We start from the raw sequence: 57,671 nt of genomic DNA, 5'->3' as shown, positions 1-57,671 counted from the left end.
GCCAATCGCTGCATGGTGAAGACGAGCTCCTCCGATTCCGGTTCGTCCCGCGTCAGGTTCAGCGTCTCCAGCGCCGCGCGCGCCGCCCGCTCGGCGCCGATCTCTCGCGCCCGCGCGAGGCAGGCGACCGCCTCCGCCTCCAGTGCCGCGTCCCGGATCGCGCGCCTGCGGGCATAGCAGTCCAGGATCGCGCGCAGGTAGGCCATCTTGAAGCGGTAGTTCTGGCGCGTGCGCTCGCTCACGCGCCCGTTCAGCTCTTCAAAGCGCCGGTATACCGCCTCGATGCGCTCGTTTTGCCGGGCCTCGCCCACCCAGTTCTGCTCCAGCGCAAAGATCAGCTCCGTCCACTCCTCCGCGATGTCCGGGTCGATGAACAGCCGCGCGTAGTCGCGGACCGTCTCGCGCGCGTCGCGCTCCGGGCAGAAGTCCTGATCGCCCCAGACGAATTTGTTCACGTCGTCGTGCACGCCCTCCGAGTACGTCAGGCTGCCGAGGGTATAGGGCGCGTGCAGGTTGTGGATGTGCTTCATCGCCAGCGGCCGGGGGCAGTAGCTTTCGCGCCCGTTCGTCAGGGCGAACGGGGTGTCCCACTCCGGCACCTCGAACTGGCTGGAGGCCGTGTGCGTGATGTCCGGGTAGTGGCGGATGCGGTCCTTGTACCTGTCGGGGATGCGCGCGCGCATCTCCTCGATCGTCCCCTGCACCCAGGCGGCGTAGCACACGCCGTACAGCCACTCCGGCTCCCGGGAGAGCTCGTCGTAGAACGCGTCGTACCAGCCGGGCTCCGGCGCGAACACCTGCGGGGCGACGTAGACCTTCGCCTGCGGATGGTAGCGGTGGGCCACCTCCATCATCCGGCCCGTCACCTCGAAGAACCGGCGGGGATGCAGCTCGCCCGGATCGCCCGCGGGGATGAGAATCGCGTCCAGATACGGAATCTGCGAGAAAACCCGCTCGCGCTCCGCGATCTCCGCCTCCATGACCGCCGGGTCGTCGTAGTCCTCGCCCATGTTCGGGTACCACAGCCACACGTCCATGCCGTAAGCGTGCACGGTGCGGGAAAGGTCCAGCATCATGTCAAGCGGATCGCGCGTGAAGAGCGGGGAGTAGAGCGCGTCGTCCGTGCGCGGGGGCAGCAGCTCGATCGCGTTCGCGCCGAAGAGCAGCAGGTCGCGGATGTAGCGGTCGAAGTCCTGAAGGTCCCACGCCGGGCAGGAGTTCTGCTTGTCGCGGTAGGCGAGCTGGTGCCCGCGAAGCTGATAGCGCGGCGTCAGCGAAAGATCCGCAAGCTCCGCCGTCGCGCGAAGGACGCCGTCCTTCAGGTAGAGCTTGCGCAGCACGTGCGCCATGCCGTACAGGCAGCCGCGCCCGTCCCTGCCCGCGACGGCCACGCGCACGTCGTCCGCTTGAAGGACGGCGATGCGAAAGCCCTCCGCGCCGGGGGCTTCCAAGGCGTCGAGCCGCGCCCCCGCCTCCGGCCAGGCCGCGCGCACGTCCGCCTCCAGGCCGATCATCACGGCCGCGCCCGACGCGCTCAGGCTCGTCCGCCGCTGCGCCCCGATGCCCCTAAGGCGCAGCTCCTCCGAAAGGATGTCCGCCGCCTTCGCGGCGAGGCCGTCCGCGCAGGGCGGGACGACCAGGTTTACCGTCATTTGCTCAGCCATGTTTCCTCCGTTGCAGCGCAGGGCTGCCAGCAGTTCTTTTCGGCAAAAAGGGGGCCGTGCTCCCAAATGGCGCGCATCTGAGAACAGGCCCCCCGTAACGCCGCCCTCTATTTCGCGGGCTTAACGGATGCGGTCGTACGCCGCATTGAAGATTTCTTCCAGGCGCTCGGTGCCCTGCGCCTTGAGCATCTCGACCAGCTCGTTCCACTGCTCCATGCTCTTCTTGCCGGTGATGTAGTTGTTGATCTCCTGGTCGAAGACGTTGCCGATGCGAAGCTCCAGATCGGTGATCTCCTCGACCTCTTCCGTGGTGAAGGCCGGCCAGTTGGGCAGGAACACGACCGTGCCGTCGTCCGTCCACTGCTGGATGCGCTCGCCCATCTCGACGAACAGCGGGTCGGAAACCTGCTTGTAGGTCGCCTCGTCGATGTACAGGCTGAAGCCGTGCAGGCCGACGCCGATCTCGCCCTGGATCGCCATGAACACGTCGGAGGCGTTCGCGTTGCGATCCACGATCTCCTGCTTGATGGTCGGGAAGCCGTCCACCACGTCGTAGTGCTCGCCCTCGATGCCGAAGTTCGTAATCATGCGGCCCTCTTCGGAGTACATCCAGTCGATGACCTTGAGGATGTCCTCGTAGTGCTCGCTCTGGGCGTTCACGACCGTCTGGTCGGCCCAGTCGCGCTCGTAGCGGAAGGCGCGGGTCTGGCCGTCGGCGTTTTGCATCGGGGCCAGCAGGTCAAAGCGCGCGTTCGGATCGAGCTGCTGCAGCGCCGGGTTGTAGGTGCGGGCGGTGAAGGAGTTGTTGTCGAACACGCAGAACAGCTTGCCGTTGGACAGCTTCTCGAACATCTGGTCCTTGTTCATGGTCGCGTAGTCCGGATCGAGCAGCCCGTCCCTGTAGGCGTTTTGCAGGAATTCCACCACGCGGGTGAACTTTTCGTCCGTCGGGGCGTAGACGTACCGGTCCTCGTTGGGCTCGTAGTACATGCCGCGGGTAGAGGCGAAGCCCGGGAAGCCGCCGGTGCCCAGCGGGTACGCCAGCGCGCCGATCAGGTAGTTGGTGCCGCTGCGGCTGGAAAAGCTGTACATGTCGGGGTGCGCCGCCTTGATCTTGAGCATCGCGTCGTACAGCTCATCCCAGGTCGTGGGGGCCGCGAGGCCCTGCTCCTCCAGCAGGTCCATGCGCAGCTGGGGCATCGGGGCGACGGCCAGGCGGTCGTACTCCAGCGTGCGGAAGGAATAAAGGCTTCCGTTCACGCGGAACTTGTTCGTCTCGGTGATGCGATCCTCCGCGTCCACGAGCGCGAAGTAGTTGGGCATCAAATCCCTGTGCTCGTCGAGGTTCACGAACATGCCCATTTCGGCGTAGGTCGCCACCTCATTGATCTGCACGCCCGGGCCCAGCACGTCCGGCATGGTGTTGGAGGCCAGCACCGTCGCGCGCTTGGTCGCGTAGTCCGCCGAGGGAATCGGCTGCAGCTCAATGGTCACGTTGAGCCTGTCCTTGATGGCCTTGAGCACCGGGGCGTCCAAATCCATCTTTTGCAGGTTGGTTTCGCGCGTCATCCACTTGATGGTCAGGCCGTCCTCAAACCACAGGTCGCTCTTTTCGGCGTCCTGCGCGCTCGCGGCGAAGGCCGGGACGAGGGAAAGCGCCAGGATCAGCGCCGTCATCAGGGATACGAGTTTCCTTGTCTTCATCGTGTTCGCTCCTTTTTCTCTATTTTCAGGCCAAAGCCCGGGTGACAAATGAATCGTACCTTTTCGGTCGAAAGAAATGCGTGCTCTGTGGGGCGTAAGGCGCCCACCGCCGCTTCCGTTGTCTCCTTTTTCCGGGGTGTCACAAATCTTACCCTTTAACTGACCCCACCATGACGCCCTTGACAAAGTACTTCTGCGCAAAGGGATAGACCACCAGGATCGGCAGCACCGTGATGAACACCGCCGCGTACTTGATGTTGCGGCCCATCACCGCCAGGTCGGAGGAAACCGTCGCGGATCCCGCGTCCGACTCGAGCAGCATGTTGCGCAGGATGAGCTGCATGGGGTAGAGCATCCGGTCGTCCAGGTAGACCAGCGCCGGGAAGAAGCTGTTCCAGTGCCACACCGCGTAGAAGACGACCATCGTCGCGAGCACCGCCTTGGAGAGCGGCAGGATGATGCGCAGGAAGACCGTCAGGTCGTTCGCGCCGTCGATGGTGGCCGACTCGTGCAGCTCCTCCGGGATGTCGGAAAAGAAGGTGCGCATGATGATCATGTACCACACGTTGATGGCGGGCGGCAGCAGGATCGCCCAGATCGTGTTCTTGATGCCCAGGGAAAGCACCACCATGAAGTTGGAGATGATGCCCGCGTCGAAGAACATCGTAAAGACGATCATCATCGTGAAAAAGCCGCGCCCGAAGAGCTTCTTCCGGGAGAGGGGGTAGGCGCACAGCGCGGTCATCACGACGTTGATGAGCGTGCCGAACACCGTGTAGATGACCGTGTTCAGGTAGGAGCGGGGAATGTAGCGGTCGCCCAGCACGTAGGAATAGGCGCCGAAATTCACGCCCTTGGGCAAGAGCGACACCTCGCCGCGGATGACCGCGTAGCCGTCGCTGACGGATACGATCAGCATATAGTAGAGGGGGTAGATGACGATCAGGCACAGCACCGCCAGGACGACGTACACGCCGGCGGTAAACGCCCTGTCCCCCCGCGTTTCGCGAGTCGCAACCATGTTTCTTCCTCCTTACCAAAGGCTCGTCTGGCCGATCTTGTCCGCCGTCTTGTTCGCCACGACCACCAGCACCAGGGCGATGACCGCCTGGAAGATGCTGACCGCCGCGCCGTAGCTGTAGTCCGCCTGGATGAGGCCGCGGCGGTAGACGTAGCTGGAGATCACGTCCGCCGTGGCGTAGGTGGAGCCGTTGTACAGCAGGATGATCTTCTCGTAGCCGACGCTCAGCAGGCGGCCGACCGTCAGCAGGAACTGAATGGAGATGACCGGGGCGATGCTGGGCAGGCTGATGCTGAAAAGCTGGCGCCACTTGCTCGCCCCGTCGATGGAGGCGGCCTCGTACAGCTGCGAGTCCACGCCGGTGAGCGCGGCCAGGTAGATGATCGACCCCCAGCCCGTCTGCTGCCACAGCTCGGAGAGGATGTAGATCGTGCGGAAGTACCGGGCCTCCGACATAAAGGCGATGCTCTCCGCCCCAAACAGGCCGCGCATCGCGTTGATCATGCCGTCGCTGGCCGTGATGTCCTTGATGAAGCCGCAGACGATGACCGTGGAGAGGAAATAGGGCAGATAGGTGACGGACTGGGTGAACTTCTGGAATTTCTTCGCCCTGACCTCGTTGATCATCAGCGCGAGGATGATCGGCGCGGGGAAGTAACAGACCAGCATTTCCAGGTTCAGCACGATCGTGTTCTTCACCACGTTCCAGAAGTAGGGGTCGGTGATGAACTTCTCGAACTGCTTGAGCCCCACCCACTTGCTGCCCCAGATGCCCTGGATCGCGTTGTACTTCTTAAAGGCGATGACGAGCCACATCATGGCTCCGTACTTGAAAATCACAAAGTAGAGCACCGGAAGCAGCAGCAGCAGGTACAGGTAACGGCTTTCATAGATACGCTTGCCGATCTTTCTCGGACGGGGCTGCGTATTTCTCAGTACCGATGGGCTCATTTCTCTTCATCCCTTCTTCGCGCGATTTCGTCCCGTTATAGTTCATTATTAATGAATAATGTTCTTTATTGTTAATTCAAGTATACATGCCTCCCCTCGCATTGTCAATACTTTATTCTTGTTTTTTTGTGCCTTTTTCACCATCCGCCTCCAAAGTCCCGGGCTTTATGTCGAAAAAGCAATCTGGTGATTGACAGATTTTGCGTTCTTGCTTATACTGTATGCAGTCGCTTTGTTCATCAATGGTTAACACCGTTTCTGTTTTATGACAATACATCCCGATCATTCGACTTTGAGGAGGATCTCACCGATGGAAGCGCCCAAGAAAAAAGAAATGTGGCCGGTACTGCTCACGCCCTTTACGCCCGAAGGCGCGGTCGATTACGACGCCCTTTCGCGCCTGATCGACTGGTACGAGGAAAACGGCGCCTCCGGCCTGTTCGCGGTCTGCCAGTCCAGCGAGGTGTTCTACCTGAGCCTTGCGGAGCGAATCTCCATCGCTTCCTTTATCAAGCGCCGCGCCCGCATACCGGTCATCGCCTCCGGCCACGTCTCCTACGCGCTGGACGACCAGCTCGACGAGCTGCGCCGCGTCGCGGACACGGGCGTCGACGCGGTCATCCTCATCACCAACCGCCTTTGCGAGGAAGGGGCGGCCCCCGGCGTCTGGATGGACCGCCTGCAATACCTGCTTTCGCGCCTGGACCCCGCCATACCGCTCGGATTTTACGAATGCCCCTATCCCTACAAGCGCCTTGTCACCTTAGAGGAGCTCGCGGCGTGCGTCAAGACCGGGCGCTTCCGCTTTCTGAAGGACACCTGCTGCGACCTTTCGCTCATTCAGGAGCGCCTTCGCGTGCTGGAGGGGTCGTCCCTTTCGCTGTACAACGCCAACACCGCGACGCTTCTATCCTCGCTTCAGGCGGGTGCGGCGGGCTTCTCGGGCGTCATGGCCAACTTTCATCCGGAGCTGTACGCGTGGCTGCTCGCCCACTACGCCGACCAGCCCGAAAAGGCGCGCACGCTGCAGGCCGCGCTCACCATGTGCGCCCAGATCGAGCGCCAGCTCTACCCTGTCAACGCCAAGTACCATTTGCAGACCCTCGGCCTACCGCTGAGCACCTGCACCCGCGCGCGCAACGCCCACGAGATGACGCCGCTCTTTGAGGACGAGGTGCGCCAGATGGCCCATCTGGTCGAGTGGATCAAGCAGACGCTGCTCGCGTAACCGCTTTTCTGCCAAAACATAAAGACGCCGCGCAGACGGACGCATCCGTCGCGCGGCGTCTCAGACCGTTGACAAAGTATCGTCTTGTAAAAGGGGATGCATGAAGGGGAGACTTCCCCTTCATGTAGAATCGTATCGACCGGCTTTGCCGGTCGGGCGGGGCGTTTTCCGTAGTCAAATGCGCAGCATTTGCGGAGGAAAACATCTCCCGTGACATTCGTGCAAAATGAACCTTCATTTTGCACGAGGCCATCGACTTTGTCGATGGCCAGAGACGCCGCGCAGACGGACGCATCCGTCGTGCGGCGTCTTTCCTTTCGCCGTCCTTTCAATAGACTCCGATCCGCGTGCAGGGCGCTTCTCCCGACAGCAGCCTGGAGATGCGGTGGCGCGCATGGCCGATGATCACCGTCGTGCCGCGCGATACGGGGCCCAGCGCGTATTCCAGCTTCGCAAACGCGCCGTTCGCGCCCGCCCGGCTCGCGCCCACGCAGCCCTTTTGCAGCTCGCGCACCTTGCGCGTCACCTCCTGCGCGTCCCTGCCGGTCACCTCGCGCACCAGCGTGGAGGGATCCTTCGCGTCGCGGTAGATGCCCTCCGTGGAGGTGAGGATCAGCAGCACCCGCGTGGAAACGAGCCCCGCGATGACCGCCGCCGTCTCGTCGTTGTCCACGCACTCGTGCACCTCCGCCCCCTGCCGGCGCAGATGGGAAAGCTCCCACTTGCGGTTTTCCTCGTCGGACACGGGGTCGTTGTAGTTGACGATGGGGATCGCCCCCTGCTCCCGCGCGCGCAGCAGCACGCGGCGGATGTGTTCGCGCTTTTCAGAATCGTTGAAGTGCTGGTGCTCCACCAGCAGCTGGCGCACGCCGAAGGCCTGCGGGATGAAGCGGCGGTACTGCTCCATGAGCAGGATCTGCCCCTGCGCCGCGTAGTCGGTCTTCACGTCGTTGCGGTCGCCCTCCAGCTCCCGCCCGGTGCGCTTCATGAAGTCCAGGCGGCCGATCTCCGCCGCGCCGGAGGATACCCAGATCATGCCCGGGCGCAGCTCCATGCCCAGGCGGGAAAAGATGTTGTAGTCGATGTCGTTGTCCTCCTGGCGGATGAGCGCCATGGAGCCGATCTTGCCGACCAATTCAAATTCGTATTGCATCTCGCGCCCTCGCAGTTCTCATGTAATCCCTGCAGATTGTATCATAAATCGGCGTCCATGGCGATCTTCCGTTTAAATTTTTCTTAAGATTTGCAAAGTCTGTTGCCTGAACGAACTGGAAAATGCTACTATATAGGAAGTGCATACCACAGCGCCCGTCCGCGCCGTGCAAATGAGCCTTTTCTGCCGTCCCTCAGCCCGACCGACCCAAAAGGAGCTCACCATGGCGTCCCAAAAAATGTTCTCGGCCTTCAGGCCCTTTCTCGCGTCCCCCGCGCCGCGCGCGCTGCTCGTAGGCTCCGCGATCTCCCGCTTCGGCGACGCGCTGGATACCGTCGCCTTCGGCTGGCTCGTCTACCGCCTGACCGGCTCCACGCTGCTCATGGGCATGCTCTACACCGTCAACGCCCTGCCCAACCTTCTCTTCGGCCTCGCGGGCGGGGTGCTGGCCGACCGCCTGCCCACCGGCCGCACGGTCAGCCTGCTGAACGCCGTGCGCGGCCTGCTGGTTGTCTTCATCGCGGCCTTAGCGATTCTGGAGCGCTGCCCCGTCTACATGCTCTTCGTCTTCACCGCGCTGAATTCCACCTGCGAGGCGCTCAGCGCGCCCGCCGCGCAGAAGCTGCCCTCCCTGCTGCTGCCGGCAAACGCGCTGGACGGCTACCTGGGCTTTTTGCAGGGCGGCCAGACCGGCGCGGAGCTGTGCGGCTACGCGCTCTCCGGGTTCGTCATCGCGGTCCTCGGGATGGGCGGGGCGCTGCTCGTCGATGCGGCCACGTTCTTCATCAGCGCAGCGCTGGTGCTGTTCGCCTGGGGGCGCGCGCGCGTCGGGGCGGCGCCTTCCGCCGCCGGGAATGCGCCCGTGATGAGCCGCGCATACATGACCGAGGGCCTGCGCCACATGCGACGCTGTCCGCCGCTGCTGCCGCTCGCGCTGTACGCGGGGTTCATCAACCTGATGCTCGCGCCCTTCAACGCGCTCAACGTCGTCTACGTGGGTTCGGTGCTCGGCCGCGGGCCGGAAACGGTGGGCGTCATGGGCACGCTGTTCATGGCGGGCACCCTGCTGGGCGGCCTGCTCTCCGCCGTGCTCAGCGGCTCGCTGGCGCCGCGCCTGCGCCTGTCGCTGGGCGTGGCGGTGCTGGGCATGGGCTACATGCTGCTGCTGCTGCCTCCGATGCTCCCGGCGTTCCTCGGCCTGCCCGTGACCCTCGCGGCCTGCGTGCTTGCGGGCCTGGGCCTCCCCATTTCCTCCACCACTGTGCAGGCGACGCTGCTGCGCGGCACGCCCCCCGCGCTGCGTGGGCGCGTCAGCGCCATCCTGCTGGTGATCTCCTGCGCGGCCATGCCGCTGGGCAGCGCCGCCGCGGGCGTGCTCGGGAGCGCCGTCAGCCTGCCGCTGCTCTTCGGCCTTTGCGGCCTCATGGTGCTGCTGTGCGCCGTGCCGCCCCTGCTTTCCCGCACCATCCGCCGCATGGATAACCTCGCCGCCCCGCAGGACGCTGCTCTCGAAATGAACCTCGAATAAAAAATGACGGCAAAACGCCGCGGCCTGCAATGCAGGCCGCGGCGCGCTCTATTCTGATCCTAATCGCCTTGTTCTTCGTCGCTCTTCCAAAAGGGTGCCGGGCATCCTCAGTTATTGGTCATCCAGTTGGTATCCATGGTGGCGTCGTAGCACTTCTTGTACTCAATGCGGTAGAAGTCGTTCAGGCGGCGGGCTTCCTCCATGCGCTTGTCGTCCCAACGGGTGAACAGGAAATTAGCGATCATCAGCGCAACGAACACGAACAGGACAGTCATTTTTTAGTCACTCCTTAATCGATTCGGACAAGGGAAATGTTTTGCAGGTTTTGCGTTCATTTTCCTTTTCTTTGCACCCCTATTATAACACTTTCGCCCGGAAAGTCCACGCTTTTTGCAGGAACCCCTTCAAAAATCAAGCCCGATCCGATCCTGCAAAAACGTCAAAACTGCCTTTTTCAGTCCGGTCAGTCCGCACGTTTCTGCATTTACGCGTCGTGCTTTATGCAGGAATTTCGCAAATTTCCTTGTATTTTTACAACTTTCTTTTCCACCTCTTTATCTGACCTTTCCTGATCTTTTCTTGCCCGCAACGAATGTGCGCGGAGGCGTCCGGCGGCGGCTCCGCTTTCTTTTCTCCGCGCATTCGCAGCGGGACGATTTTTGCCCGCAGGGACAAAAACAGTCTCCTTTTTTCACCAGTTTGCGCAGTTTTGACACGAAATTGACGAGGTTTCTGTAGCAGTCCGCGCCCACACATGCTATAATTTAACTGTACAACCTTATGGCTGTACGGTTTTCGGAGGCCACTGATTTGAGCGAAAGCATTCTGCCGGAGAAATTGGGCGCTTCCCCCAGGACAGGAAGCGGCTGCTTTTCCGCATCCGCCGCTGCTGCGGCGGTTTTGCGCATTCCCGTGCGGCGAGAGACGGCCTGTACGAACGCTGTCCGTTCGTGCGGCCCGGTATAATCGCTTTGAAGCCCTCCAATCGTCACCCGTTAAACCTACTTTTGTTCCGGGAGAGTGAAACACCATGAGGAAAAAGCAATGCGTGGCCATGCTGCTGGCAGGCGGCCAGGGCAGCCGTCTGGGCATTCTGACCAAGAACATGGCCAAGCCCGCGGTGCCCTACGGCGGAAAGTACCGCATCATCGACTTTCCCCTGTCCAACTGCTCCAACTCGGGCATCGACGTCGTCGGCGTCCTGACGCAGTACCGTCCTCTTGAGCTCAACGCCTACATCGGCTCGGGCTCGCCCTGGGATCTGGATCTGACCAACGGCGGCGTCTCCGTGCTGCCGCCCTACGTCACGGGCAAGAGCGGCGAATGGTACCGCGGAACGGCCAACGCAATCTATCAGAACCTCGGGTTTATCGAGCAGTACGACCCCGATTACGTTCTGATCCTGTCGGGTGACCATATCTATAAGATGGATTACAACGCCATGCTGATGGATCACATCAAGAACGACGCGGACTGCACCATCGCCGTGCGCGAGGTGCCGTGGGCCGAAGCGGGCCGCTTCGGCATCATGAACACGGACGAGGACGGGCGCATCGTCGAATTCGAGGAAAAGCCCAAGCAGCCCAAGTCCAACAAGGCGTCCATGGGCGTTTATATCTTCAGCTGGACGAAGCTTCGTCACTACCTCACCGAGGACGAGGCCGACCCCAAGTCCTCCAACGACTTTGGCAAGAACATCATTCCCAACATGCTGCGCGACAGCCAGCGCCTATTCGCGTACACATTTGACGGCTACTGGAAGGACGTGGGCACCATCGAAAGCCTCTGGGAGGCCAACATGGACCTGCTGCGCCAGCCCATGCCCATCGACCTGTACGACAAGAAGTGGCGCATCTACGCGCGCAACCCCGGCATGCCCCCGCACTACGCGGCGCCGGGCGCGAAGATTCAAAATTCCCTCATCACCGAGGGCTGCGAGGTCGTCGGCGAGGTCTCCGGCAGCGTGCTGTTCGCGGGCGTCAAGGTCGAAGCGGGCGCGCAGGTGACGGACGCCGTCGTCATGCCGCACGCCGTGATCGACCGCGGGGCGATCGTGCGCCGCGCCATCGTGGCCGAGGGCGCGTACATCGGCCCCGGATGCATCGTGGGCGAGGAGACCGGAAACATCGCCGTCGTCGGCCCGGGCGCGTCGCTCGCGGCGGGCACCCCCGTCAAGGCCGGCGAGCAGATCGACGCGGACCTGCAGCAAAAGGCGTAAGGAGGCGAGCTACATGAAAGACGTAATGGGTCTCATCTATACCGGCGAAAACGACATTCGCCTGCGCGAGCTCACGCTCGTGCGCGCCGTGGCCGCCCTGCCTGTCGCAGGCCGCTACCGCGTCATCGACTTTCTGATGTCCAGCCTGGTCAATTCCGGCATGCGCAACGTGGGCGTCATCACGCAGAAGAACTACCACAGCCTCATGGATCACCTGGGGTCCGGCAAGGAGTGGGATCTGCACGGCAAGAACCAGGGCCTCGTCATCCTGCCGCCGTTCCTCACGCGCGAAAACGTCGGCGTCTACACGGGGCTGCTGGACGCGCTCAAGAGCAACACCGGCTACCTGCGCCGCTCGCGCCAGGAGTACCTGGTGCTGACCAACAGCCACACCATCTACAACGCCGACTTCAGCGACATGCTGCGCCAGCACGTCGAAAGCGGCGCGGACATCACCATCATGTACACCCGCGACCCCGCGATGAAAAAGTGCGCCGGTGGCGACGAAAACGCCTTCTTCACGACGGACGACACGAACCGCATCACGGGCATCGAGATCGACCCGACCGAGCCCACCCGCGACTGCGCGTCCCTTGAGGTCTACCTGCTCAAGCGCGAGACGCTGCGCTACCTGGTGGAGCAGGGCGCGGCCAACGGCCTGCACGACTTTGGGCGCGACATCATCCAGCGCCTGGTCAACGAAGGCACCATGAAGGTCTGCGGCTACGAGTACAAGGACCGCGCCTGGCGGCTGGACAGCGTGCAGAGCTACTTCGGCTTCAACATGGACATCCTGGACACCAAGGTCCGCAACGACCTGTTCAAGCGTCCGGTGTACACCAAGGTGCGCGACGACATGCCGGCCCGCTACATCGGCGAACCGAACGTGCAGGGATCCCTGATCGCCAACGGCAGCATCATCGAGGGCACGGTCATCAACTCCGTCCTCTTCAGGGGCGTGCGCGTCGCCAAGGGCGCGACGGTCCGCAACTGCGTCATCATGCAGGACGCGCAGATTCAGGAGGGCGCGGAGATCGACCACTGCATCCTGGACAAGCAGGCGATCATCCGCCGCAACGGACGCCTCATCGGCCCCGAAGCGTATCCGATCGTCATCGCCAAGGACGTCGTCATCTAACCGCTTTGGAGGCTGTAAACGCTTTGCAGCCTCCCTTTTTTAACGCGCCATGGCCCAAAAAGAGGGAAAACGCGGGCTTGGGTAGAATCAACCCTCAACCGGCGCAGGCGTGCCGTTCACATAGACAGCCAAAAAAGGAGGAGAACTGAGATCATGAAAGTTCTTTTTGCCGCTTCCGAATGCGTCCCCTTTGTCAAGACCGGCGGTCTTGCCGACGTAGCGGGCGCTCTGCCCCCCGTGCTCAAGCAAAAGGGCGTGGACGTGCGCGTCATCCTGCCGCTTTACAGCGCGATCCCCGACGACTGGAAGGCGCAGATGAAGGACGAGTGCCAGTTTGAGGTGGAGCTGTGCTGGCGCCACCAGTCCTGCGTCGTCAAGTCCCTCGAATATCAGGGCGTCACCTTCTACTTCGTGGAAAACCCGTATTACTTCGGCCGTTCCTACATCTACGGCATGGGCGGCGACGAGTACGAGCGCTACGGCTACTTCTGCCGCGCCGTCATCGACGCGCTGCCGCATCTGAATTTCCAGCCGGACGTCCTCCACTGCCACGACTGGCAGACCGGCATGATCCCCGCGCTGCTGAACATCCAGTACCGCCATTTCCCCTTCTACAGCCGGATGAAGACGGCCTTCACCATCCACAACCTGCAATATCAGGGCATCTTCGGCATCAAGGACGTGCAGGATACCCTGGGCCTGGGCGACAGCCTCTTCACCGCCGACAAGCTGGAGTGCTACGGCTGCGCGAACTACCTCAAGGCGGGCCTCGTCTACGCGGACGAGATCACCACCGTCAGCCCCAGCTACTCGGACGAGATTCAGACCGCCTACTACGGCGAGCGCCTGGAGGGGCTGCTTCGCGCGCGCCGCGATCAGCTCATGGGCATCCTCAACGGCATCGACGTGGACGACTACGACCCCGAAAAGGACCCGATGATCTACGCTAACTACGGTGCGTTCTCGCTGGGCGGCAAGGAGGCCTGCAAGGCGGGCCTGCAGCGCGAGCTCGGCCTGCACGTCGATGCGAACGCGCCCGTCGTCGGCATGGTCACGCGCCTCTCGCACCAGAAGGGCCTGGACCTGGTGGAGCGCGTCATCCGCGAGCTCATGGACACGGGCATCCAGCTCGTCGTGCTGGGCATGGGCGACGCGAAGTACACCGACCTGTTCCAGTGGGCGGAGACCGCCTATCCGGGCCGCGTCGCCGCGCGCTTCCAGATGAACCACCAGCTCGCGCACCGCATCTACGCGGGCGCGGACATGTTCCTCATGCCCTCGCTCTTCGAGCCGTGCGGCCTCTCTCAGATGATCTCCCTGCGCTACGGCACGGTGCCGGTCGTCCGCGAAACCGGCGGCCTGCGCGACACGGTGCTCAGCTACAACGAGGCGAGCGGCGAAGGCAACGGTTTCACCTTCTTCAACTATAACGCGCACGACATGCTCTACACCGTGCGCCGCGCGGTCGACTTCTACCACAACAACCGCGACGTATGGTACAAGCTCATCGTGCGCGGCATGACCGGCGATTACAGCTGGGGCCGCTCGGCGGACGAGTACGTGAAGATGTACGAAAAGCTCATGACCCCGCCGCTGGAGCAGCCGATGCCCGCGGAGGCCGCCGCCATAGAACCGGAAGAAGCCGCGCCCGCGCCGCAGGCACAGAGCGAGCCCGCCCCGGAAGCGCCGAAGAAGCGCGGCCCCCGCAAGAAGGCCGCAAAGGCCGAGGAAGCCCCGGCGGAAGAAGCCGCGCCCGCAAAGAAGCGCGCCACGCGCAAAAAAGCCGTGAGCGCCGACGAGGCCCCGGCGGCGGAGGCCAAGGCGGAAGCCGCGCCCGCGAAAAAACGCGCGGCGGGCAAGAAAGCCGTAAAGGCCGAAGAGGCCCCCGCGCCCAAGGCTGAGGAAGCCCCCAAGAAGCGCGCCCCCCGCAAAAAGGCCGTGAAGGCCGAGGAGACCCCGGCGGCGGAGACGGAAAGGCCCGTCGAGTAAAAGGCGCGGCAGCAGGCATTGCGCCGCGCTCCATGAAAGGGACGCTCGCGGCCGAGGCCGTCGGAAGGACAACGGGGATCGGCCGCCGGGTAAGCTCTTTTCGTCAAAAAATCGCCTTCAAGCGCTGCTTGAAGGCGATTTTCTATGAGAAACGTAAAAGCTGCGCATCCGCCGTGACCTATGCCCTCGGCACGGTCAGCTCCAGAAATGCCGACAGCGCCTGGCTCCAAGCCGCCCACCCGGCGCCCTGCGCCGCGATTTCCCGAATGCGCGGCGCCTCAAGCAGCAGCAGCCTACCAGCCTGCGCATACTCCGCGTCCTCGCCCGCGTACAGGAAGAGGCGCGGCGAATCGCCGCAGCGCTCCGCGAGGGCCGCGAGGTCATAGTTCGTCCCGCGCAGGCTTTGCGTGTTCTCCGTTCCGAACGCCCAGGACGCCCATACGGCTTTTCGGCCCTGCCACGTCATCCGCGTCACGCAGCCGCAATCCGCGCCGCAGGCCGCCATATACGCCTGCGGATGGAGCAGGGCTGCGCGCAGGGCCGCATAGCCGCCCTCCTTCGCCCCAAAGAGGAGCTGCCTGACCGGATCCGCCGGGATATACCGTCCAAGAACGCCCGGCAGCTCCTGCGTCAGCAATGCCTGATAGGGCTCGCCGTGCACCATGTCCGCGCCAAAGCTCAGGCGCATGTCCGGCATCGCCGCGATCACGCGAAAGCGCTCCGCCAGCTCCTCCACGACGGCGTGACGCCGCCACGCCGTGTGATCCATGCCTACCGGCGGCAGCAGCCACAAAACCGGCATTTTCCCCGCGCAGGCAAGGCCGCTCTCGGGCACGACGACGTCCATCGAGCTGCATTCCCTGAGCGTCGTCGAAAAATAGTGCATCTCCAGCAGCGCCATCTCACTTCACCTCCGGATTGTCCTGATCCAGCGTCTTCAGAAAGGCCAGAATCCACGTGTCCCAGAATTTCCATTCGTGCACGCCCGGGCCTTCGTGGTATTCGTACCGATAAGGGTTGCCCGGGATGGACTCGAACGCCTCCCTGATCTTGAGGGCCACCACGCGGCGCACGTCCTCCGTGCCCATCGCGTGGTACACGCGCGGCAGGGGGCGGCCGCTCTGCGCCGTCTCGCGGATCAGCCTCAGGATGTCGTGATCCGTCCCTTCCATGCGCTGCACGTCGCCGGTACCGTATGTGTCGCGCAGCCGGCGGTAGGCTGGGGACGTGTCAAAATCCGCCGGATTCTCCGGCTGCGGACGCCAGTATTTTTCGAGGGGAATGACGCCGCCGGTCGAGAGCATGCAGATGCGGCTGTAGCGCTCCGGGTTGAGCAGGCCGATGCGCATCGCGCCGCCGCCGCCCATCGAGAGCCCGGCGATGAAGTTGTCCTCCCGCGCGCCGCTCAGGTTCGGGAACAGCCGCCCCATGGAATCGGGCAGCTCCCTGGCGACGTAGTCGTAGTATCGGGGGCCGTACTTCATGTTCGTGTAACGGCTGAAGCTGACCGCCGGCATGACGACCGCGATGCCCATGGAGGCCACATAGCGCTCGATCGCCGTACGCCGCAGCCAGATCGTGTGGTCGTCGCTCATGCCGTGCAGCAGCCAGAGCACCGGATAGGGGCGCTCCTCCTCCCGATGCCCCGCAAGGCCGATGCCCTGCATAGGTTCGGGCATCAGCACGTAAGCGGACGCATCCTGTTCCAGGCTCTGCGAGTAAAAGTGAACGTCCAAGAAAGCCATCTGTTTTCCCTCCCGGCATCAGCCTTTGACGGAGCCGATCATGACGCCCTGCACAAAGTACTTCTGTACGAACGGGTAGATGCACAGGATCGGCAGGGTGGAGACGATGATCGTCGCGTACTGCGTGAGCGTCTCGTAGAGCGCGACCTCGCTGTCCGAAGCGGAGGCCGCCTGCGCCTGCGTGAGAATCTCGCGAAGGAACAGCTGCAGCGGGTACAGGTCACGGCGCTTGGGCAGGTAGATCATCGCGTTGAACCATTCGTTCCAGCGGGATACCGCGTAAAACAGGACGATGACGGCGAACGTCGCCTTGACCAGCGGCAGGATGATGCGAAACAGAATCGTGAAGTCCCCCGCCCCGTCGATGCGCGCGGACTCCTCCAGGCTGGCCGGAACCGCCAGCATCGAGGTGCGCATGATGATCGTGTTGTAGACCGACATGCAGGTGGGCAGCAGGATCGCCAGGCGCGTATTGAGCAGGCCCAGCTGCTTCACGACGAGAAAGGTCGGAATCATGCCGCCGTTGAACATCATCGTAAACGTGATGAAAAACGTGAGCTGGCTGCGGAAGCGGAAGCGCCTGCGCGACATCACGTAGCCGCCCAGCGTGCTGAGCAGCACGCTGATGCAGGTGCCCACCGACACGTAGAACAGCGTATTCACATAGCCGATGGAGATGTTCGGGTTCTGGAAGACCAGCGTATACGGCTTCAGCGATACCTCGCCGAGCGGCAGCAGGATGATGCCGTTGTAGACCTCCACCAGCGCCGGATCGCTGATCGACGCGATGAACACATGCCACAGCGGCGCCAGGCAGATGAAGGCGATCAGGGACAAAACGACGGTATTGCAAACGATAAACGCGCGCCGGCTGGGCGTAATCCTTTCAACCATGACGTATTCCTCCTAAAACAGGCTGGTTTCACCGGCTTTGCGGCTGATCCAGTTGGTCATCATGAGCAGCGCGCAGTTGATGACCGAATTGAACAGGCCGACCGCCGTAGAATACCCATAGTCGTAATCGATGAAGCCCTTGCGGTACACGAACGTGGAGATGACGTCGCCCGTCGCATAGGTCGCCGGGTTGTAAAGCAGCATGACCTTCTCATAGCCGATATTCAGGATCGAACCCATGCGAAGGATCAGCAGCACGATAATCGTAGGAACGATGCTGGGCAGCGTGATGTGGATCGTCTGCTTGAAACGGCCCGCGCCGTCGATGACCGCCGCCTCGTACAGCTCCTGATCTACAGAGGAGAGCGCGGCGCAGTAAACGATTGATCCATAGCCGAGGCCCTGCCAGATGTTGGAGGCGACGAAGATCGGCCGGAAGTAAGCCGGATCGCCCAGCAGATTGACCTTGTCGCCGATAAAAAACGACGCGATATTGCTGATGACGCCTCCAGCCTGCGCAAAGTCGATGATGATGCCGCACATGACGACCACGGAGATGAAGTACGGCATGTAGCTGATGGTCTGGACGGTCTTCTTGAAGTGCCGGTTGCGCACCTCGTTGAGCAGCAGGGCGAAGAGGATCGGCGCCGGGAAGTTGAACAGCAGATCGTAAAAGCTGATTAAAAACGTGTTGGTCAAAAGGCGCGTAAAGTAGAAGCTGTTAAAGAAGTTGATGAAATTGTCCAGGCCGATCCATTTGCTGCCCGCGATGCCCTTCGCGAGGTTGAATTTTTGAAATGCGATTACGATTCCGCCCATCGGCAGATAGCGGAACAGCAGGTAGTAAAGCACCACCGGCAGCGCCATGATGTACAGCGCGCCGTTGCTCTTCATCTCCAGGCGCAGGCGCTGCGGCAGCGGCGGCCGGCCGGCCGGCGAACTCTTTTTGATCATGCCTCTTTCCCCCTGTTATGCGCAGGCGGGAGCGATGTGCAATCGCTCCCGCCCGGACGTACAAATCGATTAACGCGCCATATAGCGGTCGTACGCGGCCTGCTGAATTTCCAGCACGCGGCCGATGTTCATCTTCTCGAGCTGAGAGACGAACGAATCGAACGTATCCAGGGAAGTCGTGCCCAGGATAAAGGAAACCGTCATCTCCTGCACGTAGGTCTGGATGTCCGCATACAGCGACTGATACTCGTTTGCCTCCTCCGTCGTCAGGCTGACGGGCGGCAGAATCTGATCGATACCGTCCTTATCCCACACGTAGTAGGACTGCGTAGAGGCCGGGTTGGCGTTCGTCTGCCACTGGCGGGTGTAATCGATCCAGCCGGTGCCACCGCGGCGCACGTACTTGCGCATTGCGTCGGTCGAGTTCATGTCCGGGTTGTTCATGATCAGGTCGCTGAACACCGGCGCGCCGTCCACGAAGTCATAGGTCGTGCCCTCGACGCCGTAGTTGTTGAGCAGCATCGCCTGATAGGTGAACTGGAAGTCCAGCCACTTCACGGCCAGCTCCGGATCCTTGCAGCTGCTGGTCACAGCGGTCTGCTCAAGAACCGGGTAGTTGATCTTGCGAATCTGCGCGGTCTGCCCCGCTTCCTTGACGGGCGCCTGGATCGCCTGCAGCCAGAAGTCCTCGTTCTTGGTGAGCCCGCGCTTGACCATGCAGTCGATCGTGCGTCCCCAGAAGGTCGTCGTCATCATGACGTCCTCACTCACGAGCAGGTCGTTCGGCGGAGCCTCCGTGAAGTTCTCGCGGGAGACGAAGTTCTTGTCGATCAGGCCCTCGGCGTACCACTGGTTCATCATTTCCAGGTACTCCTTGTAGCCCTGCTGCATCGGCCCGAACTTGACGGTCGTACCCTCATCGACGTAAAAGTCCTTACCTACGCCGAACGCAGAGAGAATGTTGGAGTCGCCAAAGACGCCGACCGGGGGAAGCAGCAGCGGGGATTCCATGCCCAGCTTTTCCTTGGCCGCCTTCAGCACTTCATGCATCTCGTCCAGCGTGCGCGGCGCCTCCATGCCCAGCTGATCCAGCTTGTCCTGACGCACGCACATGCCCAGATTCGCAGGCTCGGCGATCGCGTTGATCTGCGCAATTCCCCACATGATGCCGTCGTCGGTGATCGACTGGCGGCGATGGTCTTCCGTGTAATTGCGCCAGAAGGTGTAATTCGGCGCATACTGTTCGACCAGCTCGTTCAGCCTGAGCAGCACGCCGTCGTCAACGCCGGTCACGCCGCCGCCCGGGTACTTCACGTTATTGCTGAAGTAGATCATGTCCGGCAGGTCGCCGGAGGCCAGCATCACGCTGAACGCCTCAGATTCCTGGCCGATCGGCGGGTGGATGTACTCGATGTGTACGCCCGTCAACTCCTCCATGACCTGCGCGGTCAGGGTGTCCGCGACGGTCGTGACCATCTTCTGCACGTCCGGCTCCCAGGGCCACCAGTACGTGAGCGTCACCGGGGTATCGGTCAGCGGCAGCTGAATGTCGTCGGGCATCATCGCGGCGATTTCCTTCATCATGGCCGCCTGGGACGTCGCGCCGACGTCCATGGTATCCTCCGCGAGCGCGAGGGGCATTGCCGCGCCCAGCGCCAGCAGAGCAGAGAGCACCAGGGATACAAGTTTCTTTCCACTCATCTGTGTAGGTCCTCCTTCGTTCGACGGCTGATCTGTTTGCCTGCCGCCGTGTGCTGGTATTTAGTATACGCATATGCTTTTCATCTGTAAATCTATCAATTTTTCACAGTTTCATTGCCTGTTTTCTACCTATTTTCCGATCCTTCCGGGAATAAGATCGCCTGTTTTTTTCTTTTCATCCCCTCTGGTCACGCATTTTTTACCCGAAGCACAAAAAAACGGAGGGAAAAAATCCGCTCCGTTCATCGATTCTTTTTGACCTTTGATCCGGCGTCAGGGGCCGCGCAGCCTTTACTCGCCCCGATACTGGCCCGGCGTGACGCCCTCGTAGCGCTTGAACGCGCGGATCAGCATCATGCTGCTGCTGTACCCGACCTTCTGCGCGATGGTCTTGATGCTGTCCCCCGTATGCCGCATCAGTTCCTTCGCCTTCTCGATGCGAACCTGATGGATGTACGCGAGCATGCCGATGCCCGTCTGCTTCTTGAAGACGCGCGAGAGATAGGTCAGGTTCACGCCCAGCTCGTCCGCGACGAGCGTAGCGCTCAGATTTGGATCCGCATAGTGCAGGTCGATGTAATGCATGACCTGCTGGGCGCGGCTCTGCGTGCTGTCGCCGTCCTGCGCGGCCAGCCGCGACGTAATCGCCTCCATCAGGGCGCGCATCTCCTGCTTGAGCTGCGCGATGCTTTCCACGCCGATCAGACGGTTCGCCGGGTCAAGCTCCTCCAAGAGCTGCGCATCCACCTGACCCTTTAACCCCTCGAAAGCCAGCACAAGCTGGTTGATCAGCCCGAACATCCGGCATTTTGCCACGTTCAGGCTGTTCAAATCCATCTGCAGGTACTGATCGATCAGCGAATCGAAGAACGCCATCGCCTGTTCGTACGCCCCCTGCTGCACGAGCAGCGAAAAATGCGCCACGCCCTCGGCCATCGCGACCTCCGCGTCCGCGTTTTCGCCCGACGTATTAAACGCGCTGTACCGCATGACGGGCGCGTGCGCCTCCACAAGCTCGGCGTACTGCGTCATCTCCGTCACCTCGTCGTAGCAGGCGGCGAGCCCCATGGCGTCGAAGTGGACGCCGCTCACGGCCGCGAACAGCTCCACGCGGAAATTCTCCTTCAGCACGCGCACCACCTCGCAGGCGGCCGCGTACATGGCGTCCTCAAAGTCCCCCGACGCTTCGGGGTCGCGGCAGGCGACCATCGCAAACGCGCCGTCCATGTCGATCAGGTATCCGCAGTGACGCGCGCGGACGAGCTCTTCAAATACATTCTGGATGATAAAGTGCGTCAGCTCAAATTCACGTTCTTCGCTCTGCTCCGCGCTGTCCGTCAGCTCCATGCTCTGCAGGGTGAGCTGCGTGACGACGAATTCATGGCTCGGGAACTGAATGCCGTGCAATCGCAGGGATTCGTCCACGGACTCCATGGAGCGCACGCGCCCGCGCAGGATACGGCCGAGCATGACCTTGCGCATCGCGCTCTCCTGCTGGCGCAGCCTGCTCTCGTAGTTCCGGTTCTCGCCGTACACGTCGCTGAGCCGCTCTTCGAGATAGCGGTATTCGTCGAGCCTCCCGCCCTTTTGCTGCGACGCGCGGGGCAAAAGCTCGATCAGCTTGTTCAGAGGCCGGTACTGCCGGCGTGCAAACGTCCAGACCAGCGCGGAACCGATCGCCAGCGAGAAGAAAAACAGCACAAAAAACACCATTTGCAGGCGGTTCGGCTTTTCCATCAGCTTGCGCAGGGAAATCAGGACGAAGGAATGAAACAGCTTCGTTTGGGACGCCACGGTGACGAGCAGCTTCTTGTCCTGCACGATGGACGCGCTCTCGCCGCCGCTGAGCAGCCCGTCGACCTGCGCGCGCGTAAAGCCCGCTGCTTCCAGAACCTCATAGTCCGGATAGGCGTCCAGCCAGACGAAGCTTCGCGTATCCTCCGAATTCTCCGTCGGGAAGAGCTTTTCCGCGTTCAGCTCCGCGATGACGAGCGTCTTGCCATAGCGCGTGCTGACCGCGGGCGCTACGCTCTGAAACAGATAGAGGTGCTGCTCGCCCGTGCGTTCGTCCGCGATACGGCACAGCCCGCTTTCCTTTCCGCTCTCCTGCATGCGGATAAAGCGCTCGCTGGGCGGGCCGCCGTTTACGTCAAAATAGGAGCGCAGCTCGCTGAGCGTGTAGCAGCCGTCCTGGTTGATCGTGTACTGCTGCGCGGCAAAGTAGATGAACAGATTCTTCAGGTTCTGGTTGACCGATACGTACCGGATGAGCTGCTCCTGAATCTGGCTCATGGAGAGATAATTATACGCCGTGAACGCGCCCTCGTTATGGGCGATGGCCTGCACACGGGGGTCCGCCACGAGCAGATTCAGCGTCGCCTTCACCTCCGTCAGCGAGGCGTCGGTCAGCGTCTGCGTGCGTCGCAGGGATTCCAGGTTCACCTCGCGAACCTCCGCCGCGATCATCTCGCGGGACTGCGTGAAAATCGCCAGGCACAGGAACATGGGCAGAAGAAGAATGACGACGTACGAGCACACCCAGCGCCAATAGACCTTACTTTGCGTCTTTCGCACCTGTAAGCGCCCTCCTTCAGCGTTCGGCCCCATACTCCGCCAGGAATTCCTTCACCCGCATCGCGGCGCGGTACACGTCATTTCGCTTCGCGCCCTGCGCCTGCAGCGCCGCGCCCGCGTCCTTGAAGTCCTCGCCCGCGAGCAGGCGCTCGAAGAGCTGCGCCTCCAGGCTGGCGCTCGTCTCCGCCGGGGGCGCGGGCAGATTTACGTCGTGCAGGTCGAGCACGAGGCAGTACTCGCCCTTTTCCGCCTTGGGGTTTTGCTCCAGCGCCGAGAGCACCTCCGGCGCCGTGCCGCGCACGGTCTTCTCGTGCAGCTTCGTCAGGTCGCAGCAGGCGCAGACGCAGCAGCCGGGCAGCGCCTCGCACACCGCGCCGAGCAGGTCCTTCACCCGGTGGGGCGATTCGTGCACCACCGCGATGGGCACGCCGCCGCGCGCGATGGAGACCAGCTTTTCGCGCAGCTCGCGCGCCGGGCGCGGCAAGAAGCCGTAAAACGCGAACTCGCGCACGTCGAACCCGCTCACCGACAGCGCGCAGGCCATGGCCGTCGGCCCCGGCACCGCGAGCACCGGGATGCCCGCCGCCGCCGCCTCGCGCACGAACACGTAGCCCGGGTCGGAGATGCAGGGCGTGCCCGCGTCCGTCACTACCGCCGCGTCGCAGCCCTCCTCCAGCATGCGCGCGACGAGCTCGCCCGCCCGCTGCTGCTCGTTGTGCTGGTGGTTGGAAATCAGCCGCGTGCCGATCTCAAAGTGCGTCAGCAGCTTCTGGGTGACGCGGGTGTCCTCCGCGGCGACGAACGCGCAGCGCCTCAGCGTTTCCACCGCGCGCGGCGTCATGTCCGAAAGGTTGCCGATGGGGGTCGCGACGACGTAGAGCGTAGGCACGGGCAGACCGCCTTTCATGATTCAATGCCGTTCATCGGGCCGTTTCTTTAGATAGCGACATCACGCAGCCGCACACGAAGAAGAACAGCACGTTAACCAGGTCTTCAGAGAAGATGATGTAGCTTTCCATCGTGCAGCAGACCAGCACGAGCACCAGCGCCAGGCTCAGCATGAACCCGCCGCGCACGCCGCCGCGGCCAAACAGCAGCTTGAACGCGCGTTTGCCGACGACTACGCCGAAGGCGATCAGCAGCAGCAGCGAGGGCAGACCGCCCGCCACCAGCGTCTGCAAATAGGCGTTGTGCAGGTGCGTCAGGGCGTACATTTCCGGTTCGTACGCGCCGACGTTTTCCCAAAGGCCCTTGCGCGTGACGCCGAACAGCAGCGTGTCCGGCCGGTCCGCCAGCATGCGCAGCGAGCCCAGCCACACGCGGAAGCGCGGCATGACTTCGTACATGGAGCCGTAATCCCGGCTTTCCAGCTCAATTTCGGCCTCGGCCGGCGCCTCAGGCGCCGCAACCGGCGCAGGTGCCGCCGCTGAAGCGTCCGTATTTTCCTCCGTCTCGGCCGCAGGCGCCACCGGTTCAGCAGCAGGCTCTTCCGTCACCGCCGCCTCCGTGCGCAGGCGGCTGATGACCGCAAGGGAACCGGAACAGATTTCCTTGAGTCCGACCCAGCCCGCGCCCATCACCACCGCGCCCGCAAGCACCGCGCACGCGGCCCGCACCGCCGTACGCCGGGAGATGCGGCTGTAAAACAGGGCGCGTCCAGCCAGGAGCGCAAGGCAGAAGCTCCAGGCGACTGCCGTCGTCCGCGACTGGGTGAGCGCCAGCGTCAGCACGGTCACGGCGATGTTAAACCCGTGCAGCACGCGCTCCGCGCGGCCGCTGTGGTAGAGGAAAAAGCCGGAGAGCAGCCCGGAGAGCGCCGCGAGCGCGCCCGCGACGTTAGGCTGACACCATAGCTCGATGCGGTAGCCGCTTCCCGCGGCAATGCCGAGCGCGGAGCCGCCCGCGTTGGGGATGTATACATCCGCCAAAGCAGCCCAGAACCCCGCAAAGCATAGCGCCACGTACGCCGCCATAAAGGGGTAGAGCACGGCCTTCATGCGCCGCAGCGTCCCGCCGTCTTCCTCCTGCGGATAGAAGATGAAGAACGCGAAGATCAACTGATACCAGAAAGGCTCGTTGATGTAAAAGCTGTACTGCCGGTTGTAAAAACAGCAGACCAGATACCACACGAACAGCGCGATCAGGAGGGGGAAGCCCCTCTTTTTCGGCACCCGGCGCAGCGTCAGGATCGGGAATGCCAGCGCCGCCGCCCAGGGAAACAGGATATGCGTCAGGATGTCGCTGTACTGCTGCACGTAATACCGCTGAAAAAACCACAGCAGCAGAAAGGCCGTACAAAACCCGGTCCGCCCGGTGAGCGCATGGAGCGCGCCCCGCAGGTGCGCCGTCAAGCCCTGTTCTTCTTTTGCCTTTTGTTCCATGTATTCCTCCACTTACGCCTCTATCCGCCGAAAGTATTCGATAAAGTTCTCGCCCGCGACGCCGCGAACCGTCTCCTCCGGGTAGCCGAGGCGGCGCAGCGCGTCCAGGATCTTCGGGAAGTCCTGCGGTCCGGCGCAGTCCACGGGCGTGCGCTCGATGCCGTCGAAGTCCGAGCCGAAGCCCACGTTTTTTTCGCCGCCCATCTGCACCACGTGGTCGATGTGGCGCACGATGTCCTCCACCGTCGCCTCGCCGCCGGTCAAGAACGCCGGGTAGAAGTTGATGCCCACCCAGCCGCCGCGCTCGATCAGGGCCTTGAGCTGCTCGTCCGTGAGGTTGCGAAAGTGCGGGTGCAGCTTCGCGCAGCAGGAGTGCGAGGCCATCGGCGGGTGCGCGTGGCGCTCGATCAGATCCCAAAAGCCCCGCTCGTTCAGGTGCGACGTATCCGCGGCCATGTTCAGCCGCGCCATCTCGCCCAGCACCTCCCAGCCGAAGGGCTTGATGCCCTCCTTCGAGCCGCCCTTGGCGGGCGATGCGATGAGGTTCTCGTTGTTCCAGGTGAGCGCGACGAGCCGCGCGCCGTAGCCGCGGAACTCCGCGACGCGCTCCAGGCGGTCTTCCAGGATCTCGCCGCCCTCCAGGGACATCAGCACGGCGCATTCGCCGTCCTTCGCGTCGAGCGGGGAATCCACGCGCTTCCAGCCGTCCGCCTGCAGCCGGTTCAGGGCCGCCACCTGCGCCATGGCCTTCTCGTAGGGATGCCCCTTGGGGCCCTGCGAGCCCGCGAACAGCGTGCAGGTCTGCACGCTCACGCCGCCCGCGCGCATGGCCTCCAGCGTCACGCAGGGGCGCTGCTCCTCTTGCAGGGCGCGCATGTAGAGCGTGTCGCAATGGGTGTCGATGATGCGCATAAGCCTACCTCCTCCTGGAGGGCGCGGCCCTCCAAACCCAAATCATCCGGCCAGGGGATGTCCCGGCCGGACGCCGCCCATGCCGGCGGATACGCTTCGGCCCTCAGCCGATCTGCGCCTTGCCGCCCATGTACATCTGCAGCGGCCCGGGAATCGCGATGCTGCCGTCCGCGCGCAGGTTGTTCTCCAGGAAGGCGATCAGCATGCGCGGCGGCGCGACCACCGTGTTGTTGAGCGTATGCGGCAGGTACTTGCCCTTTTCGCCCTTCACGCGGATGCCCAGGCGCCGCGCCTGCGCGTCGCCGAGGTTGGAGCAGCTGCCGACCTCGAAGTACTTCTGCTGGCGCGGCGACCAGGCCTCCACGTCGCAGGATTTGACCTTCAGATCCGCTAGGTCGCCCGAGCAGCACTCCAGCGTGCGCACCGGAATGTCCAGCGAGCGGAAGAAGTCCACCGTGTTCTGCCAGAGCCTGTCGTACCAGGTCATGCTCTCCTCCGGCTTGCACACGACGATCATTTCCTGTTTCTCGAACTGGTGGATGCGGTACACCCCGCGCTCCTCGATGCCGTGCGCGCCGACCTCCTTGCGGAAGCAGGGCGAATAGCTCGTCAGCGTCTGCGGCAGCTCGCCCTCGTCCAGGATGGTGTCGATGAACTTGCCGATCATCGAGTGCTCGCTGGTGCCGATCAGGTACAGGTCCTCGCCCTCGATCTTGTACATCATGTTTTCCATCTCGGCAAAGCTCATGACGCCCGTCACCACGTCCGAACGGATCATGAACGGCGGCACATAGTAGGTAAAGCCGCGGTCGATCATGAAGTCGCGCGCGTAGGAGAGGATGGCCGAGTGCAGGCGGGCGATGTCGCCGCACAGGTAATAGAACCCGTTGCCGCTCGTCTTGCGCGCGCTGTCCAGGTCGATGCCGGAAAGGCGTTCCATGATGTCCACGTGATAGGGCACCTCGAATTCCGGCACGACCGGCTCGCCGAAGCGCTCGATCTCCACGTTTTCGCTGTCGTCGCGTCCCACGGGCACGCTCTCGTCGATGATCTGCGGGATGACCTGCATGCGCTTCTTGATCTCGGCGGCGTACTCCTCCTCCTTGACCTCCAGCGCGGCCAGCTCGTCCGCGATCGCCGCGACCTCCGCCTTCTTGGCCTCGGCCTCGTCCCGCATGCCCTTGGCCATCAGGCCGCCGATCTCCTTGCTCGTCACCTTGCGCTTGTTGCGCAGCGCGTCCGCCTGCTGCATCGCGGCGCGGTTGGCGCGGTCCAGCTCGATGACCTCGTCCACCAGCGGGAGCTTGTGATCCTGGAACTTCTTTTGGATGTTCTCGCGCACAAGGTCGGGGTTGTTTCGGATCAGGTTGATGTCGATCATGTTCGTTTCCTCCTCGTCGTCTTCGTGTGGTACAAAAAGGAGCCGCCCGCCCCACGCATGGGACGAAGCGACTCCGTGTTGCCACCCAACTTGCCGGCATGCCGGCCACTCTCGGCGCTGTATGGGGCGCGCCCCGGCGGCTCGTCGCCGCCCGCATCGAAAAGCGGAATCGCCCGCCCTGCCGCCTGCTCGCACCCCCCGCAGGCTCTCTTGGCACAGGAACAAGGCACTTTCTTTTCTCAAACGCGATATCTGGAATGCAGACATGATAGCACAGCGCACGAAAATTTGCAAGGAAAAAGTCGTCCTCTCCCGCGAGCCGCGCTATCCCTGCTCACTTTTTCAGGTGCTCGTCAAACCAACCGCCGATCTCCCTGAGCCTGCGCACGCGGTGCTTCGGCTTGCCGCTGCGCGACAGCTCGTGGTTTTCGCCGCGGAACATGCAAAGCCTCGCCTCGCACCCATGGTACTTGAGGGCGGTGAACATTTGAAGCCCCTCGGCCAGGCAGCAGCGGTAGTCCTCGTCCGAGTGGATGAAGAGCGTAGGCGTCACGCACCGGTCGGCGTACTTGACGGGCGAATGCCACCACATCTTCTCGTGGTTCTCCCAGGGCGTGCTGAGCTGCTGGTCGGTGTTGAAGTAGTAGCCGATGTCCGTCATGTTCGTCTTGGAAATCCAGTTGGCGATGGAGCGCTGCGACGCCGCGGCGGCAAAGCGGTCCGTGTGCCCGATGATCCAGTTGGTCATAAAGCCGCCGTAGCTGCCGCCGGTCACGCCCAGGCGCGCCGGGTCGAGCTGCGGATAGCGCGCGAGCGCCGCGTCCGTGAAGCGCATCAGGTCGTCGTAGTCGATCGTGCCGTACTTGCCGCGAATGTCCGCGAACGCGTCGCCGCGGCCGTCTCCGCCGCGCGGGTTGCAGAAGAAGACGAAGTAGCCGTCGTTCGCCCATACCTGCATCTCGTGGAAGAACACGCTGCCGAAGGCGACCTTCGGGCCGCCGTGGATGTCCAGAATGCCTGGATAGCGCTTCTGCGGGTCGAAGTCCACGGGCTTCAGGACGAAGCCCTCGATGGCGACGCCGTCCGACTCCACGGTCAGCGGCTCGGGGATGGAGAGCGTGCGCGTCTTAAGGAAGTCCCCGTTCAGGTTCGTCAGCTGCTTAAGGCCCTCCGCCGTCAGGGCGTAGACCTCCTGCAATGAAAGCCCCCGCATGCCCACCAGCAGGATGCGCCCATCGCACACGTCAAAGCAGTCGATCGAGCCCGCGCCGTCCACGAGCACCTCGGCGGAGCCGTCCTTCTTCACGCGCAGAAGCTGCGTGTCCGTGTGGTGCGCGTTCGTGTAGTAGAGGTCCCCGCCCTCGAAGCGCACGCCGTAGCCGCTTCCATAGCGCGCGTCGGCCGCGACGTTGCTGCCCGGCGCCTCGTCCCGGCTAAACAGCCTGACCGCCTCGCCGCCGCGCAGCGCGTACAGCGCCGGATTCTCGTTGAGCCCGTGGCGCGCCATGTCCGTCGCCAGGCATACGGCCTCGCCCTGCCAGAAGGCGGCGCGCTCGACCTCGAGCCGCCCGTCCGCGAGCAGGCATTCCTCCTGCCCGCCGTCCACGTCGATCAGGTACACGCCGCTCGTGACCCCGCGCTTGCCCTGCGGGGCCGCGCCCACGTAGAGGACGCGCGCGCCCTCCGTCTCAAAGCCGTCCACGTCCATCTCCGGCGCGGTGAGGAACGTCGTCCGGCCGCCGTCCGGCTCGCACAGCAGCAGGCGCGTGCGCTTCTTGTTGATGAAGCCCTGGCCGTTGCCCCAGAAGGGGATCTCGTCCAGCACCTCGTAATCGCGTTCCTCCTCCAGCGCCTTGAGGGCAGCCTCGCGCTGCGCGTCCGTCATGCTGGCGAAGTCCGGCCCGCCGATTTTCCATTCGCAGGCCATCACCAGACGGCCGTCCGCGAGCTTTTTGACCTTCTTCACCCGATACGGCAGGCGCAGCCACTCCTGCGCCTCGCCGCCCGAAAGGGCGATGCGGTAAAACACCGTCAGCGCCTCGCCCCGTTCCGCGCGCTTCCTGTCCGCCTGCTCGCGCAGCGCCGGGAAGACCAGCGCGTCCTCGCCGTCCCAGAAGTAGCCGCTGCCGTCCCGCGCGGTCAGGGGGCGGCTCTCCCCGCTCTTCGTTTCGAGCACGTACAGCGCGCCCCTGTAGCTGTTCTCCTGCTCGTCCGCGCGCGTCACCACGAACGCCGCGTGTGCGCCGCCCGGCGCGAAGGAGAGCTCGGACGCGTATTGGTAGTGCAAAAAGTCCTCCAGTTTCAGCTTCTGCATGAATGCTGCCTCCGTTTCGTGTCGTTTCCGATAGGGGAATAATACGACGCGAAAAGGCCCCGTTCCTGCCGTCCGTCGCAATTCAGGGGCACAGCGGCCTGCGCGGCCAAACAGCCGCAAGTCAGATTTCGCTCGATGGCGGCGACAAAAAATCCACTTCCAAACGACGTTCGGGAGTGGATTCTTTATGCAATTTTTCAGCACAGCGAGCTTGTGCAGCCGCCCGCGCCGCTTTACTTCGCGAATTCGACGCTTCGCGTCTCGCGGATGACGTTGACCTTGATCTGGCCGGGGTATTCGAGCTCCTTCTCGATGCGCTTGGCCACCTCGCGGGCGAGGATGAGCGTGCCCGCGTCGTTGACGTCCTCGGGCTTGACGGCGATGCGCACCTCGCGCCCGGACTGGATGGCGAAGGACTTTTCGACGCCGGGGAAGGCGTTGGCGATCTCCTCCAGCTTTTCCAGGCGGCGGATGTAGTTCTCGATCGACTCGCGGCGCGCGCCGGGGCGGGCGGCGGAAATGGCGTCCGCGGCCTGCACGAGCACCGCCTCGATGGTCTGCGGCTCGATGTCGTTGTGGTGCGCGAGGATGCAGTGCACGACCTCCGCGGGCTCGTGGTACTTGCGGGCGAGTTCGCCGCCGAGCTGCACGTGCGTGCCCTCCTGCTCGTGGTCGACCGCCTTGCCGATGTCGTGCAACAGGCCCGCGCGCTTGGCGAGCTGAACGTCCGCGCCCAGCTCCGCGGCCATCAGGCCCGCGAGGTGCGAAACCTCGATGGAGTGCTTGAGCACGTTCTGCCCGTAGCTCGTGCGGTAGCGCATGCGGCCCAGCAGCTTCACCAGCTCGTGGTGGATGGAGTGCATGTTCGTCTCAAAGACCGCCTGCTCGCCCGCCTCGCGGATCTGGTTGTCGACCTCCTTGCGGGCCTTTTCGACCATTTCCTCGATGCGCGCGGGATGGATGCGGCCGTCGGCGATCAGCTTCTCCAGCGCGATGCGCGCCACCTCCCGGCGAACCGGGTCGAACGCGGAGACGATGACCGCCTCCGGCGTGTCGTCGATGATGAGGTCCACGCCCGTCGCCGTCTCCAGCGTGCGGATGTTGCGGCCCTCGCGCCCGATGATGCGGCCCTTCATGTCCTCGTTGGGCAGGTTGACGACCGAAACCGTCGTCTCCGCCACGTGGTCGGAGGCGCAGCGCTGAATCGCCATGGCGACGATGTTGCGCGCCTTCTTGTCCGCGTCTTCCTTGGCGCTCTGTTCGATCTCGCGCACCATCACCGCCGCGTCGTGGAAGGCTTCCTTCTGCACGCGGTTCATGATGATCTCGCGGGCCTCTTCCTGCGTCATCTGCGCGATGCGCTCAAGCTCCGCGAGTTGCTTGTCGTACATGCCCTGCGCCTCGTCCGTCAGGCGCTGCAATTCTTCCTGCTTGCGGTTGAGGCCCTCTTCGCGAACCTCCAGGTTGTCCATCTTTTTGTCGAGCGTTTCCTCGCGCTGCTGCACGCGGCGCTCGCTGCGCTGCACCTCGTTGCGCCGGTCGCGAATTTCGCGGTCCAGCTCGGTCTTGAGGCGAAGCACCTCTTCCTTGGCCTCCAGGATGGTCTCTTTTTTCTTATCCTCGGCGCGGCGCTGCGCCTCTTCCAGCAGGTTCTTGGCGTACTCTTCCGTCCGTCCGATCTTCTTTTCCTGCGTGTTCTTTCGGTATCCATATCCGGCGAATGCGCCCGCGGCGCCGCCGATGATGAGCCCGATGATGATCCACAAGGCGGTCAATGTCTTCTCTCACTCCTTCATGAAAAAATAGAGCCGAGTCGCATGCAGCGCTCGGCAATGGATTCAAGCTTTCAAGCTCTTTGTTCGTCCGCCCAACCCAAAACACGCCTTTTTTCCAAGCGCCGCAGCGCACACAAAAAGACGGATGAAGCAGGCAACAGCATGTTGTCTCAATCTATACGTCGCGGTTTAATCCTTTTTGACAAACATAGACCGGCAGAAAACGACCCACACCGCCATCTATCCAACCAAAGGCGAAAACCGCCTGTATTCAGAAGACATCAAACGCCCGGACGAACTTGTCCAACCTAGGCACTTACATCTTTACAGAATTATTGTACCGATTTGCCGCACATCTGTCAAGCGCATGCGGACGTTTCCGGGCGGCTTCTACGAATTTTTTGTTTGCCAAAACATTTTTTGTCCACCTTTTGCGGTCGTCCCCCGCTCCTCCTGCCGGGCGCCGCAAAAAGCATCCCGGCGTCCGGCGCCGGGCCGGACGCGCAAAAGCCGCCCGGAACGAATTCGTTCCGGGCGGCACTGGCCATCAGCTTAGCCGACGGCCTCATACAAAATGAATGCTCCTTTTGCGCGATGGTCAACGCATCTCCCCTCACAGGACGATGCTTTGCCGCTCCGCTGAGCCGCCTCAGATCTCGCTGTCCAAAAGGCTCGGCTGCTCCAAGGGCTCGTCCTCGCGGCCGCCATCCGCCTCCAGCTTGGCCTCGATCTTTCCGGCCATCAGCTCCGCGCGGATGATCGCGTCGATCTCCTGGGTCACGTCGGGGTTGTCCTTTAAGAACTTGCGCGTGTTGTCGCGGCCCTGTCCGATGCGCTGATCCTTATAGCTGAACCACGCGCCGCTCTTGTGGATGATGTCGCGCTCGATCGCCAGGTCGAGCAGGCTGCTCTCCTTGGAGATGCCCTCGCCGTAGAGGATATCGAACTCCGCCACGCGGAAGGGCGGGGCGACCTTGTTCTTGACGATCTTGGCCTTGGTGCGGTTGCCCAGTACCTCCGCGCCGTTCTTGAGCTGCTCGCCGCGGCGCACGTCGATGCGCACGGAGGCGTAGAACTTGAGCGCGCGGCCGCCCGGCGTCGTCTCGGGGTTGCCGTACATCACGCCGACCTTCTCGCGGAGCTGGTTGATGAAGATCACCGTCGCGCCCGTCTTGTTAATGACGCCGGTCAGCTTGCGCAGCGCCTGCGACATGAGGCGCGCCTGCAGGCCGACAAACGAATCGCCCATCTCGCCGTCGATTTCGGCCTTGGGCACCAGCGCGGCGACGGAGTCCACCACGACCAGCTCGATCGCGCCGGAACGCACCAGCGCCTCGCAGATTTCCAGCGCCTGCTCGCCGGTGTCCGGCTGCGAGACGTACAGCTCGTCGATGTCCACGCCCAGCTTTTTCGCGTAGGCCGGGTCGAGCGCGTGCTCCGCGTCGATGAACGCCGCGACGCCGCCCTGCTTCTGGCACTCGGCCACCACGTGCAGCGCCACGGTCGTCTTGCCGGAGGATTCCGGCCCGAAGACCTCCACCACGCGCCCCTTGGGGATGCCGCCCACGCCCAGCGCGGCGTCGAGCACCAGGCACCCGGTCGGGATCACCTGAATGTCGTTGAGCTGGCCCTTGGAGCCCAGCTTCATCAGCGCACCCTTGCCGAACTGCTTTTCAATGCCCGCCAGGGCGACCTCCAGCGCTTTCTTCTTCTCGTCGTCCGTCTCGGGAAGCGCCGCCTTTTCCTTCTTGTCCTTCGCCGCCATCGTATGCTCCTTTCCTTTCGGGGGCCCCGGGGCCCGCCGCCCCAAGGTTCCCCCGGCCAAAGGGCATTTCCCCCTTTGGAATCCCTTCTTCACGGTCCTTTTCCTGCGCTATCGCTTTTTAAAATACATGGCGGAAAGCGTCCGCCTCAGCAAAGCTCGCCCTTCGCCGCCAGACGAATCATGTTCAGCGCGTGCAGCGCGGCGAGCGAACGGATGCGCTCCCGGTCGCCGCTGAGCCTAAGCTCCCGCACGACCGTTCCCTCCGGCGCGGAGACCGCCACGTACACGAGCCCCACCGGCTTTTCCGCGGTGCCGCCGCCCGGACCGGCGATGCCGGTCGTCGCGGCCGCCACGTCCGCGCCGCTGCGCGCGCGCAAACCTTCGGCCATTTCGCGCGCGCACTGCTCGCTGACCGCGCCGTGCTGCGCGAGGGTTTCGGGGTGCACGCCCAGGTAGCGCTCCTTCGCCTCGTTCGCGTAGGTCACGTGCGATTCGTGCAGCACTGCCGACGCCCCGGCGATCGCCACCAGCCGCGCCGCGACCAGGCCGCCCGTGCACGACTCCGCAACCGCCACCGTGCGGCCCGCGCGGATCAGCGCGTCCACCGCGTAGTGCTCCATGCTGTCCGACGGCTCGCGGCTGACCGCGTACACCGCGTCGCCCAGCCTTCGCACGATCTCGTCCACCGTCGGCTGAATGCGCGAAAGCGCCGCTTCCTCGTCCTGCCCGCGCGCGCTTACGCGAAGCTGCACCTCGCCCAGCGAGCAGTAGGGCGCGATGGTCACGTCCTGCTGCGCGTCGATCAGGTCCTTTACCCGCGTCTCCGCGTCGCTCTCGCCCACGCCGAAGATGCGCACGTAGCGCGAGGCGATCGATCCGCCTGTGCGGCGCGTCAGGTAGGGCATCACGCGCTTTTCAAACATGTCCTTGAGCTCGTAGGGCGGCCCCGGAAGCTGAATGACGGCCTTACCGCCCTGCTCCACGATGCAGCCCGGCGCGGTGCCCCGGTCGTTCTTGAGGATGATCGCGCCCTTGGCGAACATCGCCTGGCGCTCGTTGTTCGCCGCCATCGCGCGGTGCATCGCGCTGAAGTAGCGCTCGATGTCTCGCAGGCTCTCCTCGTCGCGTTCCATGGGCAGGCCCAGCATCCCCGCGACGATTTCCTTGCTCAGGTCGTCGCCGGTCGGGCCCAGGCCGCCGGTGGTGATGACGACATCGCTGCGCGAAAGCGCGCGGCGGAGCGTCTCCTCCATGCGCGCGGGGTTGTCGCCCACGGTCGTGTGGTAGTACACCGAAATGCCCAGCATCGATAGCCTGCGCGAGAGGTACTGCGCGTCGGTGTTGACGATCTGCCCCATGAGCAGCTCGGTGCCGATGGATACGATTTCTGCGATCAAGATGATGAACTCCTTCTCGATTCGTCGGGATGAAGGGCGTATGCCTTCTATTTCTTTTCCGAGAGCACGGCGCGGTTTTGCCAGACGTAATCCGCCATCGACCAGACGGTCATCACGACCGCCGCGTACAGCACGATCTCCGTCACCGCCGCAAGCGGGGCGACGTTCAGCGTAAGCAGCATCACCGCCGCCATCTGCAGCACCGTCTTCACCTTGCCCAGCATGCCCGCCGCGATCACGCGCCCCTGCTCCACGGCCACCAGCCGCAGACCGCTGACCACGAATTCGCGCGCCACAAAGACGACGCACATCCAGGCCGGCATGCGCGAGATGTCCACCATCACGATGAAGGCGGTGATCGTCAGCAGCTTGTCCGCGATCGGGTCCATAAACTTGCCGAAGTTCGTGACCAGCCCGCGGCTGCGGGCGATCTTCCCGTCCAGCAGGTCGGTAAACGACGCGGCCATGAAGACGGCCAGCGCCGCGATGTTCGCCCAGGCGGCGTCGCCGCCCGCCCACATGAGGATCAGGTAAACCGGCGTAAGACAGATGCGCGCGAGCGTCAGCTTGTTGGGTAAGTTCATACGCGCTCTCCTATCAGGTCGTATTCCAGCGCGCGCGTGATGCGCACGTCCACGTAGCTGCCGGGGCGCACGTCCTCCCCGGCCGTAAAGAGGATCTGGCCGTCCGTCTCCGGCGCCTCCATCTCGGAACGGCCCACGAGGTAGCCCTCGCGCCTGCCTTCGACCAGCACGCGGCAGGTCGTGCCCACGCGCAGCTCGTTGCGCGCGAGCGATATGCCCTGCTGCAGCTCCATCAGCGCGTCGAGGCGCTGCTGCTTGACCTCCTCCGGAATCTGATCCGGCATGAGGGCCGCAGGCGTATCCTCCTCCGCCGAGTACGCGAACGCGCCCAGGCGGTCGAACTGCGCTTCCCGAACGAAGTCCATCAGCTCGTCGAACTGCTCCTGCGTTTCGCCGGGGAAGCCCACGATGATCGACGTGCGCAGCATCATGCCGCGGCGGCGGATCTCCTTTGCCAGGTAGCGGATGTGCTCCGCCGTGCCGTGCCGGTTCATGCGGCGCAGCAGCAGCGGGTCGATGTGCTGTATCGGCAGGTCGATGTACCTGCACGCGTTGGGCAGGCGCTCGATGGTGTCGAGCAGGCGCTCGTCCACCCGGTCGGGGTAGCAGTACAGCGTGCGCAGGAAGGTCACGCCCTCGACCTTCGAGGCGGCCTCCAGGAGCTCGGGGAGCTGGCTGCGCCCGTCCTGCCAGTCGGTTCCATAGCGCGTCGTATCCTGCGCCACCAGGGTGATTTCGCTCACCCCGCGCGCGGCGAGGGCTTTGATTTCCTGCAGGATGTCCTCCATCGGGCGCGAGCGGTAGCCGCCCCGGATGAGCGGGATCGCGCAGTAGCTGCACCGGTTGTCGCAGCCATCTCCGATCTTTACGTAGGCGCTGTAGCTGGGCGTCGTCAGCACGCGCTCGCACTCCAGAAAGCCGCTCGAGGGCTTGACGTACAGCGGACGCATCTCGCGCGACGCTTCTTCGAGGGCGCACAGCAGCTTGTCGTACTGCCCGACGCCGAGGATGGCGTCGACCTCCGGCATCTCTTCCTTTACGGCCTCCGGGTAGCGCTGGGCAAAGCAGCCCGTCGCCACCAGCAGCTGGCAGCATCCCTTCTCTTTATACTGCGCCATCTCAAAGATGGTTTCGATCGATTCTTCCTTGGCCGGGCCGATGAACCCGCACGTGTTCACGATGATGACCTGCGCCTTCGCCGGGTCCGAGACGATGGTGTATCCCGCCTGCGAAAGCATGCCCAGCATCTGTTCGGTATCCACGCGGTTCTTGCTGCAGCCCAGCGAGACCACGCCAACAGTCGCTTTCAAATCGCGTTCTCCTATCCCGCGCGCCCGCAAAGCGAACATGCGTTTCATTTGTCAGGTGTATTGTACCATTCCGCGCGTCAAAAATCAATTCCCACTTTCGTCCCGCGGGGGCCTTCCTGCCCTGATCCGGCGGGCCAGCAGCCGAAAGAGCGCCGCGCCCGCGCGGACGAGCGCGTAGACGCCGAACAGGGCGATAAAGCCCCACATGCCCGAGACGATGTCCCCAAAGTCCATGTTTCCGGTGCCCGAAACCTTCTGCCCGATTTCAATGGCGAATGTGATGACCACCATCACCGTGAACACGTAGATGAACGACACGGCGGTGATGCTGAATTTTGCCAGGCGCTTGAACACGGCGTGCACGGCGAAAAAGATCAGCATACCCAGCACGCCGATGACGATAAAGTGCAGCTCCTTGTCCGTAAAGGACGCCTCCATGGCGTCGTTCAAGTGCAGAATGTCCTCGTGGATGTGGCTGATGACGTCGATGATCCAGTAAAGCAGCGCCTTCATTCTGGCGATTCCTCCTCTATTGGCCTATGACCGGCCGCTTTCAGGCGCCTTATCTTCCCCCTCACCGTTTTTCCTCATCCTCGCCCAGGCTGTGCATCAGCCCGGCGTAAATGTCCCCCGCGCAGTCCGACCAGCGCTTGCACATGATTCCCGCCTGCGCGCGCGTGGGCACGTTCAGGCGAAGGTCCATGAGCGTCATGTCCTGCTCGAGCAGCCGCAGGCGCACGACGAAGCCGTCCCCTTCCTCCCGCCAGTCCGAAAGGACGTGCTTTTCGCGGCTGACGCGCCCTTTCCAGGCGGCGCAGAGCGTTTCTACGCGCTCCCGCCGGGAGTTGGGGATATGGCCGAGGAACATCGCCAGGGTCTCGCGGCCCGACTGCGACAGGCTGTAAAGCTTGCCGATCTCGTGCTCGCGGGTTCTGAGCATGCCCGCCTCCGTCAGGTCCCCCAGTCCGATCTGAAGCTCGATGTAATCCATGATCTCGCCCTCGGTGGTCAGGGCGAGCAGCTGCTGCGCGCTGCACGCGCCCAGCTTTTCCAGCATCAGCAGCAGGATGAGCCGGTTTTCCGTGGGCGTCGGGCGGTGCGATACGTTCATGCGGATTCCTCCGTTTCCGCCGCGGGGCGCGCCCCGCGACTGATAAAGAAAAGCTCCCAAACGGCTTCGTTTGAGAGCGGCGAATGCGTACACAAAATCCGGCCTGCACCGCAGGCCAGCCGGAGAACGATCAGGCCATGAAGGGCTTGATTTTCTCCATCAGTTCGTCACAGTTGTCGGCGTAGACTTCCAGCGTGATCGGCTTGGACAGGTCGAGGCTGAAGATACCGAGAATGGACTTGGCATCTACCACGTGACGGCCCGCGCGCAGGTCCATATCGTAAGAGAAAGCGCTCACGACGTTGACAAACTGCTTGACGTTTTCAGCGAGGGACAACTTGATGGTAATAGATTTCATTTTACATGCCTCCTCTCTTGAGCACGGTATTATTATAGCCTTTCGTACCGGAAAATGCAAGTAAAATGTGCACAAAACGGAAGGATCAGGCCGAATCTACGTTATACACAAAGAACGATTTCTCCCCTCTTCCATCCTGCCCAAGTCCGCGCGCCCAAAAACGAAAATTTCCCCCTTGCTTTTTTTTCGATTTCGTGTATAATATCTATTGTTGTCGCGGGGTCGTAGCTCAGCTGGTCAGAGCGCTACGTTGACATCGTAGAGGTCGTAGGTTCGAGCCCTATCGACCCCACCAAGGAGAACCGTTGAAGTTCAACGGTTCTTTTTTATGTCCGCCAGTTTTGTATTCCGCGCCGCCCTCAGGTAAAGTAGTTCGTCCCAAGGCCGTTCTTTCTGAAGGCGGTAGGGGTGCATCCGACGATGCGTTTAAACGCTTTATTGAAATTGGCGGTATTGTCAAAGCCGCTTTTCAGGGCAATATCGATAATATTGCTGTTTTCCCCTTCGCCCAGCAGGCGCATCGCATGCTTGACGCGCTTTATGATGATGTACTCCCAGGGGGAAACGCCGTTGCACTCCCGGAAGATAGCGGAAAAATAGGAAACGGACATGTTGGCCTGCCTGGCGATCTGCTCTATGGTGAGCGGTTCAAGGTAGCGTTCGTTCATATAAACATAGGCGTTTTGTATTCGCATGAGGTAACGCTCGGCTCTGTTTCCCGAGTCCGTGCCCGACGCCGGGCGCAGCAGCCGCGACAGGGAAATCAACAGCCTCTGCACGCAGGCCAGCGTCATCGTCAGATAGTCCGGCTTTTGTTCCTGCAGTTCTTCTTTGATTTCGTAGACGGTCTGGCATATCTTCTTCAGGTCCCCGTCCGGGTAGTCCAAGCGGTTTGTTCCGTCAAACGACCTGTCGAAGAAGACCTTCAGATGTTTTGAGTCGTACATGGTGTTGTTGGGATTCCAAATAAAATACGGCTCGATATGAAGGATGGTCCAGGTTACCGGCTGAAAGATTTGCGTAATCAGATGCGCCTCATAGCTGCCAAAGAGGAATACCGTTCCCGCCTCAAACGGATAGCGGATGGTCCGGTTTGCCTGCCTTACGGTGTATTCCCCCGCGCCGCTGGCAATGATCGCGATTTCACAGGCCGAATGCCTGTGCAGGGAAAACTCTACGCTTCCCGGATGCGCAAGCATGGTAAAGCATCTCAGCGGCGTCTTTCCCACCAGTTCCCCGGCCCTGTACTCGCTGGTGATAACCGGCGGCTGAAATTCCATGGAAATCACCCTCCTGAACGCTGTTATGGCCGGTGCCTGCCGTCTGGCGACATTATACCGCATCAGAAAATAGTTTGCAAATTGAACCGAATAATATATGACATTTTGGATGGACTAAGCTATAGTTTAACTAAATCACCGGTATAAGCGCGCTGCAGGTGAAGAAATTTAGCTTGGAGGTTTTGAAAGATGAGGCTGACACGGGTTTTCGTTTCTTTTGCTCTATGTCTATCGCTTTGTTTCACGCTGATATCCAGCTCCCTGGCCGACGAAAAAGCGCATGACGAATGGACGGGCACCTTGCGGCTGCTGGGGCCGGGCTGTTTTGCGACGGTAGGGCGGGACGGCGTGGTCGATCCCGTCACAGGCGTCCAGAAGCCGGGCTACAGCGTCGTCGAGGCTCGCCTGAAGGAGGAATTTCCCAACGTCACCTTTGAGCTGCAGGCCAACCCGTGGGATTCCTGGCAGGCTAAAATTCAAACGGCGGTCGCGGGCGAGATGGTGGACGTCATCATCCACGGCGCGGCGGTACTGGACGTGGTGGAAGACCTGACCCCTTATCTTGAAAGAGACGCGTGGCTCAAAGACGAGCTGTTCATCGGAGCGGCCATCCGCCACAAGGACGAGGACAATTTTGGCGCCCTGATCCCGACCGGCATCCCGATGACCATATCCCCCGCCATGATGATTCTGGACAAACAGCTTTTCGCGGATTTTGGCGTGGAATTGCCCGACCCCGCGACGCTCACCTGGCGGAAGCTGGCGGACATCGCGTCTCAGCTCACGGGCGAAAACCCCGTGACCGGAAAGCAATGCTACGGCGTCTACCCCTTCTCCGTCAGCGACGGCGACATTTTCAAGGCGTACATGGACGCAAGCTGGGGCGTCGGGGCGGTTAATTTCCTGTATGCCGATCAGAAATATCAGACGCAGTTCGGCTTTACCGGGGAAAAGTCCGTCGAAGCCCTGACCATCCTGCGCGACCTGTTTTTATCCGCTCCCAGGTCTTTTCTGGAAGGACTGGGCACGGAAAACGTGGCGACCGAGGATAACGACATCGCGATCTATCTTGGGGAGGCCAACAACGAGATCACGCTGTATAACATGATGGAAGTACGCGGCATCGCAGACCGCTTCGTCTTTTATCCGCTGCCGGTTACCGACGACGGTGCCTCCTACACCTCGCACTCCGGCGACAACAACCTGGCCATCGCCAAGAACAGCCCCAACAAGGATCTGGCTTGGGAGGTCATCAAGTTCCTGGTGACGGATGAAGCCGTTCAGCAGTGGTTTGTCGATACCATGAACGTCCCTAACAACAAGTCGGGCTATGAACAGTTGCTGAAGACCGGCAAAGGTTACGTAAGTGCCATCCAGGAAATCTACCGCGTCTATCCCACAAATTTTGAGGCATTTTCCAGCGAATATTGGAACAACGGTTATGGCCCGGCAAACAGCGTCGGCTCGATGAACCTGTCGGAGATGTACGCGGGAAACATCACGCCCGAGCAGTGCGCCGCGAACATTCAGGCGGCTCTTGAGGAATACAGCCTGCTGAATCAATGAGAATCCACATCCGTTTTAGCGATGGAGAGCTGCCGAAAGGCAGCTTCTCCGTCTGTGATTGAGGAGGTCTAACCTGCCTTATGAAGCGCGTACGCAAACACCTGACCTGGTATTCGTTCCTCTTACCGAGCCTTCTGGCCTTTTTCGTGCTGTCCTACCTCCCCAGCTTTAAGAGCCTGTACTACAGCTTTTTCAAGGTGTCCGTGCTGGGGTTTGGCGAAACGTTCGTCGGGCTTAAAAATTACCGCACGCTGCTCAGCAGCAGCGGCTTTCTCCGGGCGGTCGCAAACACCTTCGCGCTCGCGGGGCTGGACATGTTCACCATCGCCATCGGCTTTGGACTGGCCTCGCTGCTCAACCGCCTAGGACGCGGAAAACTGCAAAGCTTTTTCAGGGTAAGCTTTTACATCCCGAACGTGATGACCGGCATTAGCGTCATCCTCTTATTTCAGATGGTGTTGAAGCAGGAAGGCGGCCTGCTCAACAGCTTTCTTTCCATGCTGCTGCGCCACGACGTGAAGATCGGCTGGCTCGCCGATTCGCAGTTCGCCAAGCTGGGCGTCTCCATCATGTCCTGGTGGAAGGGCGCGGGATATGCCATGCTGATCTCGCTGGCCGGGCTCCAGTCCATTCCCAGCGAGCATTACGAGGCGTCAGAGGTTGACGGCTGCAATTCGCTCCAGCAATGGTGGTACATTACCCTTCCCCAAATGGTGAATACCTTCGCGTTTCTGGTATTCACGAACTTAATCTCCAGCTTTTCCCGCTTTACGGATCTGTACGTTCTGAGCATGAACAGCGCGTCCGGCCGCCCCGGCGGCTCCCTGCAGACGATCATGATGTACATCTACCAATACAGCTTTGAGACGCCGAATTACGGCCTGTCCTCCGCCGGCGCCGTGATTCTGTTTGTCATCATCTTCGCTGTCACCATGCTCAGTCAAAAGCTGAGCGCGTCCCTGCAAAGGGACCATTGAGGGGGAGATCAACATGAAGTACGCGAAAAGAAGAAAACGCATCCTCTCCGTGATCCTGACCGTCCTGCTGCTTTTTATCGTCGTCCCCGTTTGGTGGGCCTTTGTCATTGCGTTTGACCGGTTCGCCCTCGACCGGCTTCCGTTTCCCATCCGGTTCTGGCCCCGCGAGCTCTCGGTATACAATTTTACATATGCTTTTGATATGATCCCGATCTGGCGCTATTTTTTCAACACGTTGGGGGTAACGCTTTCCAATACGGCGATATCGGTGGCCGTCTCCCTGATGTGCGGCTACGCTTTCGCCAAAGGGAAATTTCCGTTTAAAAAGACGCTGTTTATGCTGATTCTCGCCGTGATGATGCTGCCGTTTGAATCGCGCCTGGTTCCTCTGTTTTTACAGTATCGCTCCTGGAAAATGCTCAACACGTACTGGCCTCTTATTTTAGGCGGTTTCGCCTACGCATACGGCATCTTCTTCGCTCGCCAGAATATCGACGCCAATATTCCGGACGCGCTTCGCGAGAGCGCTTATCTGGACGGCGCGGGCGAATGGCGCATCTTCCTGTCGATCGTCGTCCCCCTGTCGGGACCGCTCATCGCGACGCTGTGTATTTTGCAGGTCCTCGCCAACTGGAACGCCTATCTGTGGCCGCTTGTCGTCATCAGTGACTCCAGCAAGCAGCTGATCTCTGTCGGCGTCTCTCTGTTCAACACGTCCGTCACCACCACCTACTACGGCCCCCGTATGGCGGTCGCGCTGATCAGCGCGCTTCCCTTGGTTGTGCTGTTTTTGTTCTTCCAAAAGTACATCGTGGCCAGCATTTCCATTTCCGGCATCAAGCAATAACATCTCGGAGGCATATCATGAAAATTATACAGGCAGAAACGCTGGTATCCAAGCAGCGGTTTGAGTTGCCGGCGGATTACCTTGTCGCCTGGTATTCAGCGGAAAAAATTCCCGCCAGGACGTATGACTTTCCTCTTCTGCGGCTCACGACGGACGAAGGCATCGTCGGCTACGGGCCCGGCGGCGCGCCGTTGGATGCCTTTGCGCTCCATAAGCTCATCGGGCTGGACCCGTTCCATACGGCGGAGTTCTGGATGGGGCTGATGAGCGGAAAGGACTGCGTAAGGTCTACGTACAGTGGAATCGACATCGCGCTTTGGGACATCGTCGGCAAAGCGACGGGCCACCCGATCGGGCATCTCCTGGGCACGTGCCGAGACCGCATCCTCGCATACGCGGCGACTTCCAGGTTGCTTACGGTAAAGGAGCACGTGCAGCAGTGCCGCGAACTGGTACGCATGGGGTTTCGCGCCATTAAGCTGCGCCTGCACCGGGGCGATTACCGCGAGGACATCGAAGTAGTCGAGGCGGTGCGCGAGGCCTGCGGCGAAGACGTGATCCTTCTGGTGGACGCGAATCAGAACAATCGCTCCTATGCATACCCCTTCTGGTCGTACGAAACGGCCTGCAAGGTGATGGACGCCATGGAAAGGCTGGACGTGCTGTGCGTCGAAGAGCCTCTCGACAGACGCGATTACGACGGCCTCGCGCGGCTGTCCGGAGAATTCCGCACGCTCATCGCGGGCGGCGAGCACTGCAGCTGCCTGGACGACTTCCGCATCCACATCGACCGGAACACCTACGACGTCTTCCAGCCGGACATGATTCTCGGTGATTTCGGCGTCACGGGCATTCACAGGCTGGGCACGATCACCGAATACTACAAAAAAAGGCTGATGCCGCATGTCTGCTCGCTCGGTTCCCTGCCTTTGAGCTTGGCAGCCGTCCTGCAGGTGTGCTCCGCCCATGCCAATGTCCCCTTGATCGAGTACCCCTTTGATCCGCCCTTTTTAACCGTTGAGACGCAGCAGTGCATTCTCAAAGAGCCCCTCCTCATCGATTCTGAGGGCTACCTGCCGATCCCACAGGGGCCTGGCCTTGGCGTAACCCTGAACGAGGAATTGCTGAAAAACTATACAGCCGTACAGCTTGCACGGTAAACCGAGCCCCCCAGATCCGAACGCCCTTTTGTCGGGGACGTTCGGATTTATTGATCGCAAACGCGCCGCGGCGCGACGGGCGCTTTCATCCGTATGATCGCATAAATCATGCGTATTTTTATGGATTTTCGCGTGGAAACAAACACCATTGAGGTTGATTTAACAAACCTTGCATGGTATAATACAAACACCAAGCAAAAAAACTCCAAGCCCCCTGGACCCGTTCGGGCCCATCGGGCCATTAGGTTGGAGGAGCAATCCTCCCGCCCGCCGTTTTGCGAAGGAGACATACTCTAAAAGGGATGCTGCGCATGCCTGTTTCAGAGTATATTTTTTGTGCATGGGACTCGTATGTCTTATTTTTTCTGGAAAGAAGGGGACGACCATGTCCGAAAAAACGCAGAGCGGATTCCAATCCAAGGAGATGACCCGGCGTCAGTTCCTGAAGATCTCCGGCAAGAGCCTGGCGGGTCTGGCGCTGTCCGCGTCCATGCTGAGCGTCCTGGGCACCTCGCAGGCGGAGGTCGATTCCGGCGCGGTGACCACCTGGGCGATGCCGCAGGGTCTGCTCGTGGTCAACGCCGACAAGTGCGTCGGCTGCCAGCGCTGCGAGATCAACTGCACGCTCGTCAACGACGGCTGCGCAGGCAGCTACATCTCCCGCGTCAAGGTGACCCGCAACCTGTTCTCCAGCCGCAACGGCCAGGGCCTGTACACCGACGATCACTGGACCTACTTCCCGGATACCTGCCGTCAGTGCGAGGACCCGGCCTGCGCCAAGGCCTGCCCCATGCAGGCGATCTCCGCCAACGAGCAGGGCGTCAAGGTCATCGATCAGGAAAAGTGCGTGGGCTGCGGCGCCTGTACGCAGGCCTGCCCGTGGCATATGCCCACCGTCAACCCCGAAACCAAGAAGTCGTCCAAGTGCATCCAGTGCGGCGCCTGTGCGGCAGGCTGTCCCTCCGGCGCGCTGTCCATCATTCCCTGGGATGCCGTTACCGCTGCGTCCCAGGCGGTCTGAGCGAAAAGGAGGAATGGATAAATGTCTGTTAAAAATGGCGTAAACGGCTGGGCCGGTACGATTCTGCGCGTGAACCTCACCACCGGCGAAGCAAAATTTGAGGATACCCTGCCCAAGTACAAGGATTACATGGGCGGCATGGGCATCGGCTACAAGGTCATCTGGGACGAGGTGCCGCTTGACACCGACCCGCACAGCGAGGCGGCGAAGGTCGTCTTCAGCGTCGGCCCGCTGACCGCTTCCGGCGTCCCCTGCTCCGGCCGCACCACCATCACGCTTCTCTCCTCCTGGTCCAAGGGCCGCGCGATCCTCGACTCCCACATGGGCGGCCACTTCGCGCACAATATGAAGTATGCGGGCTATGACGCCATCGTCATCGAGGGCAAGAGCGACAAGCCCGTCTACTTAAAGATCGACGACGACAAGGTCACCCTGGAGGACGCGTCCCACGTGTGGGGCACCGGCACCTTCAATTCCAACAAGGTCATCGCCAAGGAATGCGGCCCCGAGTTCGACGTGGCCACCATCGGCCAGGCCGGCGAAAACCTGGTGAACATGTCCTGTCTGCTGACCAGCGTGGGCAACGCCGCCGGCGCGGGCGTAGGCGCGGCGCTGGGCTCCAAAAACCTGAAGGGCGTCGCCGTGCGCGGCACGGGCGCCGTGAAGATCGCGGAGCCGGTCAAGCACAAGGAACTGTGCGATTACATGATCAAGGACCTGGTCGGCGGTAACAACAACCACAACGTGCCCAACACCCCGCAGTCCTGGGCGGAATACTCCGCCACCAGCAAGAACCGCTGGCAGGGCGCGCCCGGCGTCGTCTGGGGCAAGGCGCCGAACGGCGCGGTGGATACCGGCGAGCAGCCCTCCGGCGACATGAACGTCGCGGCCTACCGCGCGACCAAGGGCGTGTTCGACTTCGGCAACGTCGTGCAAAAGTACATCGTCAAGTCCGGCGGCTGCTCTTCCTGCCCGGTGCGCTGCTATTCCGAGTACGACGTGGACATCCTTGCGGATTACGATCTGCCCACCAAGGTTTCCAACACCTGCGCGCCTTCGGGCAGCGTGCCCACCGGCTTCTACGGCGAGGGCATCAAGGACTTCAAGGACGAGGGCGACGCCAAGGTGGTCATCGGCCTGCACGGCTCCTATGTGCTGGACGACTACGGCCTGTGGTGCAACTACGGCTCCATCAGCCGCGAGTTCAACTGGTGCTACAAGCACGGCATCTTTGAAAAGGTGCTGCCCAAGGAGGAATACGACTCCATTCCATGGGATCTGATGAAGGACGGCGACCCGCGCTGGCTGGACGAAATCATCCGCCGCATCTCCTGCAAGGAGGGCGAGATCAGCCGTCTGGGCGAGGGCACCTATCAGGTGCTGCATGCCTGGGGCCTGGACGATCCCGCCAAGAACGACGAGGGCGTCAACTTCTACGACATGATCGATTCCAACAACCAGAACGTGACCTACTGCGGCTTCCCCAAGCACCACTCCGCCGAGGACTGCTGGCAGGCGGGCCTGCTGTACAACGTGATGTACAACCGCGACTGCATGGATCACGTCATGACCAACTTCGTGCGCTCGGGCTCTCCGTATGAGGAAGTCATCCGGCCCGTGCTGGAGAACTGGTTCGGCGAGGGCTGCGTGGACGCGCCCAAGAAGTACACCCCCATCAACGAAAACAAGATCAAGCTGGCCAAGTGGGCCTTCCTGCAAAAGCAGTGGCACGACAGCGCCACGCTGTGCAACTGGATGTACCCGATGACGCTTTCCACCTCCAAGGCGCGCGGCTACGCCGGCGACATCGACCTGGACGCCAAGTACATGACCGCCGTCACGGGCGAGGAATGGACGATGGACGACGTGCTCTTCGACATGGAGCGCATCTCCAACATGCTGCGCGCGATGACGGCCATCGCCTTCAAGCTCAACGCGGGCTGCGACAACCTGCGCAAGGACCACGACGCCGTGCCCGCCTGGGTGTTCGACAAGGAGCCCGACTTCAAGGCCTTTGAAGAGGGCACCGTGAAGATGGACCGCGAGGACTGGGAAAAGTCCCTGGACATGTGGTATGAGGCCTTCGGCTGGGACAAGGAAACCGGCATTCCGACCCGCGAAACGCTGGAAAAATTCGGCCTTTCCGACATGGCCGACAAGCTCGAAGAGCTTGCGCTCATCAAGTAATACGCGCTGCGGGGGAGCCGCGCCCGAACGTGAGGCGGCTCTCCCGCGCCTTCTATGCATCACATCAGGCGATTGATCGCTTTTCCGAAAGGAATGAAAGTATGCCGCTGTTTGGACGGCGCAAGCCGGGCTTTGCCAAGGAAGAAATCGTAAAGAAGGACGAAATCCCCGGGGAATTCAGCGACGCGCTGGACCCCGCGATGCAGAAAAGCGCCCCGGATGCCGGGGAAAAGCCGGAGCTTTGCAGCTACCTGCAATCGCTCCCCGAAGTCGAGGACACCTTCCCTCCCTTTCCCGAGGAGGAGCCGGCGCCCGCGCCCGCCGAAAAGACGCAGGCGGAGCTGCTGGCGGATTTCATCCGTGAGCGCACGCGCGGCAGCCTGCTCACCGGCAGGCGCCTGCTGGAGCAGGAGGAGGAGAACCTGGAGGCGCTCCTCGTCCAGATGGCCGAAACCGCTTCGTGCGGGGACATCGACCGGATCGAGGGCAGCAAGGACGTCTACTATTACTCCGACGCCTTCATGACGAAAAACTACGCGCACATCGCCATGCTGGTGGAAGAAAAGGACATGCCCCGCACCATCGCGGAAATGGTCCGCTTTAACTGCAAAACCTACCCTGCCGCCACCCCGGAGGCTTACTTCAGCCGCCACCCGTACTTCATGACCCCGCCGCAGATCGAGCGGGCGCTGGACGCCATCGCCCGCGACCCGCAGTACGCGGACATCAAGCGGGTGAACGCCTTCAACGGCGTACCCTATCTGTACTCGTCAAATTACTTTACGGACAAGTATGGCCGGGCCATGGCCAACTACGGCGAGGAGGACGAAACCAACTCGTGAGAAAAAAAGGAGCCGTTGCAAGGCAGCTCCAAAAAAAGTGCACAGAAAATCCGCCTCTATACGGCAATAAAAGCCGTTCAGAGGCGGATTTTTCTGCTGCACGGTTCTCTTTCTTGGTTTACGTTGCGCCGCAGAGCGTTTTTCAGCTGCCAGCTCGATCGTCCTTGGCTCGCGGCGCGTAGGGCAGCACCAGCCGGGCAGTCCCCCGTCCGCTTACGATGTGCTCCACGACGCTCGACTCTTTGAGCAGGTAATGGTTCGCTGGGCGGCGGATGTTGGGCTCCACGCCGTAGATGGGCGTGGGCCACAGCGCCACCCGCGCGCCTGTCGCCTCGTAGAGCGCCCGCGTCGCCCCACCGTAGCCGTGGTGCGATACCTGCACGATGTCGCAGCGGAGCTTTTCCGGGCGCCGGAGCAATATGCGGCTGCCTTCGGTGAATACGTCGCCCAGCAGCAGGATGCGCTGCCCGCAGGCCATGAGCATGGCGACCGTCGAATGATCGTTGAACGTCGAGGCCACGTCCAGGTCCTCGTGTGTGTAAAGCACCTCGAGGGAGAGCTCCTCCACGCGCAGCCGCTCGCCCGTCCGCAGCGTATGCACCGGCACGCCCGCGCAGCGCTCCTCCAGCACCTCGTAAAAACGGCGCACAGTCGCCAGGTCGTTGCACTTCGTCCGCCAGCCCTCGCTCGTTTCCGGCAGATCGACCGGCTGAAAGTTGAAATAGAGGCCGCAGAGCTCAATATCCGCCCCATGGCACTCCATCATGTCCAGAAAGACGCCGATGTGGTCCTGGTGCGCGTGGCTGAAATACCAGCCTGCCACCACCGGCGCGCCGATGCAGCGGGCGCGCAGAAATTCGTACAGCCGGTCCGCCTCCCCGGGCGTAAAGTAGCCGCCGTCTACAAGGAAAAAATGGCCGGATTCGAGCTGGATTACGTAGCTCATGCCGCAATCGACGTCGCGCTGATCCAGCTGCAACTGATATAAAGTCGTCATAGCCGCTCCTTTAACCTTTGATGGAACCCATCATGATGCCCTTGACGAAGTAGCGCTGCATAAAGGGGTAAATGAGCAGGACCGGCAGCGTCGCCACGACGATGACCGCGTACTTGAGCGCCTCGTACAGCAGGGTCATTTCGCTTTGGCCCACGGTGTCCGCGCCGCCCGCCATGTCGCCCAACTGGTTTTGAATGAGAATTTCACGCAGGAACACCTGCAGGGGATAGCGCGACTTGTCGCTCAGGTAGATCATCGCGTCGAAGTAGGCGTTCCAGTGGCCCACGAAGTAGAAGATCACCATGACCGCCAGAATGGAGCCCGAAATGGGCAGCACGATGCGCCAGAGGGTGCCCGTGTTTGAGCAGCCGTCCACCCAGGCAGCCTCGATGATTTCCTGCGAGATCGAGTGCTGAAAAAAATTGCGCATGATGATGAGGTTGGTCGCGGAAACCGCGCCTGGCAGCACCATGACCCAAAACGTGTTGAGCAGATGCAGGTTCTTGATGGTAATGTAGGTCGGTATCATGCCGCCGGAGAAGAACATCGTAAAGGAAATGAGGAACGTCAGCAGGTTGCGCCCCACCAAGTCCGGGCGGGAGAGCACGTAGGCGCCGAGGGTCGTCAGCACGATGTTGATCGCGGTGCCTGTCACCGAATAGAGGATCGTATTGCGGTAGCCGAGCAGCACCTCGCTGCTTTTAAGCACCGCCTCGTACGCGCGGAACTGAATCCCGCGTGGCAGCAGCACGATGTCGCCCGAGACGATCAGCTCCGGGCTTGAGATCGACGCAGAAAAGACGTAGAGGATCGGGTAAGCGGCCAGAATCATGAACAGCGCGCCCAGCGAATAGACGATCAGGCTGAAGGCCCGATCCTCCGCGCTCTGGCGGATCTTTCTCCCTTTTGCCGCATGCGTTACCATAAGCCCACCTCCGATACGCGCTTGGAGATCTCGTTGACGAGGATCACCAGCAGAAAGTTCACGCCCGAATTCATGAGCCCGACGGCCGTGGCATAGCTCGTCTGCGTGTCCGCGATGCCCTGGCGGTAGACGAACGTGGAGATGACCTCGCTCACGCTCAGGTTCAGATCCGTCTGCATGAGGAACACCTTTTCAAAACCGATGTTCATCACGCGCCCGCAGTTCAAAATCAGCATGACCGCGATGGTGGGCACGATGGAGGGCAGCGTGATGTACAGCAGCTGTTTTACGCGGCTGGCGCCGTCGATACGCGCGGCCTCGTACATCTGCACGTCCACGCCCGCCAGCGCGGAAAGGAAGATGATCGAATCCCAGCCCATGCTGGTCCATACCTCGGAGATGATGTACAGCGGCCTGAACCACTCGCCCTTGGCCATGAAGTAGATCGGCTGCCTCCCAAAGGCGCGCAAGATCGTGTTCACGATGCCCGTGGAGGGCGAGCAGAAGGCCGTCAGCATGCCCACCACGACCACGGTGGACAGAAAGTGCGGCGCATAGGTCGCGGTCTGCACCACCTTTTTATAAGCGCCGTTTCGCATCTCGTTGAGCAGCAGCGCGAGCAAAATGGGCAGAGGAAAGCAGAACAGCAGGTTCAGCAGCGAGAGGATGACGGTATTGCCGATGATCTGAAAGCAGTTGTAGGAGGAAAAGAAGCGCGCGAAGTGCTTGAGCCCCACCCATTCGCTGCCCAGAAAGCCCTTGCGCGGCTGATAATTGCGAAAGGAGATTTGCAGGCCGTACATCGGCAGGTACTTGAAGACGATGAAGTAGACGAGCACCGGGATGAGCAGCAGGTAAAGATCCCAGTACTTGTGTGCCGAGCGCCGTAAGAGGCGCATTTTCTTCGGTTGCATCCCGCAAACCTCCTGTGCAGTCGAAATAAAAAGCGCCGGAGCGTCAGCGGCCCCGGCGCGTCCTGTTCCTTACGCCCCAACGATCGCCATCGCGCGCGCCGACGCGTCGGTCATCACCTTGAGCATCGCGTCAAGGCCCATGTCGTTTACGCGCTGGACATAGCCGTTCCACTCCGCATCGCTGAGCTCGCGCTCGCCGGTGAGGAACTCCGCGCAGGTCTGACGGACGTAGTTGTCGATCTCGGTGCCCGTCGTGGTCACGATCTCCTTCTCCTCGTCGGTGTAGCTGAAGAAGGGCCAGATGATCTCGGGCGTGTAGGCGGACAGCGCCTCCGCAGAGGCCATCGGCACAGGGCTGAGCTCCATGCCCGCGTAGCCCGGATAAGACATGATCGTCGGGTTGTTTCCGCCGCAGTACGCGCTGTACTGGGAGACGACCTCGTCGTAGCTCTTGTCGCCCGTCACCTGAGCGAGGATGGAATCCACGTAGGACAGCGAGCCGTCCGCGTTCGTCTGGCAGGTATCTCCATCGATGCCGTAGTGGAAGAAGCGCACGCCCTCTTCGCTGTAGAAGTAGTCCACCCAGCGCAGGGCAACCTCCGGGTTCTTGCAGTCCGCCGAAATCGCGAACGCGCCCACGCTGTGCAGGTGCGAACGCATCAGCGGCCAGATCGCGCCGTCCACCCAGCCCTCGGCCGGCGTCCACTCGTCCATCTTGTCCGCAGGCAGCAGCGCCAGGTTGGTGGCGAAGTATACGCCCTGGCGATCCTGCGAGATCAGGCCCACCGCACGCGCGTCGTTAAAGGTGATGCTCTCCTGGTCGATGATGCCCTCGGCATAGAGCTTGTTCATGAACTCGAGCGTCTGCCGGAACGCATCCGACGTCTTGATGTGGCGAATGGCGCCGGTCTGCGGATCCACGTCGTACTCCTCGTGGTGCGTGCCGCGGTTAAAGCGTCCGTAGAGGCCGCCGAACACCATGTAAAGCGTGCCCGTGCTCTCGCTGAGGGGCACTTCGTCCGCCTCGCCGTTTCCGTTCGGGTCGCCCTCCTTCATGGCCTTGAGCACCGCGTACAGCTCGTCCGCCGTCCGGGGCTGCGAAAGGTTCAGCGCGTCCATAAAGTGCTGGTTGAAGTAGAGCTTCTTGTTCATCCGGGCCGCCGGCGCGTCCGCAATCGCGGGCAGCGAGTAGATTTTCCCGTCCGGCGTGGTCACGCTGGCCAGCACATCCGGATACTGCTGCGCGTAGGCCCAGAAGTTGGGCGCGTAGGTTTCCAGCATCGGCGCCAGGTCGAGCAGGTCGCCCGAATCGCCGTATACCTGTAAGCTGCTGGCCGAAATGCCGCACTTGAAGAACACGTCCGGCAGGTCGCCGCTGCTGATCGCCAGCGTCACGCGCTCCGTGCGCGCGGAGGAGGGCACGCTCGTCCATTCGACGTGTACGCCCGTCATCTCCTCGTACTTGTTCATCAGGTACATATCCTTAAACTCCGGCTGTACCGGGGAGATGCTGCCCATCACCCGCAGCGTGACGGGCTCCTTCACGATCGGGAATCCCGATTCGTTGAGCACGGAGGTGTCCGCCAGCGCGGTGCCGCCAAGGAACAGCAGCGCAAGCAGCAGCGCCATCCATCGTTTCGCGTGGTTCATGTAAGTAACCCCCTTCAAATTGATTGCACCCGCGCGAGCGGGTTTCTCGCGAAGACATATACATTCTTTTCAAATTAAGTATATATCATTCGCAAAAGTTTATACTTATTCTAAGGCGACAAAGCGCGCTTGTCAAGGCTATTTTTGCAAAATTGCGCGTAAAATCTACGTTAAATGCACAACTTTCTTCTTATCTTTCCATTTTGCATGTCTTGCAGCAACATTTCTTTGCTTTTTCCGCCCATTAAAGTATACTTGCTTTTTCCGGTTTCAGTCTGTATACTACCTAAAAACACCCTATGGCAAATCCGGATGGGGGATCGACATGTCACAGCCAAAGTACGAACAGGTCCGCGAGCAGCTCCTCATGCGCATCAGCAGCGGGAAGCTCGCGCCAAACGAAAAGCTGAAAAACGAGGCGCAGCTCGCCGAAGAGTTCGGCGTCAGCGCCATCACCGTCCGCAAGGCGCTCTCGCTGCTCGTGGAATCGGGCCACATCCGACGGGCCCGGGGATCTGGCAGCTTCGTCAGCGCGGCGCCCCGGCCCGCGGCGGAGTCCAGCCGCCTCATCGCGATGATGCTGACGCAGGAGAGCTATCCGGCGCTCTCGCTCACGCGCATCATCAGCGGCATTCAGCGCACGCTGACGCAGCGCGGCTACTCGCTGCTGATCGATTGGAACAGCACGAATCCCAAGATCTCGCGCGAGGGCATCGAGCGCATGCTCGGCCAGCGGGTCGAAGGGTTCCTCATCTACCCCTTCGACCCTGCCTGTAACCGCGAAGAGCTCGATCTCATCCTCTCCAACGGGCTTCCTTACGTGCTGATCGACCGCCACGACTACGAGAAGCCCTCTTTATACGTCGGCTCCAACAACTACGACGGGGGCATTTTAGCCACGCGCACGCTGATCGGCATGGGCCACCGCAAGATCTGTTTTTGCGGCAACCTGTTCTTCCTCAGCTCCGAACAGGAGCGCTTCGCGGGCTTCTGCCACGCCATGCGGCAGGCGGGCCTGCCCTGCGGGGATCAGGCGCTGATGGAGCGCGCGGATTACGACGCCATCGTCTCCCGCGTGCGCCGGGGCGAACTGACGGCCCTCTTCTGCTGCAGCGACCGGCTGGCGGGCGCCGCCATCCGCGAGCTGCTTGGGCGCGGGCTCCGCGTGCCTGAAGATCTCTCCGTCTTCGGCTTTGACGACAATATCTATTCGCCGGACAACCCGGTTCCGCTCAGCACCATCCGCCAGGATTTCGACCTCATCGGCCAGCGCGCCGCAGAATTGCTGCTCTGGCGGCTCGCCCATCCCGACGAGTTGGCGCCCCTGCACCTGCTTACCGACGTGCAGGTCGTGCTGCGCGGCTCCGTCCGCGCGCTCTAAGCCGCTTTATCTCTTCGTACGACAAAAGGCGCTCAGTCTGAGCGCCTTTTTTACGTGCCTGCCGTGCCGCCTTCATATGATGGTCTTTTCGCCGTCCGCTATGAAAATCGCAAGCGCCAGAATCATCTCGCCGGGCGACGGCTTTGTGACCGCCTTGTGGCGAAGGATCGTCTCCAGCATCTCGCGGTCGCCGTGCAGCCAGATGTCCTCTACGGCGCGCGCCAGGTCGCGTGAGACCCGCTTCTTTTCGCTGCCGTGAATGGCCGCCACCTGCGCGTAAACTTCCCTGCCCAGCTTTCCGTGCGGATAATCGCCGCGCCGCGCGACGATTTCAGCCGCAGACGCCAGGTACGCGTAGCCGCAGCGCGTAATGTTCCCTCCGCACGAGGTCACGGTTTCATAAGCGTTCTTCATCATTAGAGCACCATCCTTTGTAGTTGGTCTTAGGCACTCTAATCTTAGCGGGCTTTCCATATATTAGATCATTTACGGCAGGATTTGACCGAAAGCGTCACTATATGTCAGATTCTGCGCACTTTCGCTTCTTTCAGTTTCCAACCGGCACCCGACCGGAAGGCCTTCGCCCTCATGCCCGGCCGATCGCCCGCTCCACGCCGCGCACCACCCTGTCCATCTGCTCGTCCGTGCCCACGGTGATGCGCAGGTAGTTTTCAAGCCGCGGATGGCTGAAGTGGCGGACGAGGATGCCGTCCTCGCGCAGAGCCTGCAGCAGCGTGCGCGCGGGTACGTCCGGATGCGTCGCGAACAGGAAATTCGTGCGCGAGGGCAGCACGGTCATGCCCAGCTTTGCAAGGCGCTGCGCCGTGCGGTCGCGCGTTTGGCAGATCAGGGAGACCGTTTGCTCCAGATAGGCCGTGTCCTCAATCGCGGCCTGCGCGGCGGCGGCGGCCAGGCGATCCAGCGGGTAGGAGTTGATGGAGTCCTTCACGCCGTTCAGGGCCTCGATCAGCGCCTCCTGGCCCACCGCGTAGCCGATGCGCAGCCCCGCCAATGCGTGCGCCTTGGAAAACGTACGGATGACGAGCACGTTGGGGTAGGCGTCGATCAGCGGAATCGCCGTGCCCGTGCCGAAGGCTGCGTAGGCCTCGTCCACGATCAGCAGCCGCCCCTGCCGGTTCAGCCGCTCCGCCATCTCGCGAATCGTCCCCTGCGAAAGCTCCAGCGAGGTCGGCGCGTTGGGGTTGGCGAGGATGACGTCCCCCTCGCCGCCGAGCAGGGCCTCCACGTCCACGCTGAAGTCCTCACGGAGCGGCGCCTCGCGGTAGTCCACCCCGAAGAGCTTGGCGTAGCAGGGGTAAAAGGAATACGTCAGGTCCGGCGCGCAAAGCGTCTTTCCCGCGAAGAACGTGAGGAAGGAAAAGGCCAGCACCTCGTCCGATCCGTTGCCCACGTAGACCTGCTCCGGCCGGATGCCGTGCGCGTCCGCGATGGCGCGCCGAAGCCCCGCGCTTGTGAGATCGGGATAGTACTGCAGCTTTTCCATCTGCGCGCGCATCGCCTCCAGCGCCCGGGGCGACGGCGGATAGGCATTCTCGTTCGCGTTCAGCTTGATGTATTCACGGTCGTCCGGCTGCTCGCCGCAGACGTAGGGCGTCACGCCGCGCGCGGCGCTGCTTCTGAAATCCTTCATATTTCCTGCATCCTTTGCCGTAGTAAATCGGTGAAATCCGTGCTTTATCATAGCACAGCGGGCGGCTTTTTGCAATCCCGCGCGCGCATACCCCCTGTTCAACCGCACGCGGTTGCGCTATAATGAAGGAGAACATACCACGCTTCGCCGGAAGGAGAACGCTCATGATATCAGCGCAGGATTTCGCCGAGAGCCTCGAGCTCGAGGTGCTCGTGCCCAGCACGGTCAAGGAGTGGGACCTGAAGACCACCGACCTCAACCGCCCCGGCCTGCAGTTCACAGGCTATTACGACTACTTCGCCTACGAGCGCCCGCAGGTCATCGGCAAGACCGAGATGGCTTATCTGGCCTCCCTGAGCCCGGAAACGCAGCGCGAGCGGCTCGAGCGCTACTTCTCCTACCCCATCCCCTGCATCGTGATCGCGCGCGGCATGGACTGCCCGGCGATGCTCTTTGAGGCCGCCAGCGCGCACAACGTGCCGATTTACCGCACGCAGTACGTGACCACGCGCCTGACCGCCTCGATGATCAACTTTCTCAACAACCGGCTCGCCCCGCGCGTGACGCGCCACGGCGTGCTGGTGGACGTGTTCGGCGTGGGCGTGCTGCTCACGGGCGAATCGGGCGTGGGCAAGAGCGAATGCGCGCTGGAGCTCATCAAGCGCGGGCACCAGCTCGTCGCGGACGACGTGGTGGACATCTGCCGCGTGAACGACAACCGCCTCGTGGGCGAGGCGCCGGAGATGATCCGCCACTTCATGGAGATCCGCGGCCTGGGCATCATCGACATCCGCACGATGTACGGCATCGGTTCGGTCATCCCCTCCAAGTCGATCGACATCGTCATCCACCTGGAGCTGTGGCGCGAAAACAAGGAATACGACCGTCTGGGCCTCGCGGAGGAGTTCATCACCATCCTAGGCGTCAAGCGCCCGCACATCGTGATGCCCGTGCGGCCGGGCCGCAACCTCGCGATCATCGTGGAGGTCGCGGCGCGCAACTGGCGCCTCAAGCGCATGGGCTACAACGCCGCGGCGGAGCTGGACAAGCGCCTGACGGAGATGCTGCAGCGCGCGCAGGAGCCCAAGCGCGCGCCGGAATCGGACGACGACTGATTCCCCTTTAGGTCAATAAAACGCACGGGAGGTTTTTTCATATGGTATACATCGGCATCGATCTGGGCGGCACGAACATCGCGGTGGGCGTGGTGGACGAAAACGGCCGCATCCTCTGCAAGGGCTCGACGCCCACGCTGCTGCCCCGCCCCTACGGCCCCATCGTCGAGGACATCGCCAAGTGCTCCCTGGAAACCCTGAAGCGCTCCGGCCACACCCTGGACGAGGTCGCCTCGCTCGGCGTGGGCGTACCCGGCATCTTCGACGCCAAGACCGGCAACATTCCCTTCTGCACGAACCTGGGCTGGCACGACGTGCCGCTCGTCTCCGAGCTGCAAAAGTACATCGACAAGCCCGTCTACGTGGACAACGACGCCACGGTCGCGGGCCTGGCGGAGTCCGTCGCGGGCATCAGCGCGGGCGTGCCCAACAGCGTGTTCCTGACGCTGGGCACGGGCGTGGGCGGCGGCATCGTCATCGGCGGCAAGGTCTACTCCGGCTCGCACGGCATCGGCTCCGAGATCGGCCACATGATCATCGAGCTGGACGGCGAACAGTGCACCTGCGGCAACTACGGCTGCTTCGAGCGCTACGCCTCCGCGACAGCGCTCATCCGCGAGGGACGCAAGGCCTACGCCCAACATCCGGACAGCCTGATCGGCGAGCTGTGCGGCGGCGATCCCGAGCGGATCAGCGCCAAGACGGTCATCGACGCCGCCAAGGAGGGCGACCCGATCGCTACGAAGGTCTTCCGCCGCTACGTGCGCGCGCTGGCCAGCGGCATCATCAACATCGTCAACGTGCTCGACCCGGAGGTCGTCGTGCTGGGCGGCGGCGTCTCCATGGCGGGCGACTTCCTGCTCGATGCCGTGCGCGAAGCGGTAAAGCCCCTGATCTTCTTCAAGACCATGCCGTACGCGCGCATCGAGCTGGCGAAGCTTGGGCCCGACGCGGGCATCATCGGCGCGGCGATGCTCGGCAAGTAATGCGCAAAGTGCTGCCCTATTTAAGAGAGGATGCATGAAGGGGTCTCCTTCCCTTCATGTGGAATTGCACCGACCGGCTCTGCCGGTCGGTGGGGCGTTTTCCCCAGCCAAATGCGCAGTCTTTGCGGAGGAAAACGTCTCCCGTATCCTTCGTGCAAAATGAGCCCTCATTTTGTGCGAGGCTGCCGGCTTTGTCGATGACAAAAAAAGCCGTTACCCGGCAAAACCGGCGTAACGGCCTTTTTCAATCGTCGCTGCGGGGAGGTTTTATGATGATTCCGCTGTACACGCCCGACCTGCTCCTCCTGCCCGCATCCGGCGCGCTCGCCGGGGCGGCGGCCGACTACTACGCGCGCAACCGCACGTTTTTGCAGCCGTTCGACCCCGCGCACGCGCCCTCCTTTTACACCGCGGAGGGACAG

At 62.0% G+C, this 57,671-nt stretch carries 48 protein-coding genes and 1 tRNA gene (2 of these 49 cut by a window edge); 17 read left to right on the top strand and 32 right to left on the bottom strand.

All coding sequences use genetic code 11. The features are described 5' to 3' along the window. From C1725_RS03120 to C1725_RS03105, 4 genes are all read right to left on the bottom strand, one after another. Positions 1–1,664, bottom strand: the 5' portion of a protein-coding gene (locus C1725_RS03120) for a hypothetical protein (protein ID WP_146009118.1). It extends 751 nt beyond the left edge of the window; 1,664 of the gene's 2,415 nt are visible here — the first part of the coding sequence; it begins with the start codon at positions 1,662–1,664; its stop codon lies beyond the left edge, outside the window. Positions 1,665–1,784: 120 nt separating this feature from the next. Beyond that, on the bottom strand, positions 1,785–3,368 hold the full coding sequence (locus tag C1725_RS03115; protein ID WP_102410223.1) for an extracellular solute-binding protein: 1,584 nt from the start codon (positions 3,366–3,368) through the stop codon (positions 1,785–1,787). Positions 3,369–3,516: 148 nt separating this feature from the next. Beyond that, complete coding sequence (locus C1725_RS03110; RefSeq protein WP_102410222.1) at positions 3,517–4,389, bottom strand: ABC transporter permease subunit; 873 nt, start codon at positions 4,387–4,389, stop codon at positions 3,517–3,519. 12 nt (positions 4,390–4,401) lie between these two features. Further along, on the bottom strand, positions 4,402–5,340 hold the full coding sequence (locus C1725_RS03105) for an ABC transporter permease subunit (protein ID WP_102410221.1): 939 nt from the start codon (positions 5,338–5,340) through the stop codon (positions 4,402–4,404). Between the two features lie 310 nt (positions 5,341–5,650). Here C1725_RS03105 and C1725_RS03100 point away from each other — a divergent pair, with 310 nt between their 5' ends. Next, positions 5,651–6,568 carry a dihydrodipicolinate synthase family protein gene (locus C1725_RS03100; protein WP_102410220.1) on the top strand — a complete coding sequence of 306 codons (918 nt, stop codon included), beginning with the start codon at positions 5,651–5,653 and terminating at the stop codon, positions 6,566–6,568. Between the two features lie 328 nt (positions 6,569–6,896). On the opposite strand, the gene C1725_RS03095 is transcribed toward C1725_RS03100, so the two are convergent. Beyond that, positions 6,897–7,721: an amino acid kinase family protein gene (locus C1725_RS03095; RefSeq protein ID WP_102410219.1), complete on the bottom strand. Its 825-nt coding sequence runs from the start codon at positions 7,719–7,721 to the stop codon at positions 6,897–6,899. Between the two features lie 223 nt (positions 7,722–7,944). Between C1725_RS03095 and C1725_RS03090 the strand changes: the two genes are divergently transcribed. Continuing rightward, positions 7,945–9,249 carry an MFS transporter gene (locus tag C1725_RS03090; protein WP_346026289.1) on the top strand — a complete coding sequence of 435 codons (1,305 nt, stop codon included), beginning with the start codon at positions 7,945–7,947 and terminating at the stop codon, positions 9,247–9,249. A 107-nt stretch (positions 9,250–9,356) separates the two neighbouring features. Here C1725_RS03090 and C1725_RS19120 read toward each other — a convergent pair whose 3' ends face one another. Continuing rightward, positions 9,357–9,524 (bottom strand): hypothetical protein, encoded by a 168-nt coding sequence (locus C1725_RS19120; RefSeq protein ID WP_346026288.1) that lies wholly within the window; start codon positions 9,522–9,524, stop codon positions 9,357–9,359. A 755-nt stretch (positions 9,525–10,279) separates the two neighbouring features. Between C1725_RS19120 and C1725_RS03085 the strand changes: the two genes are divergently transcribed. The 3 genes from C1725_RS03085 to glgA all read left to right on the top strand — a co-directional run bounded on the left by C1725_RS03085 (position 10,280) and on the right by glgA (position 14,594). Then, positions 10,280–11,467, top strand: coding sequence for a glucose-1-phosphate adenylyltransferase (locus C1725_RS03085; RefSeq protein WP_102410217.1), 1,188 nt, complete (start codon positions 10,280–10,282; stop codon positions 11,465–11,467). A gap of 13 nt (positions 11,468–11,480) precedes the next feature. After that, positions 11,481–12,605, top strand: coding sequence for a glucose-1-phosphate adenylyltransferase subunit GlgD (glgD, locus tag C1725_RS03080; protein WP_102410216.1), 1,125 nt, complete (start codon positions 11,481–11,483; stop codon positions 12,603–12,605). 153 nt (positions 12,606–12,758) lie between these two features. Beyond that, positions 12,759–14,594, top strand: coding sequence for a glycogen synthase GlgA (gene glgA, locus C1725_RS03075; protein ID WP_428829569.1), 1,836 nt, complete (start codon positions 12,759–12,761; stop codon positions 14,592–14,594). Between the two features lie 178 nt (positions 14,595–14,772). On the opposite strand, the gene C1725_RS03070 is transcribed toward glgA, so the two are convergent. The 19 genes from C1725_RS03070 to C1725_RS02980 all read right to left on the bottom strand — a co-directional run bounded on the left by C1725_RS03070 (position 14,773) and on the right by C1725_RS02980 (position 37,750). Then, entirely contained in the window at positions 14,773–15,495 is a 723-nt protein-coding gene (locus tag C1725_RS03070; protein ID WP_102410215.1) for an alpha/beta hydrolase-fold protein, read from the bottom strand. A gap of 1 nt (position 15,496) precedes the next feature. Continuing rightward, a complete protein-coding gene (locus tag C1725_RS03065) occupies positions 15,497–16,339 on the bottom strand; it encodes an alpha/beta hydrolase-fold protein (protein ID WP_102410214.1) in 843 nt (280 codons plus the stop codon). An 18-nt stretch (positions 16,340–16,357) separates the two neighbouring features. After that, the gene (locus C1725_RS03060) at positions 16,358–17,233 is read right to left on the bottom strand and encodes an ABC transporter permease subunit (RefSeq protein ID WP_102410213.1); all 876 of its coding nucleotides are present in this window, start codon (positions 17,231–17,233) and stop codon (positions 16,358–16,360) included. A gap of 12 nt (positions 17,234–17,245) precedes the next feature. Continuing rightward, on the bottom strand, positions 17,246–18,187 hold the full coding sequence (locus C1725_RS03055; protein WP_102410212.1) for an ABC transporter permease subunit: 942 nt from the start codon (positions 18,185–18,187) through the stop codon (positions 17,246–17,248). Positions 18,188–18,256: 69 nt separating this feature from the next. Continuing rightward, entirely contained in the window at positions 18,257–19,888 is a 1,632-nt protein-coding gene (locus C1725_RS03050; protein ID WP_102410211.1) for an extracellular solute-binding protein, read from the bottom strand. A 291-nt stretch (positions 19,889–20,179) separates the two neighbouring features. Beyond that, positions 20,180–22,462 (bottom strand): helix-turn-helix transcriptional regulator, encoded by a 2,283-nt coding sequence (locus tag C1725_RS03045; protein WP_346026287.1) that lies wholly within the window; start codon positions 22,460–22,462, stop codon positions 20,180–20,182. A 16-nt stretch (positions 22,463–22,478) separates the two neighbouring features. Continuing rightward, entirely contained in the window at positions 22,479–23,351 is an 873-nt protein-coding gene (gene rsmI / locus C1725_RS03040; RefSeq protein ID WP_346026286.1) for a 16S rRNA (cytidine(1402)-2'-O)-methyltransferase, read from the bottom strand. Positions 23,352–23,382: 31 nt separating this feature from the next. Beyond that, positions 23,383–24,843, bottom strand: coding sequence for an O-antigen ligase family protein (locus tag C1725_RS03035; RefSeq protein ID WP_346026285.1), 1,461 nt, complete (start codon positions 24,841–24,843; stop codon positions 23,383–23,385). A gap of 12 nt (positions 24,844–24,855) precedes the next feature. Continuing rightward, entirely contained in the window at positions 24,856–25,755 is a 900-nt protein-coding gene (locus tag C1725_RS03030; protein WP_102410208.1) for a membrane dipeptidase, read from the bottom strand. Between the two features lie 103 nt (positions 25,756–25,858). Continuing rightward, entirely contained in the window at positions 25,859–27,136 is a 1,278-nt protein-coding gene (gene serS / locus C1725_RS03025; protein WP_102410207.1) for a serine--tRNA ligase, read from the bottom strand. Between the two features lie 334 nt (positions 27,137–27,470). Then, complete coding sequence (locus C1725_RS03020) at positions 27,471–29,450, bottom strand: prolyl oligopeptidase family serine peptidase (protein ID WP_102410206.1); 1,980 nt, start codon at positions 29,448–29,450, stop codon at positions 27,471–27,473. Between the two features lie 233 nt (positions 29,451–29,683). Continuing rightward, entirely contained in the window at positions 29,684–31,225 is a 1,542-nt protein-coding gene (gene rny, locus C1725_RS03015; protein ID WP_102410205.1) for a ribonuclease Y, read from the bottom strand. A gap of 649 nt (positions 31,226–31,874) precedes the next feature. Beyond that, complete coding sequence (gene recA, locus C1725_RS03010; RefSeq protein ID WP_102410204.1) at positions 31,875–32,990, bottom strand: recombinase RecA; 1,116 nt, start codon at positions 32,988–32,990, stop codon at positions 31,875–31,877. 146 nt (positions 32,991–33,136) lie between these two features. Then, a complete protein-coding gene (locus tag C1725_RS03005; RefSeq protein ID WP_102410203.1) occupies positions 33,137–34,387 on the bottom strand; it encodes a competence/damage-inducible protein A in 1,251 nt (416 codons plus the stop codon). A gap of 47 nt (positions 34,388–34,434) precedes the next feature. After that, positions 34,435–34,971, bottom strand: coding sequence for a CDP-diacylglycerol--glycerol-3-phosphate 3-phosphatidyltransferase (pgsA, locus tag C1725_RS03000; protein WP_102410202.1), 537 nt, complete (start codon positions 34,969–34,971; stop codon positions 34,435–34,437). Continuing rightward, entirely contained in the window at positions 34,968–36,281 is a 1,314-nt protein-coding gene (rimO, locus tag C1725_RS02995) for a 30S ribosomal protein S12 methylthiotransferase RimO (RefSeq protein WP_102410201.1), read from the bottom strand. Before rimO ends, pgsA begins: the two co-directional genes overlap by 4 nt. An 84-nt stretch (positions 36,282–36,365) precedes the next feature. Then, the gene (locus tag C1725_RS02990; protein WP_102410200.1) at positions 36,366–36,794 is read right to left on the bottom strand and encodes a hypothetical protein; all 429 of its coding nucleotides are present in this window, start codon (positions 36,792–36,794) and stop codon (positions 36,366–36,368) included. A 61-nt stretch (positions 36,795–36,855) separates the two neighbouring features. Beyond that, positions 36,856–37,392 carry a DUF4364 family protein gene (locus tag C1725_RS02985; protein ID WP_102410199.1) on the bottom strand — a complete coding sequence of 179 codons (537 nt, stop codon included), beginning with the start codon at positions 37,390–37,392 and terminating at the stop codon, positions 36,856–36,858. A gap of 130 nt (positions 37,393–37,522) precedes the next feature. After that, positions 37,523–37,750, bottom strand: a complete 228-nt coding sequence (locus tag C1725_RS02980) for an HPr family phosphocarrier protein (protein ID WP_102410198.1) — start codon at positions 37,748–37,750, stop codon at positions 37,523–37,525. 218 nt (positions 37,751–37,968) lie between these two features. On the opposite strand from C1725_RS02980, the gene C1725_RS02975 reads away from it, so the two are divergent. Then, a tRNA-Val gene (locus C1725_RS02975) sits at positions 37,969–38,045 on the top strand. A 64-nt stretch (positions 38,046–38,109) separates the two neighbouring features. Here C1725_RS02975 and C1725_RS02970 read toward each other — a convergent pair. Continuing rightward, a complete protein-coding gene (locus C1725_RS02970; protein WP_346026284.1) occupies positions 38,110–39,030 on the bottom strand; it encodes an AraC family transcriptional regulator in 921 nt (306 codons plus the stop codon). 189 nt (positions 39,031–39,219) lie between these two features. On the opposite strand from C1725_RS02970, the gene C1725_RS02965 reads away from it, so the two are divergent. The 7 genes from C1725_RS02965 (at position 39,220) to C1725_RS02935 (ending at position 47,630) form a co-directional block, all read left to right on the top strand. Beyond that, positions 39,220–40,596 (top strand): extracellular solute-binding protein, encoded by a 1,377-nt coding sequence (locus C1725_RS02965; RefSeq protein WP_102410196.1) that lies wholly within the window; start codon positions 39,220–39,222, stop codon positions 40,594–40,596. A gap of 80 nt (positions 40,597–40,676) precedes the next feature. After that, complete coding sequence (locus tag C1725_RS02960; RefSeq protein ID WP_102410195.1) at positions 40,677–41,573, top strand: ABC transporter permease subunit; 897 nt, start codon at positions 40,677–40,679, stop codon at positions 41,571–41,573. Between the two features lie 13 nt (positions 41,574–41,586). Further along, positions 41,587–42,420 carry an ABC transporter permease subunit gene (locus C1725_RS02955; protein ID WP_102410194.1) on the top strand — a complete coding sequence of 278 codons (834 nt, stop codon included), beginning with the start codon at positions 41,587–41,589 and terminating at the stop codon, positions 42,418–42,420. Between the two features lie 17 nt (positions 42,421–42,437). Beyond that, positions 42,438–43,580: an enolase C-terminal domain-like protein gene (locus tag C1725_RS02950; RefSeq protein ID WP_102410193.1), complete on the top strand. Its 1,143-nt coding sequence runs from the start codon at positions 42,438–42,440 to the stop codon at positions 43,578–43,580. Positions 43,581–43,965: 385 nt separating this feature from the next. Next, positions 43,966–44,601 (top strand): ferredoxin-like protein, encoded by a 636-nt coding sequence (locus C1725_RS02945; RefSeq protein ID WP_102410192.1) that lies wholly within the window; start codon positions 43,966–43,968, stop codon positions 44,599–44,601. 21 nt (positions 44,602–44,622) lie between these two features. Beyond that, on the top strand, positions 44,623–46,788 hold the full coding sequence (locus C1725_RS02940; RefSeq protein WP_102410191.1) for an aldehyde ferredoxin oxidoreductase: 2,166 nt from the start codon (positions 44,623–44,625) through the stop codon (positions 46,786–46,788). Between the two features lie 101 nt (positions 46,789–46,889). Then, positions 46,890–47,630: a hypothetical protein gene (locus tag C1725_RS02935; RefSeq protein ID WP_102410190.1), complete on the top strand. Its 741-nt coding sequence runs from the start codon at positions 46,890–46,892 to the stop codon at positions 47,628–47,630. Between the two features lie 142 nt (positions 47,631–47,772). On the opposite strand, the gene C1725_RS02930 is transcribed toward C1725_RS02935, so the two are convergent. The 4 genes from C1725_RS02930 to C1725_RS02915 form a co-directional block, all read right to left on the bottom strand. Continuing rightward, positions 47,773–48,627 (bottom strand): ComEC/Rec2 family competence protein, encoded by an 855-nt coding sequence (locus C1725_RS02930; RefSeq protein ID WP_102410189.1) that lies wholly within the window; start codon positions 48,625–48,627, stop codon positions 47,773–47,775. Positions 48,628–48,637: 10 nt separating this feature from the next. Then, positions 48,638–49,552, bottom strand: coding sequence for an ABC transporter permease subunit (locus C1725_RS02925; RefSeq protein WP_102410188.1), 915 nt, complete (start codon positions 49,550–49,552; stop codon positions 48,638–48,640). Beyond that, positions 49,546–50,466, bottom strand: coding sequence for an ABC transporter permease subunit (locus tag C1725_RS02920; protein WP_102410187.1), 921 nt, complete (start codon positions 50,464–50,466; stop codon positions 49,546–49,548). Before C1725_RS02920 ends, C1725_RS02925 begins: the two co-directional genes overlap by 7 nt. 69 nt (positions 50,467–50,535) lie before the next feature. Continuing rightward, positions 50,536–52,116 (bottom strand): extracellular solute-binding protein, encoded by a 1,581-nt coding sequence (locus tag C1725_RS02915; protein ID WP_102410186.1) that lies wholly within the window; start codon positions 52,114–52,116, stop codon positions 50,536–50,538. A gap of 325 nt (positions 52,117–52,441) precedes the next feature. On the opposite strand from C1725_RS02915, the gene C1725_RS02910 reads away from it, so the two are divergent. Next, positions 52,442–53,497, top strand: coding sequence for a substrate-binding domain-containing protein (locus tag C1725_RS02910; RefSeq protein ID WP_102410185.1), 1,056 nt, complete (start codon positions 52,442–52,444; stop codon positions 53,495–53,497). A gap of 72 nt (positions 53,498–53,569) precedes the next feature. Here C1725_RS02910 and C1725_RS02905 read toward each other — a convergent pair whose 3' ends face one another. Further along, complete coding sequence (locus C1725_RS02905) at positions 53,570–53,914, bottom strand: sporulation initiation factor Spo0A C-terminal domain-containing protein (RefSeq protein ID WP_346026283.1); 345 nt, start codon at positions 53,912–53,914, stop codon at positions 53,570–53,572. 169 nt (positions 53,915–54,083) lie between these two features. After that, positions 54,084–55,148: a histidinol-phosphate transaminase gene (gene hisC, locus C1725_RS02900; RefSeq protein ID WP_102410183.1), complete on the bottom strand. Its 1,065-nt coding sequence runs from the start codon at positions 55,146–55,148 to the stop codon at positions 54,084–54,086. Positions 55,149–55,312: 164 nt separating this feature from the next. Here hisC and hprK point away from each other — a divergent pair, with 164 nt between their 5' ends. The 3 genes from hprK to C1725_RS02885 all read left to right on the top strand — a co-directional run. Further along, positions 55,313–56,263: an HPr(Ser) kinase/phosphatase gene (gene hprK / locus C1725_RS02895; protein ID WP_102410182.1), complete on the top strand. Its 951-nt coding sequence runs from the start codon at positions 55,313–55,315 to the stop codon at positions 56,261–56,263. Between the two features lie 41 nt (positions 56,264–56,304). Continuing rightward, a complete protein-coding gene (locus C1725_RS02890) occupies positions 56,305–57,249 on the top strand; it encodes an ROK family glucokinase (protein ID WP_102410181.1) in 945 nt (314 codons plus the stop codon). A gap of 272 nt (positions 57,250–57,521) precedes the next feature. Further along, positions 57,522–57,671: the start of a GNAT family N-acetyltransferase gene (locus tag C1725_RS02885; protein WP_346026282.1), read on the top strand. The gene runs 405 nt beyond the window's last position; the window shows 150 of its 555 coding nt (coding positions 1–150); it begins with the start codon at positions 57,522–57,524; its stop codon lies beyond the right edge, outside the window.

It is taken from the genome of Beduinella massiliensis (genome assembly GCF_900199405.1).
Taxonomy (GTDB): domain Bacteria; phylum Bacillota; class Clostridia; order Christensenellales; family Aristaeellaceae; genus Beduinella; species Beduinella massiliensis.
The sequence above is the reverse complement of the archived record's forward strand: the minus strand, read 5'-3'. Positions and strand labels throughout refer to the sequence as shown.

What these genes read in the sequence shown, in the direction of transcription:
- C1725_RS03115 (WP_102410223.1), bottom strand. Translation starts at nt 3,368, where the DNA reads ATGAAGACAAGGAAACTCGTATCCCTGATGACGGCGCTGATCCTGGCG.
- C1725_RS03110 (WP_102410222.1), bottom strand. Translation starts at nt 4,389, where the DNA reads ATGGTTGCGACTCGCGAAACGCGGGGGGACAGGGCGTTTACCGCCGGC.
- C1725_RS03105 (WP_102410221.1), bottom strand. Translation starts at nt 5,340, where the DNA reads ATGAGCCCATCGGTACTGAGAAATACGCAGCCCCGTCCGAGAAAGATC.
- C1725_RS03100 (WP_102410220.1), top strand. Translation starts at nt 5,651, where the DNA reads ATGGAAGCGCCCAAGAAAAAAGAAATGTGGCCGGTACTGCTCACGCCC.
- C1725_RS03095 (WP_102410219.1), bottom strand. Translation starts at nt 7,721, where the DNA reads ATGCAATACGAATTTGAATTGGTCGGCAAGATCGGCTCCATGGCGCTC.
- C1725_RS03090 (WP_346026289.1), top strand. Translation starts at nt 7,945, where the DNA reads ATGGCGTCCCAAAAAATGTTCTCGGCCTTCAGGCCCTTTCTCGCGTCC.
- C1725_RS19120 (WP_346026288.1), bottom strand. Translation starts at nt 9,524, where the DNA reads ATGACTGTCCTGTTCGTGTTCGTTGCGCTGATGATCGCTAATTTCCTG.
- C1725_RS03085 (WP_102410217.1), top strand. Translation starts at nt 10,280, where the DNA reads ATGAGGAAAAAGCAATGCGTGGCCATGCTGCTGGCAGGCGGCCAGGGC.
- glgD (WP_102410216.1), top strand. Translation starts at nt 11,481, where the DNA reads ATGAAAGACGTAATGGGTCTCATCTATACCGGCGAAAACGACATTCGC.
- glgA (WP_428829569.1), top strand. Translation starts at nt 12,759, where the DNA reads ATGAAAGTTCTTTTTGCCGCTTCCGAATGCGTCCCCTTTGTCAAGACC.
- C1725_RS03070 (WP_102410215.1), bottom strand. Translation starts at nt 15,495, where the DNA reads ATGGCGCTGCTGGAGATGCACTATTTTTCGACGACGCTCAGGGAATGC.
- C1725_RS03065 (WP_102410214.1), bottom strand. Translation starts at nt 16,339, where the DNA reads ATGGCTTTCTTGGACGTTCACTTTTACTCGCAGAGCCTGGAACAGGAT.
- C1725_RS03060 (WP_102410213.1), bottom strand. Translation starts at nt 17,233, where the DNA reads ATGGTTGAAAGGATTACGCCCAGCCGGCGCGCGTTTATCGTTTGCAAT.
- C1725_RS03055 (WP_102410212.1), bottom strand. Translation starts at nt 18,187, where the DNA reads ATGATCAAAAAGAGTTCGCCGGCCGGCCGGCCGCCGCTGCCGCAGCGC.
- C1725_RS03050 (WP_102410211.1), bottom strand. Translation starts at nt 19,888, where the DNA reads ATGAGTGGAAAGAAACTTGTATCCCTGGTGCTCTCTGCTCTGCTGGCG.
- C1725_RS03035 (WP_346026285.1), bottom strand. Translation starts at nt 24,843, where the DNA reads ATGGAACAAAAGGCAAAAGAAGAACAGGGCTTGACGGCGCACCTGCGG.
- C1725_RS03030 (WP_102410208.1), bottom strand. Translation starts at nt 25,755, where the DNA reads ATGCGCATCATCGACACCCATTGCGACACGCTCTACATGCGCGCCCTG.
- serS (WP_102410207.1), bottom strand. Translation starts at nt 27,136, where the DNA reads ATGATCGACATCAACCTGATCCGAAACAACCCCGACCTTGTGCGCGAG.
- C1725_RS03020 (WP_102410206.1), bottom strand. Translation starts at nt 29,450, where the DNA reads ATGCAGAAGCTGAAACTGGAGGACTTTTTGCACTACCAATACGCGTCC.
- recA (WP_102410204.1), bottom strand. Translation starts at nt 32,990, where the DNA reads ATGGCGGCGAAGGACAAGAAGGAAAAGGCGGCGCTTCCCGAGACGGAC.
- pgsA (WP_102410202.1), bottom strand. Translation starts at nt 34,971, where the DNA reads ATGAACTTACCCAACAAGCTGACGCTCGCGCGCATCTGTCTTACGCCG.
- C1725_RS02990 (WP_102410200.1), bottom strand. Translation starts at nt 36,794, where the DNA reads ATGAAGGCGCTGCTTTACTGGATCATCGACGTCATCAGCCACATCCAC.
- C1725_RS02985 (WP_102410199.1), bottom strand. Translation starts at nt 37,392, where the DNA reads ATGAACGTATCGCACCGCCCGACGCCCACGGAAAACCGGCTCATCCTG.
- C1725_RS02980 (WP_102410198.1), bottom strand. Translation starts at nt 37,750, where the DNA reads ATGAAATCTATTACCATCAAGTTGTCCCTCGCTGAAAACGTCAAGCAG.
- C1725_RS02970 (WP_346026284.1), bottom strand. Translation starts at nt 39,030, where the DNA reads ATGGAATTTCAGCCGCCGGTTATCACCAGCGAGTACAGGGCCGGGGAA.
- C1725_RS02965 (WP_102410196.1), top strand. Translation starts at nt 39,220, where the DNA reads ATGAGGCTGACACGGGTTTTCGTTTCTTTTGCTCTATGTCTATCGCTT.
- C1725_RS02960 (WP_102410195.1), top strand. Translation starts at nt 40,677, where the DNA reads ATGAAGCGCGTACGCAAACACCTGACCTGGTATTCGTTCCTCTTACCG.
- C1725_RS02955 (WP_102410194.1), top strand. Translation starts at nt 41,587, where the DNA reads ATGAAGTACGCGAAAAGAAGAAAACGCATCCTCTCCGTGATCCTGACC.
- C1725_RS02950 (WP_102410193.1), top strand. Translation starts at nt 42,438, where the DNA reads ATGAAAATTATACAGGCAGAAACGCTGGTATCCAAGCAGCGGTTTGAG.
- C1725_RS02945 (WP_102410192.1), top strand. Translation starts at nt 43,966, where the DNA reads ATGTCCGAAAAAACGCAGAGCGGATTCCAATCCAAGGAGATGACCCGG.
- C1725_RS02940 (WP_102410191.1), top strand. Translation starts at nt 44,623, where the DNA reads ATGTCTGTTAAAAATGGCGTAAACGGCTGGGCCGGTACGATTCTGCGC.
- C1725_RS02935 (WP_102410190.1), top strand. Translation starts at nt 46,890, where the DNA reads ATGCCGCTGTTTGGACGGCGCAAGCCGGGCTTTGCCAAGGAAGAAATC.
- C1725_RS02930 (WP_102410189.1), bottom strand. Translation starts at nt 48,627, where the DNA reads ATGACGACTTTATATCAGTTGCAGCTGGATCAGCGCGACGTCGATTGC.
- C1725_RS02925 (WP_102410188.1), bottom strand. Translation starts at nt 49,552, where the DNA reads ATGGTAACGCATGCGGCAAAAGGGAGAAAGATCCGCCAGAGCGCGGAG.
- C1725_RS02920 (WP_102410187.1), bottom strand. Translation starts at nt 50,466, where the DNA reads ATGCAACCGAAGAAAATGCGCCTCTTACGGCGCTCGGCACACAAGTAC.
- C1725_RS02915 (WP_102410186.1), bottom strand. Translation starts at nt 52,116, where the DNA reads ATGAACCACGCGAAACGATGGATGGCGCTGCTGCTTGCGCTGCTGTTC.
- C1725_RS02910 (WP_102410185.1), top strand. Translation starts at nt 52,442, where the DNA reads ATGTCACAGCCAAAGTACGAACAGGTCCGCGAGCAGCTCCTCATGCGC.
- C1725_RS02905 (WP_346026283.1), bottom strand. Translation starts at nt 53,914, where the DNA reads ATGATGAAGAACGCTTATGAAACCGTGACCTCGTGCGGAGGGAACATT.
- hisC (WP_102410183.1), bottom strand. Translation starts at nt 55,148, where the DNA reads ATGAAGGATTTCAGAAGCAGCGCCGCGCGCGGCGTGACGCCCTACGTC.
- hprK (WP_102410182.1), top strand. Translation starts at nt 55,313, where the DNA reads ATGATATCAGCGCAGGATTTCGCCGAGAGCCTCGAGCTCGAGGTGCTC.
- C1725_RS02890 (WP_102410181.1), top strand. Translation starts at nt 56,305, where the DNA reads ATGGTATACATCGGCATCGATCTGGGCGGCACGAACATCGCGGTGGGC.